Genomic DNA, 57671 nt, shown 5'->3' on the forward strand with positions numbered 1-57671 from the left:
GGCGCAGATGCCGATCGTGACCGACGATCCGAGTCCGTAGACCCCGTGGGTCAACGCCATCGCGGGTGACAGGGCGGGGAAGCCGACCGAGCGGAAGGCGCGCGAGCCACTGATGTCGAGGTCGGCCGGGCCGCGGTCGACGCTGGAGATCACGGTATTGCCGGTCATCCGGTCCGGGCGCATGTGCAGCGGGAATTCGCGGACCTCGCGGGCGCGCTGCCAGGCGGGCGGGACCTCGGCCGGGGTGGCGGACGCCGGGCGGGCGGTACGGGCGGCGAGCAGATCGGCGGCGATCGGCGCGGCCCGCTCCTCGAGGGGACGCTCCAGGCGCAGGTCGATGCCGACATTGCGATAGCGATTGCGGGCGGCGGGATCCGCCGCTTCGACGGCGACGGTGACCTCCGCGGCCACCTGCTCGATGCGGTCGCCACGTTCGAGCAGCAGGTCGCGCAACGCCTCCCCGATCACCACCAGGGCGCCGACGGTCACCGTCGGACCGAAGCGCCGCAGTCGGTCGTGGTCGGCCGGGATGATGCGCAGCCGCCGCCCGGCGCCGGGGTCGACGTTGAGCGACGTCGGGGCGAACCCGGACGGGCGCGGCGCCGGGGCCTGCGGGATCGCCGGCGTCTCGGGGATCGGGTCACCGGGGGTTGCCGGGCTGTCGGTCGTGGGGTGGGGCTCCGAACCGCCCCCGGTACGTTCGGCAACCATCGCGCCGGCCCAACGCACCGCGCCGAGCGAGGTCGCCCGGATGGCCGCAACCCCGGCGCGCACCCCGGCCGGAACGGAGTCGAGGACCGGCGAGGAGTCGACCGCCTTCTCCGCGACCCGCGCCGAAGGGTCCAGCAGCACCCGCGCCAACGCGGAGACCCCACGACCGTCGCGCAGCGCGTGCGAGACCTGCAGGACGACCAGACCGTTGATGCCCGGCCTGGTCGGGCCGGGCACCTTCGGCAGGTCGGTCACCGTCGGGAAGACGTGCAACCGCCACGGCGAGACGTGCAGGTCCAACGACTCGGACACCAACACCGCCAACCGCGCCAGAACGGCGTGATAGGCGGTCTCCCGGTGGATCTCGATCTGGTCGTCGCCGAACTCGCGCGGCACCCAGTAGGGATAGTCGAGGTCGCCCGGAACATCCCAGAGCCGCACTCGCAGATCGCTGTCGATCGAGATGCGCTCCGCCACCCGGGCCCGCACCGCCGCCGAGGACAGCGGAGCGTCGAAGGAGTACACGGCGAACTGATCGGTCGGCATACGCCGGCCGATCCAGTACATCGTCGCGTCGCCCACACCGAGTCGGTCGCCGAGCCACATGGCATTCATGGTGCCGGCCGACCGGGGCGGGCCCGGGTAGTCACGGATCGTGCGAGTCGGAAGGGCCGCTTACGCCAGGCGCACCAGACCGTATTCGGCCGGGGTGGCCAGCAGATCGTTCTTCGGCAGCACCCGTACGGTGTAGCCGACCGCACCGGTCACCGGCAGCGCCACCGTTCCGGTGAACAGCTCCAGCGAATCGGACGCCTCCGCGTACGACAGCTCGACGGTGGCCGCCGGGGTCAGGAAGTCCTGATCGTCGACCCGACCCACCAGAGCCTGGACCGACACGTCCGACGGCGCGAGGCCCGCCAGGTCGATCCGGGCCTGGATCTGCATATCGGCGCCGAGCTCCGGCGAGTCCGGCAGACCGGAGGCGTCGACGTCGACCACCCGCACCGACGGCCACGCGTCGTTGACCGAGCGACGGAAGCCGGCGAGCGCCTTGGCCCCGGCGAAGTCGTCCGCGTAGACGCGGGCGGTCGCCGCGGCGGCCGGACCGTAGTAGCCGACGGTGTAGTCGCGGACCATGCGCGAGGCCTGCACCTTTGGGCCCAGGGTCTTGAGGGTGTGGCGCACCATCTCGACCCACCGGCCGGGGATGCCGTCCTCGCCGCGGTCGTAGAACGTCGGGGCCACCGCGTTCTCGATCAGCTCGTAGAGCGCCGAGGCCTCGAGGTCGTCGCGGCGATGCTCGTCGGTCACGCCGTCCGCGGTCGGGATGGCCCAACCGTTGCTGCTGTCGGCCATCTCGTCCCACCACCCGTCGCGGATCGACAGGTTCAGACCGCCGTTGAGCGCGGACTTCATGCCCGAGGTACCGCAGGCCTCCAGGGGACGCAGCGGGTTGTTCAACCACACATCGCAACCCCAGTAGAGCCAACGGGCCATCGCCATGTCGTAGTTGGGCAGGAAGACGATCCGATGCCGCACGTCCGCCTCGTCGGCGAACCGCACGATCTGCTGGATCAGCGCCTTGCCACCGTCGTCGGCCGGGTGGGCCTTGCCGGCGACGATCAGCTGCACCGGACGATCGGCGTTGAGCAGGATCGCCCGCAGCCGCTCCGGATCGCGCAGCATCAGCGTCAGGCGCTTGTAGGTCGGCACGCGGCGGGCGAAGCCGATGGTCAACACGTCCGGGTCGAAGACCGAGTCGGTCCAGGTCAGCTCCGCGGCGGAGGAGCCGCGCTCGAGACCGGCGGCCCGCACCCGGCGTCGCACCTCGCCGACCAGATGGCTGCGCAGCGCCGACCGGATATCCCACAGCTCCTTGGGATCGAGCCGGTCGAGCAGCTCCCAGCCGCGGGCATCCTCGATGCGCTCGACGCCGGCCTCGCGGATCGCGAGCTCCTGCCACTCGGGCGCCGCCCAGGTCCAGGAGTGCACGCCATTGGTGACCGATCCGATCGGCACCTCACCCTGGTCGAATCCGGGCCACAGGCCGTTGAACATGCCCCGGCTGACCTCGCCGTGCAGCTTGGAGACACCGTTGGCGCGCTGCGCGATCCGCAGACCCATATGGGCCATGTTGAACACCTGCGGATCGGATTCGCGTCCGAAGTCGAGGATCTTGTCGACCTGCATACCGGGCAGCAGGGTCGAATCGGACTGATGATCGCCGAAGTAGTAGCGCACCAGCTGGGCCGGGAAGCGGTCGATACCCGCGGGCACCGGCGTATGGGTGGTGAAGACGGTCGAGGCGCGCACCGCCGCCAGGGCCGCGTCGAAGTCCAGGCCGCCACCCTCGTAGCTGGTCAGCTCGCGGATGCGCTCGAGCCCGCAGAAGCCGGCGTGGCCCTCGTTGAGGTGGTAGACCGTCGGGTCCGGCAGGCCGCGCAGCCGGGTGAAGGCGCGCACCGCGCGCACGCCGCCCACGCCGACCAGGATCTCCTGCTTGATGCGGTGGTCCTGGTCGCCGCCGTAGAGCCGGTCGGTGACCGACCGCAGCTCGGCGTCGTTGTCGGCGATATCCGAGTCGAGCAGCAGCAGCGGCACCCGGCCGACCTGCGCCACCCACACGCGCGCCCGCAGCGTGCGACCGCCGGGCATCGCGACCCGGATCAGCACCGGCGCACCGCTCGGCTCGGTCAGCAGCGACAGCGGCAGCCCCTGCGGGTCGAAGGACGGGTAGTGCTCCTGCTGCCAGCCGTCGGCGGTCAGGCTCTGCCGGAAGTACCCCATCCGGTACCACAGGCCGATGCCGATCAGCGGCAGACCGAGATCCGACGCCGCCTTGAGGTGGTCTCCGGCCAGGATGCCGAGGCCGCCGGAATAGTTCGGCAGCACCTCGGAGACACCGAATTCCATGGAGAAGTAGGCGATCCCCGCCGGGAACTCCGCGCCGTCGTCCACCCGCTTCTGGAACCACCGCGGACCGGTCAGGTACTCACGGTGCTCCGCGAGGACCCCCTCCATGCGACCGACGAAGTCGTCGTCGCCGGCCAGTTCGTCGAGCCGGGCGTTACCGATCTCACCGAGCAACCGAACCGGGTCCTGCCCGGTCCGCTGCCACAGGTCCGAATCCATCGATTCGAACAGCGAACGAGTGTTCAGATGCCAGGACCAGCGCAGGTTGGTCGCGAGCTCGCTGAGCCCGGACAGGCGTTGTGGGAGGTGGGCGCGGACAGTGAACCGACGCAGTGCTTTCACGACTGGCGAGCTTACCGAGCCCTACCGATCCTGCAGGAGAACTCGGAGGGTCGCGGTGATCACGTATCGGCGTCGAATGGTGGTCGAGCACGGCGTCGCATGCTCGCGCCGACGGGTTGTGGACTACGGTAATTCTGGTCCGATCGTCTCGACACAGAATGGGAGCCGCCCCGTGGCCGGCCGCATCGCCATCGATGATCTCCGACCGCTCACGTCCGATGACTTTCCCGCGAAAGCAGTTGTCGGCGAGGCGTTTCCGCTTGCCGCGACCGTCTGGCGCGAAGGGCACGACGCGCTCGGTGCGAACCTGGTCCTGCGCGGACCAACCCGCGGCGCACACCGCGAACTTCTGATCGAAGGCCCCGAACCGGACGTCTACCAAGGCATGGTCGTCCCGTCGGTCGAGGGCCTGTGGACCTGCCGGGTCGAGGCGTGGAGTGATCCGATCGCCACGTGGCGGCACGCGATCGAGGCCAAGCTCGGCGCCGGACAGGGCCAGGCGGAACTCGCCAACGATCTCGAGGTCGGAGCGCTGCTGTTCGAGCGCGCGTCCGGCGCGGTCCCGCACGCCGAGCGCGAGCGCCTCGCCGAGGTGGCGAAGTCGCTGCGCAGCGACGAGCATCTGCCCGCCCGGGTGGCTCCGGCCTTCTCCCCCGAGGTGACCGCACTGCTGCGCCGGTGGCCACTGCGGGACCTGATCACCACCAGCGAGCCGATCCACATCCTCGCCGAGCGTCGTCGCGCCCTGGTCGGCTCCTGGTACGAACTGTTCCCCCGGTCGACCGGGGGTTGGGACGAGAACGGCACCCCCAAGCACGGCACCTTCGCGACGACCGCAGCGGCGCTGCCGCGAGTGGCCGCCATGGGCTTCGACGTCGTCTACCTGCCGCCGATCCATCCGATCGGCCACGTCAACCGCAAGGGTCCCAACAACACGCTGACCCCCGGCCCGACCGATCCGGGTTCCCCCTGGGCGATCGGTTCGGCCGACGGCGGACACGACACCACCCACCCCGAACTCGGGACCGAGGAGGACTTCCGCGAACTGGTGGTCGAGGCCAAGAAGCTCGGGCTCGAGATCGCGCTCGACCTCGCGCTGCAGGCCGCGCCGGATCACCCCTGGGCCAAGGACCACCCCGAGTGGTTCACCGTGCTGCCCGACGGCACGATCGCCTACGCGGAGAATCCGCCCAAGAAGTACCAGGACATCTACCCGATCGAGTTCGACAAGCGGCCGCAGGAGATTCGGGCCGAGGTCCTTCGGGTCGTTCAGAAGTGGATCTGGTTGGGCGTCAAGATCTTCCGGGTCGACAACCCGCACACCAAGCCGGCGAACTTCTGGCATTGGCTGATCGCGGAGGTCAAGCAGACCAATCCGGAGGTCCTCTTCCTCGCCGAGGCGTTCACCCGGCCGGCACGCCTCTACGGTCTGGCCCGACGTGGCTTCTCGCAGTCGTATACCTACTTCACCTGGCGTACCAGCAAGTGGGAGCTGACCGAGTTCGGCAAGGAGATCGCCGCCAAGGCCGATCAGTCGCGCCCGAACCTCTTCGTCAACACCCCGGACATCCTGCACGAGACCCTGCAGAACGGCGGTCCGGGCATGTTCGCGCTGCGGGCGGCGCTCGCGGCGACCCTCTCCCCCACCTGGGGTGTCTACAGCGGCTACGAGATCTACGAGCACCTGCCGGTGCGCGAGGGCAGCGAGGAGTACCTCGACTCGGAGAAGTACCAGTTGCGTCCGCGCGACTTCGAGGCGGCCAAGGCCCGCGGCGAGTCCCTGGAGCCGTGGATCACCTCGCTCAACGCGATCCGTCGGGCCCATCCGGCGCTGCAGCAGTTGCGAAATATCCACTTCCACACCGTCGACAACGAGGCGATCATCGCCTACTCGAAGATCGACGCGGTGACCGGCGACTGCGTGCTGGTGGTGATCAGCCTCGATCCGTTCGTGGTCGAGGAGGGCAACCTGTCGATCGACATGGACGCGATCGGCCGCGAATGGCACGAGCGCATGTCGGTCACCGACGAGGTGACCGGCCAGGTCTTCGACTGGGGTGCCACCAACTACATCCGACTCGATCCGGCGAAGGCGGTGGCGCACATCATCGCGCTGCCGACCGTCCCGCAGTCGGTCCGTCTCGACTCGGTTCGGAGGGTGCAGTCGTGAACGCGATCCCAGCGGAGGCGGACCTCGAACGATTGTCCGCCGGCACCCACCACGATCCCCACGCGATCCTCGGTGCGCACGCCGTGCCGGGCGGCACGGCGATTCGGACGCTGCGCCCCGGCGCGGACAAGGTCGCCGTGCGCATCGGTGGCGTCGACCATCCGCTCGAACCGATCGGCCACGACGTCTTCGCCGCCGAGGTGCCGATCGAGAACCTGATCGACTACCGCCTGGTGGTCAACTACCCCGGCCAGGACGTGACCGTCGCGGACGGCTACCGGTTCCTGCCGACGATCGGCGAGGTCGACCTGCACCTGATCGGTGAGGGTCGGCACGAACGGCTCTGGGACGTCCTCGGCGCCCACCCGCGGACCTATACGACCCCGGACGGCGACGTCTCCGGTACGTCGTTCGCCGTCTGGGCGCCGGCCGCCGTCGGCGTCACCCTGATCGGCGAGTTCGAGGGCTGGGGCGGCCATACCTGGCCGATGCGCGCCCTCGGGTCGAGCGGCGTCTGGGAGCTCTTCGCCCCCGACATCGCCCCCGGCAGCACGTACAAGTTCCGCGTCCACGGCAGTGACGGATCGGTCCGCGACAAGGCCGACCCGATGGCCTTCGCCACCGAGCTGCCGCCGGCGACCGCCTCGCGGGTCACCGAGTCGTCCTTCGTCTGGACCGACGAGGCCTGGCTGGCCAAGCGCGCGGCCACCGAGCCGACCTCGGCGCCGCTGAGCATCTACGAGGTGCACGCCGCGAGTTGGCGGCCGGGTCTGACCTACCGCGAGCTGGCCGACCAGTTGGTGGAGTATCTGGACAAGACGCAGTTCACCCACGTCGAGCTGTTGCCGGTCGCCGAGCACCCGTTCGGGGGCTCGTGGGGCTACCAGGTGACGTCCTACTACGCGCCGACCTCGCGGTTCGGTAGCCCGGACGACTTCCGCTACTTCGTCGATCGGTTGCACACCGCCGGTTACGGCGTGCTGATCGACTGGGTTCCCGCCCACTTCCCCAAGGATGATTGGGCGCTCGCCCGCTTCGACGGCAGCGCCCTCTACGAGCACCCGGACCCGCGTCGCGGCGAGCAACTCGACTGGGGCACCTACGTTTTCGACTTCGGTCGTACCGAGGTGCGCAACTTCCTGGTCGCGAACGCGCTCTACTGGGTCAGCGAATTCCACGTCGACGGCCTGCGCGTCGACGCCGTCGCCTCGATGATCTACCTCGACTACTCGCGCCCGGACGGCGGTTGGGAGCCCAACAAGTACGGCGGCCGCGAGAACCTCGAGGCGGTGGCCTTCCTCCAGGAGATGAACGCCACCGTGCACAAGCTGCATCCCGGTGTGCTGACCATCGCCGAGGAATCGACGGCCTGGCCCGGCGTCACCCGCGACACCACCGTCGGCGGCCTCGGGTTCTCGATGAAGTGGAACATGGGCTGGATGCACGACACCCTCGGGTACATGACCTACGACCCGGTCTATCGCAGCTACCACCACCATCAGATGACGTTCTCGATGATGTACGCCTACGCCGAGAACTACGTCCTGCCGATCAGCCACGACGAGGTCGTGCACGGCAAGGGCACGCTGTGGTCGCGGGAGCCGGGAGACGACTGGTCCAAGGCCGCCGGGGTCCGCAACCTGCTCGCCTATATGTGGGCGCATCCGGGTAAGCAATTGCTGTTCATGGGCCAGGAGTTCGGCCAGCAGGCGGAGTGGTCCGACGGGCGCGGCCTGGACTGGTGGCTGCTCGACGCCCCCGGGATCGGGGCGCTGCATCGGGGCATCCAGGGACTGGTCGGCGACCTCAACCGCACCTATCGCGATCGGCCGGCGCTCTATACGCGCGACTCGCGGCCGGACGGCTTCGAGTGGATCGATGCCAACGACAACGCCAACAACGTCTTCAGCTTCCTGCGCTACGGGCCGGACGGCGCCGTGGTCGCCTGCATGTTCAACTTCTCCGGCTCCGCGCACGCGGACTATCGGATCGGGTTGCCCTTCGCCGGCGAGTGGGACGAGATCCTCAACACCGACGCGGAGATCTACGGCGGGTCCGGGGTGGGCAACCTCGGCCGGGTCACCGCCCGGAACGAGGGCTGGCATGGTCGGCCGGCGTCGGCGCAGTTGGTCCTGCCCCCGCTCGGTGCGATCTGGCTCGCCCCGCATACCGAGGGATAGCGAATACCGTGCCGGCCGGATCGACGACGCGCGGGTCCACCCCGAGCTCCCCCGGCGATGACCCGCGCCCCGGATCCGGTCGGCCCCGGCGCCGGTTCGGCGCACTGGTCCTGAGCCTGGTGACCGTCGCCGCGCTGGTCACCGGCTGCGGGGTGAGCGTCATCGAGGGCACGGCGGTCCCGGTGATCGTCGATCCCTCCGAGGTCGGCGGCCTGCCGACATCGACCGGCCCCTCCGGGCCGCGCGAGGGCGCACCGGACGCGCAGCGGACGGTCATCAACACCGACGGCTCGGATATCGACGTCCTGTCGGTCAACGCGCTGGCCGATATCGAGGACTACTGGCAGACGACCTATCCGCAGATCTTCGGCGGCTCCTTCACGCCGGCGCAGGAGCTGTTGTCCTGGGACGCCTTCGACCGGCGCAGCCCGCAGTTCTGCGGCGAGGACACCGCCGGCTTCCCGAACGCCGGCTTCTGCGTCACCGACCAGTCGATCGGCTGGGATCGCGGCGCCCTGTTCCCCGAGCTGATCGACGCGTTCGGGCCGATGGCGGTCGTCGTGGTCCTGGCCCACGAATACGGCCACTCGGTCCAGTATCAATCCGGTCTGATCAACCGCGATACGCCCGGAATCGTCGCCGAGCAGCAGGCGGACTGCTTCGCGGGCGCCTTCATCCGGCATGTGGCGCAGGACCGCGCGGAGCGCTTCACCATCAACACCACCGACGGGCTGTCCTCGGTGCTGGAAACGATCGTCTCGGTGCGCGACGCGACGCCGGGCGATCCGACCCTGATCCACGGGTCGGCCTTCGAGCGCGTGACGGCCACCCAGATGGGCTTCATCAACGGTTCGCGGATCTGCACGTCGATCGACATGCCCGAGATCGAAACCCGGCGCGCGACCCTGCCCCGCTACTTCGGCGTCGACGACGATGGTGAGTTCCCGGTCACCCGCGACTCGCTGGAGATGTTCACCCGGACGTTCTCGACGGTCCTGGGCCTCGATCCGGCGCCAACGGTCGATTTCTCCGGCGCCGAGTTGAACTGCACCGACGCGCAGACCACCCATCCGGTGTCGTACTGCCCGTCCACGGACACGATCGGGGTCGACGTCGCGGCGCTGGCCGCCCACGGAGTTCCCCTGCAGACCAACGATCTGGTCCCCCGCATCGTGCGCGGCGACTTCGGCGCCTACATCCTGTTCCTGTCCCGGATGGTGCTCGCCCAGCAGAACCGTCAGGGCAGGCCTGTGCAGGGGGCCTCGATCGCGCTGCGCACCGCCTGTCTGTCGGGGGTCGCGACGGCCGCGATCAGTCCGGAACGGAACCCGGGGACCGAAGTGCTCCTGTCCCCCGGCGATCTCGACGAGGCGGTCTCCGGGCTGCTGGACAACGGCCTGGCCGCCGCCGACGTCGACGGCAACACCGTGTTGAGCGGCTTCACCCGCGTCGAGGCGTTCCGCATCGGCGTCCTGCAGGACCAGTTCGCCTGCACCAGCCGCTACAACTGAACCCGCACATACGTCGGCCGCCCCGGTCCCTCATGGGTCCGTGGGCGGCCGATGTCTCGGATCGAACGTGTTGGTCCGCAGCCGGATCGGTGCCGCGGCCGAATCAGTAGAGCGCGAGGGCCAGCTTGCGGCGCGCGGCCACGACCTTCTCGTCGCTCGGCTCGAAGAGCTCGAACAGTTCGATCAGGCGGGTACGCACCCGGGTGCGGTCATCTCCGGAGGTGGCGGCGACGGCGGCGATCAGGACCCCGAAGCCGTCCTCCTCGCGCTGATCGCGGACCAGGGCGTCCGCGGCGGCGAACTGCTTGTCGATATCGTCCGGCGCGGCGGCGGCCTGCTCGACCGCATCGGCCGGGATGTCGGCGGCGCGGCTCAGGAAGGTCACCCAGCGCAGGCCGCTGCGGGCCTCCACATTGCCGGGCTCCACGTCGAGGATCGCCTGGTAGGCGACGGCGGCGGCCTCGAGGTTGCCGTCCGCGAGGGCGGTATCGGCGGCGACGAAGCGGGGGTCCTCCGGCTCGGGGGCGTCATCGGCGCCCGAAGCGCCCGACAGCTTGCCCTCGACCGCGCGAGCGATCGCGGCGAGCCACTGGCGCACGGCCTCCTCGGGCTGCGGTCCCTCGAGATCTGCCAGCGGCTGACCGGCGGCCACCGCGATCACCATCGGCACCGTCTGCACCCGGAACGCCTGGGCGATACGCGGATTCGCCTCGACGTCGACCTTGGCCAGCACCCATGCGCCGGCGTCCTCGATAGCGAGCTTCTCGAGCAGCGCGGTGAAGGACGCGGACTGCGGCGCCCGCGGGACACCGAGGTCGACCAGGACCGGAACCTGCATCGAACGCTGCAGAACGTCGGACTCGAAGTTGGCCTCGGTGATCACCACAGCCGGGCTGATCCCATTGGCCGCAGGCGGTTGATTCTTGGCCTCGGCGCGCGCCTTGAGCCCCGAGAGATCGACGGCACCCGACATCGCGGCGGCCACCGCGGCCGCCGGACGGCCGGAGGAGGAAGATCCAGGTCCTGTCACGTGGTCATCCTGTCACCCCGTGGGAGCGGCGCGGTGAGCGACCCCGGCAGCATCACCGCCGGTGGGAGTGCGTCAGGCGGCGGCAGCGGCGTCCGCCGGGCGCACCAGCCGGCCGGTGCGCGAGGCCCAGATCTCGAAGACCGCGGTGGCGAACGGCGGGATGCTCGCCAGCAGGGCGACAACCGCCACGGCGGGCGACCAACGGAAGTGCAGAGCGGCGGCGATCGCGACGATCACGTAGAGCACGAACATGGCGCCGTGCACCGGTCCGAAGAATTGGACACCCACCTCGGTGCCGGGGTCGGCGAGGTACTTGAAGCCCATCCCGATCAGCAGACCCAACCAGCTCAGCGCCTCGGCGAAGGCGACGTAGCGGAAGGTCTTCGCGAGCTTGATGACGAGCGGGTGATCGGCCGGACCGACCGGCAGCTGGGGTGTCGACATGGCGACCATTGTGCCAACGGCTCGTGCGCTCGCGACCGTGTCGTCCACCACGTCTGTCGTCTCAGCCGTCGGCCTTCCATCGCGGTCGCCGCCCGCCACATCGTCCATCGTGTCCCTCGGCACGGCGATTGGTCGCCATCCGACCGCCCGGAAGCCTTTGTACAATCGGCCAACAATGGTCGCCCGCACCGATCTTTGTACGCATCCGGCGAGCCCGCGACCCGGCCACTCGAAAGCCGCGATATCGTGGACAAATGACAGCCGTCCCGACCAACACCCCCACGGACGCGATCGCGGCCGGCCTGGTCACCGCCATCGATCATGTCGGTATCGCGGTGCCCGATCTCGACGCCGCGGCGCAGTGGTACGCCACCCATCTGGGCATGGTGGTCACCCACGAGGAAATCAATGTCGAGCAGGGTGTGCGAGAGGCGATGCTCGGGTACCCCGGCACCGCCAACGACACCGCGTTGCAGCTGCTGGCACCACTGGATTCGTCCTCGACGATCGCCAAATTCATCGACCGCAACGGCCCGGGTCTCCAACAGCTTGCTTATCGGGTCACCGACCTGCAAGCAGTTCAGACCTTCCTCCGAGAACGGGGCGTTCGACTGTTGTACGATGCCGCCAAGCGCGGCACCGGCGGATCCCAGATCAACTTCATTCACCCGAAGGACGCCGGTGGTGTGCTGATCGAGCTCGTTGAGCCATCATCCGACCACGAGCGTGTAACAAGCGCTCAAAACCTTCACGAGGACCGGTAAGTTATCGCCATGCCAAACGACCTGAACGGCGGGCCGGTCAATCTGCCCTTCACCATTGTCCGCAAGGGGTTCGATCGCGACGAGGTACAGCGGTACTTCGAGCGTTTCGACGCAGAGCTCCGCGTCACCGCTACCGACCGCGATGCGGCGGCCGCACAGGCGCGGGATCTGGCTACCCAGCTCGAGGACGCCAGGGACGAGATCGACGAGCTCCGCAAAGACATCGACCGCCTCTCCGTGCCGCCGACGACGGCCGAGGGCATGTCCGACCGTATCTCCCGCATGCTGCGGCTGGCCTCCGATGAGGCCTCCGAGGTGCGCGCCAAGGCCGAGGCCGAGGCAGCCGAGATGATCTCGCTCGCCGAGCAGGAGGGCTCCCAGCTCCGCGGTGAGTACGAGTCGCTCGTGGCGGAGCTGAAGGAGAAGCGCTCCGCTCTCGATATCGAACACGAACAGACGATGGCCGCCGCTCGCACCGAGGCGGCTCGGATCATCGAGGCCGGGCAGGCCGATCGGGATCGGCTCGACGCCGAGGCCGAGGCCAAGCGGGTCGCGGTCCAGGAGGACTTCGAGATCACGATGGCCGACCGTCGCGCCAAGGCGGTCGCCGCTCTCGAGGAGCTCGAGAAGACCAGCAAGGCGGACGCCGAGCGCCGGATCGCCGAGGCGACCAGCGAAGCGCGTCGTCGGGTGCAGGCCGCCACCGAGCAGGCCGATCGCAAGATCGCGCACGCTCGGGAACTGGCCGAGGAACTGCGCGTGCTGCGCGGCCGGGTGCTCGCCCAGCTGCTCGGTATTCGCGGCCAGCTCGATTCGGTCCCCGCGATGCTCTCCTCGGTCAACCGGGAGAGCGAGCTGCTCGACGGCGGCTCCGGCGATTACACCCCGGTCGACGACGACTCGGTGTCCGTGTCGGTCACCGATACGACCTCCAACGGGGTCCAGAAGGTGTCGAAGAACTGACGCCGACCGGCCCGTAGGACATCGCGGGCCCGCAGTACATCACGACTGTGCCCCCGAGTCCCGGACTCGGGGGCACAGTCGTGTCGTTACGGTCGGATGGGGGTTCGATGCGTCGGCCGCCGCCGGGGGCGAGGTGTCAGGACCACTTGCGGGTGACGCCACGGGTGCGCCGACCCGACCAGCAGCCGCGATGCCAATGGCGGCGCTCGTCGACTCCCCCGCTGTCCAGCGGCCACACCACGACGTGCGCGATCCCGATCGCGATCGTCTGATCGCAGCCGGGGCATCGGTAGACCTTGGTGGCGCGCTCCCCCGGGATGGTGCGGACGGCGTACTCCTCGTCGCCGTGCGCGCTGGGACCACTGTCGACCCGGCGCGCTCCGAACGTCGCGGTGACCTCGAAGGGTGCATCCGAACCCGATGACCGCCCACTGCGGTCCCGGCGGGAGTTGTTTCGACGCGGCACCCCACCAGGGTACGAGCAGACGCCCGGCCCACGCGCGATCCGATCTGCCCGATCGCAACCGGATCGGCCCGCTGCGCTCGGCTCGGTGCGCTCGGCTCGGGGCGCTCAGAAGAGCCGGAACTCCGAATCGTCGGCGCCGCGCATGCCGTCGTAGTCCAGCGACAGGCAGCGGATCCCCCGATCGGTGGCCAAGGTGCGCGCCTGCGGCTTGATCTGCTGGGCGGCGAAGACCCCGCTGACCGGCGCGAGCAGCGGATCGCGGTTGAGCAGTTCCAGGTACCGGGTCAGCTGCTCGACACCGTCGATATCCCCGCGGCGCTTGATCTCGACCGCCACCGAGCCACCGTTGGCGTCGCGGCAGAGCAGGTCGACCGGGCCGATCGCGGTCGGAAACTCCCGCCGCACCAGGGTGTACCCGGCGCCGAGGGTTTCGACCTGTTCGGCGAGCAGTTCCTGCAGGTGCGCCTCGACACCGTCCTTGACCAGGCCGGGGTCGACGCCGAGGTCGTGCGCGCTGTCGTGCTCGATCGCCTCGATCCCGATGCGCAGCTGTTCACCGGCCTTGTTGGTCACCACCCACCGCGCGACCTCGCCCTCGTCGCCGCCCTCCTCGGTGAGCCAACACGGCGGGCTCATCCAGTTGAGCGGCTTGTAGGCGCGGTCGTCGGCATGGATGCTCACCGAGCCGTCCGCCTTGATCAGCAGCAGGCGTGTCGCCAGCGGAAGATGCGCTGTCAGTCGACCCACGTAGTCCACCCGGCATCGGGCTATCACCAGTCGCACCCGGCCAAGACTAGGACACCCCCGGCGCCTGCCCTGCCCCCGGTGACGCCCACTAACCTTCGCCACATGCGTCTGTCGCCCCGTGATCGGTCGCCGGCCCCGCTGGGCTCACGTCTGCTCGGCGGCCGCGACGAGTCCAGCAGGCTGCGTCGCGCCCGCGTCCAGATCCTGTTGACCGTCTTCCTCGTCGGCGCCAACGCGGTCGGCGCGGCGCTGATCCCCGCCCTGCTGTTGCTGGTCCCGGGGCCCAATCTGTTGCAACCGCCCTATCTGGTCCCCCTGGCGATCGCCGGCCCGACCTATACGGTTGTCGCCTTCGTCATCGGCGCCGGCTGGGGCACGATCCGCACCCTCAACAGCCTGCGCTGGAGCTTCACCGGTCGCGAGCCCACTCCGAAGGAGCAACGCGCCGCGCTGGTGATGCCCTGGCGGCTGACCCGGCTGAATCTGACGATGTGGACCGGCGGCCTGCTCGTCCTGGGCACGGTCACCGCCCTCGTCGACCTCGATGGACTGGTCAAGGTGACCTCGGTGGTCGCGCTCAGCGGGCTGGTGGTCGCCGCCTTCGGGTTCCTGTTCAGCGAGTTCGCGCTGCGCCCGGCCGCGGCCCGCGCGCTCGCGAGCGGCCGACCGGCCCGCGTCCGCCTGACCGGCGTCGCGGGTCGCACGATCATGGCCTGGGCGCTGGGCTCGGGTGTGCCGGTGCTCGGCCTGATCATGATCGCGATCACCTCGATGATCCGCGAGGACGTCACCGTCATGGACATGGCGATCGCCATCCTCGGCCTCGGCGGGATCATCCTGATCATCGGGCCGGCGCTGATGTTGATGACCAGCGCGGCGATCACCGCTCCGATCCGATCCGTGCGCGCGGGGATGGACCGGGTCCAGGCCGGTCACCTCGACGTCGAACTGTCGGTCTTCGACGGGTCGGAGCTCGGCCGGTTGCAGAGCGGCTTCAACCGGATGGCCGAGGGCCTGCTGGAACGCGAACGCATCCGCGACCTCTTCGGCCGCCAGGTCGGCGCCGAGGTCGCCGAGGCGGCGCTGCGGGACGACCCGGAACTCGGCGGCCAGGAACGGCGTATCGCCGCCTACTTCATCGACCTGATCGGTTCGACCGAGTTGGCGGCGTCGCGGCCGCCGACCGAGGTCGTCGACCTGCTCAACCGCTTCTTCGGCATCGTCGTCGACGAGGTGCTCCACCACGGCGGCATCGTCAACAAGTTCGAGGGCGACGCGGTGCTGGCGGTCTTCGGTGCTCCCGCCCCGAACCCGGATCCGGCCGGCTCCGCCCTGGCCGCCGCGGTGCGCATACGGGGGCGCCTCGCGGCGGAGATGCCCGAATGCGAGGCCGCCGGCGGCATCTCCTTCGGCACCGCCGTGGCCGGGAACGTCGGCGCCGATCGCCGCTACGAGTACACGGTGATCGGGGATCCGGTCAACGAGGCCGCCCGTTTGGCGGAGCTGGCCAAGACCGATCCGGCACGGCTGCTCGCCAGCGAGGCGACGGTCCGGGCGGCGGAACCGAGGGTCGCCCGCGAGTGGGCGGTCGGCGAACAGGTCCTGCTGCGGGGACGCCCGACACCCACTCCCCTGGCCCGTCCGCGGGCCGAGCAGGCCGCCGACGGGATCGAAGCGGACCGGGAAGCGTCGACCGGCACGCGGTAGCCGGAAGGCAGGTGGTGAGCCGGGACGGCTGTGCAATGGTTCGCGTCAGCGCGGCGCCGCGGCAATAGTCTCCTCGGCCGCGCTGTGCGGAAGAGGAATGCACACCGGATCGACTCAGTCGGGATCGCTGACCCGGCGCACGTCGGCGCCCAGGCGCTGCATGTTCTCCACGAACTGCGGGTAGCCGCGGTCGATGTGATAAACGTCGTGCACCTCGGTGATGCCGTCGGCGACCAGGCCGGCGAGCACCAGGCCGGCGCCGGCCCGAATATCGGACGACCAGACCGGGGCGCTGGACAGGCGCGGGACACCGCGAACGACGGCGTGGTGGCCGTCGGTGCGCGCGTCGGCACCCAGGCGCATCATCTCCTCGACGAAGCGGAACCGCGCCTCGAAGACGTTCTCGGTGATCATCGTCGAGCCGTTCGCGATCGAGGCCAGACCGATCGCCAGGGGCTGCAGGTCGGTCGGGAAGCCCGGATAGGGCAGGGTGGCGAAGTTGACCGCGGTGGGCCGCTGCCGCTGGACGACGCGGAAGCCGTCCGGCGCGGTGGTCACCTCGCTGCCGGCGGCGCGCAGCTTGTCCAGGACCACGCCGAGGTGCCGATAGTCGACACCCTTGACGGTGACGTCCCCGCAGGTGGCCACGCCGCAGATGGCCCAGGTGGCGGCGACGATCCGGTCGCCGATCACCCGGTGCACCGTCGGGGTCAGTCGGCGCACACCCTGCACGGTCAGCGTCGAGGTGCCCACACCGGCGATCTGCGCGCCCATCGAGGCGAGCATCGAACACAGATCCATGATCTCGGGTTCGCGGGCGGCATTGTCGATCACGGTGACGCCGTCGGCGAGCACCGCGGCCATCAGGATGTTCTCGGTGGCACCGACCGACGGGAAGGCCAGCCGGATATTGGCGCCGTGCAGCGTGGTCGCCTCGGCGACGACGCAGCCGTGCTGGATCTCACTGTGCGCCCCGAGCAGCCGCAGGCCCGCCTGGTGCATGTCCAGCGGCCGGGAGCCGATCGCGTCGCCGCCGGGCAGGGCGACCACCGCGCGGCGACAGCGGGCCACCAGGGGGCCCAGGACGCAGACGGAGGCGCGGAACTGCCGGACGGCGGCGAAGTCGGCCTGGTGCTTCGGCTCGGCCGGGACGGTGATGCGCACGACGTCGCCGGCGATCTCGACCTCGCAGCCGAGGCCGCGCAGCACATCGGCCATCAGCGGGACGTCGAGGATATCGGGGGCGTTGGTGATCGTGGTGGTTCCCTCGACCAGCAATGCCGCGGCCATCAGCTTGAGCACACTGTTCTTCGCTCCGCCGACGCCCACCTCACCCACGAGGCGCGCGCCACCGGCGACAAGGAAGCGGTCCGTCACACGTGCAGCCTAGGGCATGTCCGACAATTCCATCCCGGCGATCCCGGCGGCGGTTGGACCACCGACCGTGCCACCGGCCCGAATCGCACCGCCGCACCCGCCCGCGCGCGTCGACCTGCGCGGATCGCGCATCGAACGCACCCGGGGAGCACGCGCGGCCCGGTACCGTGACCTCCATGTCGGTACATCTGACCCGCATCTACACCCGCACCGGCGACGACGGCACGACCGGGCTGAGCGACTTCTCCCGCGTCAGCAAGAACGACCCCCGTCTGGTCGCCTACGCCGATTGCGACGAGGCCAACAGCGCCCTCGGCGTGGTCCTGGCGCTCGGTGCGCCCGACGAGCGGCTGCGCGCGGTGATCGGCCACGTGCAGAACGATCTGTTCGATGTCGGCGCCGACCTGTCCACCCCGGTGGTCGCCGAGCCGAAGTATCCGCCGCTGCGCGTCGAGCAGGACTACATCGACCGCCTGGAGAAGTGGTGCGACGAGTTCAATAGTGAACTGGCAGCGCTGAATTCGTTCATCCTTCCCGGCGGCACCCCGGCGGCGGCGCTGCTGCACCAGGCGCGCACGATCGTGCGGCGGGCCGAGCGGGCGGCATGGTCGGCGGTCGACGCGGACCCCGACGGCACGTCGGTACTGCCGGCGAAGTACCTCAACCGGCTGTCGGATCTGTTGTTCGTGCTGGCGCGGGTCGCCAATCCCGGCGGCGACGTGCTGTGGAAGCCCGGTGGCGAACGCTGAACAGCGGCCCACCCGGGTGGAAGAGAGGGACGGTCAGGAGGCGCGGCTGATACGGCCGCGCTGGAGGCGCTCGGAGGGGCGCGATTCCACCCAGGCGAGGAAGGCGGTCGAGCCGTCGTCGTCGAAGGCGACCTCGTAGGCCTGGCCGGGTGAGCCGATCACGATGATGCGTGTATCGGCGGTCATGATGTCGAACTCGCTGCCTACCGCGGAGCGACGCTCCCCGATGGCGATGCCCTGTCGTGCGATCCGTTCGTCCGGGCCGAGCTTGAGGCTGGTCAGCTTGAAGAAGACGAGATCCCGCTCGCGACACCGCAGGACTCCGTGGCGCCATCCCGCTCCGGGGGCGGCGGGTACTCGGCGCAGGATCACCGACGCCCCGCCGGCGCGAACCATCATCAACCGATAGAGCGAGACCGCGAGGAGAGCAAGCAACAGCAGCATGGCAATGCCAATGATCACCATCAACATCAACTGCATAGCTCGCTCCCTCGCGGCCTCGGCTCAATCTGTGAAGATCAGGCTCTTTCCACTGCGCGAACGCGGCTGCGGGCGATGACGACGTCTTCCTCGGAAGCCTCGGAATTCGCCAGTACCGCACGTGCGGCGTCCACATCGATCTCGGCGACCGGCTCGGCCCACTCGGCCAACACCGTCACGTGCGTCGAGGTCACGGCGAGAAAGCCGCCGTGAACCGCCCACACGTTACGCTCGCCGTCCGGAGTCGTCGCGCTGACGACCCCCGACTCGATCAGCTGACCGAACATCGGCTGATGTCCGGCCATGATGCCGATCTCACCCTCGGTAGTCTGCGCACTGACGATCGAGGCCGTGCCGCTCCACACCTGCTGCTCGACGGCAACAACCTCGACGTTCAGATCGGCCATCGGTGACTACTTTCCGGCGATCTTGGCGGCGGCCTTCTCGACGTCGTCGAGTCCACCACAACTATTGAACGCCTGTTCAGGCAAGTGATCATACTCACCCTTGGTGACCTTGTCGAAGGCTTCGATCGTCTCGGTCAACGGCACGACCGAGCCCGGCTGGCCGGTGAACTTCTCGGCGACGATGAAGTTCTGGCCGAGGAACTTCTCGATACGACGCGCGCGGCCGACGGTGACCTTGTCCTCTTCGGAGAGCTCGTCCATACCGAGGATGGCGATGATGTCCTGCAGTTCCTTGTACTTCTGCAGGATCCGCTTGACCTCGTTGGCCACCCGGAAGTGCTCGTCACCGACGATCGAGGCCTCCAGGATGCGGGAGGTCGAGGTCAGCGGGTCGACGGCCGGGTAGATGCCCTTCTGCGAGATCGGACGGGAGAGCTCCGTCGTCGCGTCGAGGTGGGCGAAGGTGGTCGCGGGCGCCGGGTCGGTGTAGTCGTCGGCGGGGACGTAGATCGCCTGCAGCGAGGTGATCGAGCGGCCGCGGGTCGAGGTGATCCGCTCCTGCAGCTCGCCCATCTCGTCGGCCAGGGTCGGCTGGTAACCGACCGCGGACGGCATACGGCCGAGCAGCGTGGAGACCTCGGAACCGGCCTGGGTGAACCGGAAGATGTTGTCGATGAACAGCAGCACGTCCTGGTGCTGGACGTCGCGGAAGTACTCCGCCATCGTCAGCGCCGAGAGCGCCACGCGCATACGCGTGCCCGGCGGCTCGTCCATCTGACCGAACACCAACGCGGTGTCCGGAAGAACGCCCATCTCCTCCATCTCGAGGAAGAGGTCGGTGCCCTCGCGGGTGCGCTCGCCGACGCCGGCGAACACCGAGGTTCCGGAGAACTCCCGCGCGATACGGGTGATCATCTCCTGGATCAGAACGGTCTTGCCGACACCGGCACCACCGAACAGACCGATCTTGCCGCCCTTGACGTACGGGGTCAGCAGGTCGATGACCTTGATGCCGGTCTCGAGGATCTCGGTCTTGCCCTCGAGCTGGTCGAAGGCCGGGGGCTTGCGGTGGATGCCCCACCGCTCGCCGTCGAGGCCCACCGACGGATCGTCGAGGCAGTCGCCGAGGGCGTTGAACACGTGCCCCTTGACCGCGTCACCGACCGGCACCGAGATCGGCGCATTGGTGTCGCGCACCGCGGTGCCGCGAACCAGACCGTCGGTCGGCTGCATCGAGATGGTGCGCACGATGTTGTCGCCGAGGTGCTGGGCAACCTCGAGCGTCAGCGTCTTGGCCACCGCGGCGAGGGTGACGTCGGCGTGCAGGGCGTTGAACAGGTCGGGGATCGCGCCGCGCGGGAACTCGACGTCCACCACCGGCCCGATGACCCGGACCACTCGGCCGTCGGTGGCCGAAGGGGTCCCGGATCCGGTGTAATCCGATACAGCTGCGGTCATGTGTCAGTCACTTCCTGCGCTCGCGGCGAGCGCGTCGACGCCGCCGACGATCTCGCTGATTTCTTGGGTAATCTGCGCCTGACGGAGCTGGTTGGCTTCGCGGGTCAGCGAATTGACCAGTTCGGTGGCGTTGTCGGTGGCCGCCTTCATCGCGGTACGACGGGCGGCCGACTCGGATGCCGCGGCATCGAGAAGGGCAGCGTAGATCCGCGTGCCGACGTACTTCGGCAGCAGCGAGCTCAGCAGCGTCGTCGCGTCCGGCTCGAACTCGTACTGCGCCGTGACCTCCCCCGCCTTCGGACCGTCGGCGAGCATGTCCTCGCCAAGCTCCACGATCTCGTCGCGGTACTCGATCGACAGCGGAGCCACCCGACGAACCGTCGGCTGCTGGGAGAGCATCGACACGAACGTCGTGAAGACGATGTGCAGCTCGTCGATTCCGGCCAGGGTGTGGCCGTCCTCGACGGTGACCTGCTCGTCGGCGCCGGCCATGAACAGCTTCACCAGCAGGCGCGAGGCCTTCGCGGCGTCGGCATACGTCGGGGCCTGGGAGAACCCGGTCCACGAACCACCGACCTCGCGATCGCGGAAGGTGTAGTAGCCCAGGCCCTTGCGGCCCATCACGAAGACGACCGGCTCGAGGCCACGCTGACGGATCAGCTGCTGCAGTTCCTCGGTCTCCCGAAGCACGTTCGCGTTGTAGGCGCCGCACTGGCCGGAGTCGCTGGTAACCACCAGGATGCCGGCCCGCTTCGGGGTGGCACGCTCGGTCAGCAGTGGATGGTCCAGCCGCGGCGAGCCGCTGGCCAGCTCGGTCAGCGTCACCGTGATCATCTTGGAGTAGGGGCGGGCCGCCTCGACCCGCGCCTGCGCCTTGGTGATCCGCGAGGTGGCGATCAGTTCCTGCGCCTTGGTGATCTTCTTGATCGAGTTGGTCGAACGAATGCGCGAGCGCAACTCACGAATGCCGGCCATCGGTCACCTCCGCTCGCCTCGTCGTCTGCTTGTGTGCCTCGGTCATGCGTCCGGTCACCGCTTCACGGTCTTGCGGGTGACAACGATTTCCTCGTTGTCGACCGCAGAGGCGTCGAGCGTGTCGGCCTCGGCCTCGTTGACCACCCGATGGCCGTCCGCCGTGACGTAGCCGAGCTTGAAGTTCTCGGTGGCCTCGATGACCGCCTTGCCGTTCTCCTCGTCCAGCGGGGTGGAGCCACCCTGCAGCGAGTCGAACGCGCCCTGGACCTGGTGGTGCAGGTCGCTGAGCAGTTCGCTGTTGAACCGGCGCACGTCGCTGACGGGGACCGAGTCGAACAGGCCCTTGTCGACCAGGTAGATCGAAACGACCTGATCCTCGACCGAGACCGGGCTGTACTGGTCCTGCTTGAGCAGCTCGACCCAGCGGGCACCGCGCTCGAGCTGGGCCTTGGAAGCGGCGTCCAGGTCGGAGGCGAAGGCGGCGAACGCCTCCAGCTCGCGGTACTGGGCCAGCTCCAGACGCAGGGAGCCGGCGACCTTCTTCATCGCCTTGGTCTGCGCGTCACCACCGACGCGGGAGACCGAGATACCGACGTTGATCGCGGGGCGAACGCCCTTGTTGAACAGGTCGGACTCGAGGAAGCACTGGCCGTCGGTGATCGAGATGACGTTGGTCGGGATGAACGCCGAGACGTCGTTGGCCTTGGTCTCGATGATCGGCAGGCCGGTCATCGAGCCACCGCCCATATCGTCGGACAGCTTCGCGCACCGCTCCAGCAGACGGGAGTGCAGGTAGAACACGTCGCCCGGGTAGGCCTCGCGGCCCGGCGGGCGGCGCAGCAGCAGCGAGATCGCGCGGTAGGCCTCGGCCTGCTTGGTCAGGTCGTCGAAGACGATCAGAACGTGCTTGCCCTGGTACATCCAGTGCTGGCCGATGGCCGAGCCGGTGTAGGGGGCGAGCCACTTGAAGCCGGCCGAGTCGGACGCGGGGGCCGCGACGATCGTGGTGTACTCCAGCGCGCCGTGCTCCTCGAGAGCGGCCTTGACGCCGGCGATGGTCGAGCCCTTCTGACCGATCGCGACGTAGATGCAGCGCACCTGCTTGTTCGGGTCGCCCGACTGCCAGTTCTTCTTCTGGTTGATGATCGCGTCGACCGTGACCGCGGTCTTGCCGGTCTTGCGGTCGCCGATGATCAGCTGGCGCTGTCCCCGACCGATGGCGGTCAGCGCGTCGACCGCGGTGAGGCCGGTGGCCAGCGGCTCCTTGACCGGCTGGCGCTCGAGCACCGAGGCCGCCTGGAGCTCGAGGACGCGCTGGTCCTCGGCCACGATGTCGCCGAGTCCGTCGATCGGGTTGCCCAGCGGGTCGACCACGCGGCCGAGGAAGTTGTCGCCGACCGGCACCGAGAGCACCTCGCCGGTGCGGGTGACCTGCTGGCCTTCTTCGATGTGCTCGTAGTCGCCGAGGATGACCGCACCGATCTCGCGATCCTCGAGGTTGAGCGCCACGCCCTGTACGCCGCCCGGGAAGGTCAGCAGTTCGTTGGTCATCGCCGAGGGCAGACCGGTGACGTGGGCGATACCGTCGCCGGTATCGGCGACCACGCCGACCTCTTCCCGCGACGACTGCGGGGAGTAGCTCGCGGTGTAGTTGTCGATAGCACTGCGGATCTCATCGGACGAGATCGTCAGCTCCGCCATGGTGTTTCCTGCTCTCCGGGTTCGTGAAACCTGTCGGCCATTCGCCTCGCCGGCTTCTATCGGTTCTAAAGTGTCAATCGGAAATGTGTGCGGATGGTCGCCGGCGGCGGCCGCCGCGGGAACCTGCGGCTTCCACCGCGACCACCGCGCACATCGCCGCGGTGGTCGCGTATGTCACCGCGGTTCCCGCGTATGTCATCGCAGGTTCCTGCGCAATTGTGCCAGCCGGCCGGCACCGCTACCGTCGATCACCTCGTCACCGACCCGCACCACCAAGCCGCTGATCAGCTCGGGGTCGACCTCCGCGTGGACGATCACGGGCTTGCCGTAGATCCGCTCGAGGGTCTGGGCCAGACGCGAGCGCTGGCCCTCGGTCAGCTCGGATGCACTGGTCACCACCGCAACCGCCCGATCGCGACTCTCCGCGGCCAGTCGGGAGACGTCCTCGAGCGCATCGGCGGGAGCGCCGCGCAACCGTCCGATCGCCTGCTGGACGAGCGCCTCGGTGACCGCGGTGACCTTGCCGTACAGCAGCCGACGCAGGAGGTCCTGCTTGGCCGCCGGCTCGGAGGTTCGGTTCGACAGCGCCTGCTCGAGTTCGGGATTGGCCGCGACGATCCGGCTGAAGCGGAACAGCTCGTCCTCGACCGAGTCGAGCTGGTACTGCGCCTCGGCCGACTTCAGCAGGGCCTCACGACCGAGCCGCTCGAGCGAATCGAGCAGATCGCGGTTCGAGGACCACTGCCGGGAGACCGCCCGCGAGACGGTCGCCAGGGTGGCCGCGGAGACCTTGCCGCCGAAGACCGCGTCCGCCAGGCGAGCCCGCCCGGTCGGATCGGTCGACGGGTCGGAGAGCGCCACACGCAACGGACGCTGCTTGTCCAGCAGGTCCACCACCGCGAACAGCTCCGAGCCGACCGCCCCCGCGAGGGGGGCGACGTCGGATCCGGACGCGTCGAGGCTCGACCTCAGCGTCGCCCGAGTGGCCGCAAGCGCCTCACGACTGGCTGCGTACATGCTGCTGCCCTTCCTGTCGACCGAGCCGACCGTCTGCCGGACCGATCTTCTGTCCCGAACGTAGGTTCGAGATTGCCGTCCCCGAACGAAGGTTCGAGATTGCCATCATCGAACGGACGTTTCCGCCCCGACGTTGTCCAATTCCGCCAGGAACCGATCGACGGTTCCCGCCCGGCGCACGTCGTCGGAGAGCTGCTCGCCGATGACCTTCTCCGCGAGGTCGACCGCGGTACGACCGAGGTCGCCGCGCAGCTCGGCGACGATCTGCTGCCGCTGCGCGTTCAGCTGCTGCTGACCGGCGGCGACGATGCGATCGCTCTCCTCCTGAGCCTGCACACGCATTTCGTCGATGATCTGCTGGCCCTGGAGACGGGCCTCCTCGCGGATCTTCGCCGCTTCCTGACGAGCCTCGGCGAGCTGGGCGCGGTACTGCTCGAGCGCCGCCTTCGCCTCCGCCTGGGCCTCTTCGGCCTGGCGGATGCCGCCTTCGATCTTCTCCGTGCGATCGGCGAGGACCTTCTGGAACCGCGGGAGCACCCACTTCCAGAAGAAGAAGCCGATGACCGCCACGCAGACGATCGACCAGGTGATGTCATAAGTGGCCGGCAGGAGAGGATTGACGTCCTCGGCCGCCAGCAAGGTAGTGGATGCTGCCATCGGAATCAGAAGATGAAGCCGGCGACGAGGCCGATCAGCGCCAGGGCCTCGGTGAACGCGATACCGAGGAACATGTTGGTACGGATCTGGCCGGCCAGCTCGGGCTGCCGCGCGATGCCCTCGATCGCCTTACCGACGACGATGCCCACGCCGATACCCGGACCGATGGCGGCCAGGCCGTAACCGATCGCGCCGTATCCCGCTCCGTTGATTTCCTGGTTGATGGTTTCCTGTGCCAGGTACGCGACGCTCATGGTGGTGTTGGTTCCCTTTCTGTTGCCCGCCGCCGGTTCTGGTGGCGAGTCAAGTTCTCTTCAGGTATTTCGCTCCGACGCCTGGTGGCGCGTCAGTGCGAGTCGGCGTGCAGGGCCAGATCGATGTAGACCGCGGTCAACAGGGCGAAGACGTAGGCCTGCAGGAAGATGATCAGCATCTCGAACAGCGTGAATCCGAGGCCCGCGGCCAGGGAGAACACACCGAAGACCTTCATGCCGGCGGCGGCCTCGAAGAAGAAGTACTGGGTCGCCGAGAAGAACAGCACCAGCATGATGTGGCCGGCCAGCATGTTGGCCATGAGTCGGACGGTCAACGTGAACGGCCGCAGGATGAACGTCGAGAGGAACTCGATCGGAATCAGCAGCACGTGCAGCGCGATCGGCACATCGGGCACCACGATCGACGAGCGGAAGTACTTCCAGGCGCCGTACTTCTTGATGCCGACGTAGTTGAAGACGATGTACGCCACGGCGGCCAGCACGATCGGCATACCGATGCGGGCGTTCGACGAAATGTTCAGGAAGGGGATAACACCTGACATGTTCAGGAACAACACCGTAAAGAAGATGGTGGTGATGATCGGCAAGAACCGCTTGCCCTGTTCCTTGCCGAGGACCTCGTCGGCGATGTTCACCCGAACGAAGTCGAGCATGATCTCGCCGATGTTCTGAATGCCCCTGGGGACGACCTTCGGGCTGCGCATGGCAACGAAGAAGAACGCCAGCAGCACCGCGGTCATCAGCAGACGAATCAGCATCAGACGGTCGAGCTCGAAAATGGTGCCCTCGAATAGCACCGCAGGCGGGAAGAAGTCCGCCAGTGACGGCGGGTGGAAGCCCCCGGACTCCTGGGCCAGATATATGACGCTCAGCGCAAGCTCCCCGTGTTCGGACCCCCCGTACGTCATACGGAGGGTTCGCTCGGACATAGACGATCGGTCGAAGTCGACACGGGTCGGCTCGATCAGCGTCAGCTGCCCAGAATCGCCGTCCTTGGCAATCCTGCGTCTGTCGGGTGTCGGCGACTGTCGTCGACTTCTGCAAACCACAACCAACCGCCGGGAACCATTCGGTTGACCGGCGGAGAGAGGTGTCTGCTTGTGAATCGGGGGGCCGTTATTGCCCGTATTCCCGTCTCACTTGTGCGTTACCTTAGCAACCCACCTACGACGATGTGTAGGGGGGTGCGCCTCCCCGGGAGGTCGAACAGGGCGATAACCGACCGTACGGCTAGGTCGCTCTATTCGGTGTCGGATCGGTCTTTCTGCTCGTCAGCCGGGTCGTCGACGTAGGGCACCCGGGTCCGGATGACGCCGTAGGTCTCTGCTCCCAGCAGCACCACCAGGGCGGCGATCACCACCATCCCGAAGACGCCGGAGTCGTAGAAGGTCGCGCCGCGCAGCGCGAACAGGACGCCGAGGGCGATCAGGACCTTGAGCAGCCAGCCACCGAGCATCACCGCTCCGGCGGTGGTGGCGGGCAGCGACGCGGTGAACAGCACCAATAACGCGGTGGTCAGCACGAACAGGCCGCCGAGCGCCAGCCCGATCAGCGCTCCCCACAAGCCGTGGGATCCGGCGACGAGCCAACCCACGGGGATCACGATGACGGCCAGCGCCACCAGTCCGATCAGGCCGAGCCGCACCGCTTCTCGCAGGGGTGCATTGGCGCGGGAGGATGCGGAAGCTTTTCCGGTCGAATCGGTCGTCACAGCGCCCCAGCCTAGCGACCGGCCCCCCGGCGGTATCGACCACGTCACACCCGGCCGGATTCCGCGGACCCCGGGTCGGCCGGAGCCGGGGGTGATGTCGCAGCGGTCAGTGCCGCCCGCGCGGGGTCAGCCCGCGTTCGCGCAAGACCGGCACGGCGGTGACCACCAGGGCGAATACCAGCCCGGCGGCGACCAGGGTGACCACCACGAAGCGATCGAGCACCGAGGAGCCGACCGCCCCGAAGGCGAGCACGCCGACCCATAGGTAGATCAGCAGCACGGCGCGCCGGTGGGAGTGGCCGATATGCAGCAGCCGATGGTGCAGATGCAGCTTGTCCGGGCTGAACGGGCTGCGCCCGGCGCGCACCCGGCGGACCACCGCCATCAGCAGGTCGAGCATCGGGATGAACATGACCGCCGCGACCAGGATGATCGGCGACAGCAGCGCGAACAGGTCACGGGTTCCGTAGGCGCTCAGCGGAATCCGTCCGGACGCGTTGATCGACACCGCCGCGAGCAGCAGGCCGATCAGCATCGCGCCCGAATCGCCCATGAAGATGCGGGCCGGCTGGAAGTTGTGCGGCAGAAAGCCCAGGCAGGCGCCGGCCAGGGCCGCGGCGATCATCGCCGGTGGATAGGCACCGACGTCGCCGCCCTGGTCGTGCAGGATGCCGAGCGAGAAGATCAGCATCGCCGCCGCCGCGATCAGACCGACGCCCGCCGCCAGGCCGTCGAGCCCGTCGATGAAGTTCATCGCGTTGATCATCACCACGGTGATCAGCACGGTGAACAGGCCGGCCTGCAGCGGATCGAGAATCAGCGTCTGTCCCCCGCCCCACGGCAGATAGACCAGATACCAGCTCGAGCCGAGCAGCACCATCAACGCCGCCGCGGTGACCTGCCCGACAAATTTGGTCAGCGCGTCGAGGCCCCACCGGTCGTCGACGACGCCGATCGCCACGATGACCGCGCCGCCGATCAGGGCGGCCATCACATCGCGGGTGTATTCGAAACCGCGCGTCAGCGCGGGCAACTGGTTGGCGAACAGCAGCGCGGCCAGCAGCCCGACATAGATGCCGATCCCACCCAGTCGCGGGGTCGGGGCCCGATGGACGTCGCGCTCCCGCGGAATGGACACCGCGCCGAGCCGGACCGCGAGCACCCGGATCACGCCGGTCATCAGATAGGTCGCCAGCGCCGCGGTCAGCAGTACCAGCAGCAGCTCGCGGTACGGCACCCCGGCGCCGCGCCCGATCTGGGCGAGAACGTCGGTCTGCGCAAGCAGGTCCGTCGGGGCCAAAACGTCAGCCGGCTTCCCCGGTACCGGGGTGTGGATCGGCGCTGCGTACCTCGGTGGCGGGCGCGGCGGGGGCAGGACGCAGCTCCGCGGCGGTACCGCCGACCACGGCCGCGACCGCCTCGGCGGAAACCGCACCCTCGCGCAGGATGCGCGGCCGCTCGCCGGTCAGATCGATGATCGTCGAGGCGACGGCGTGCTGCGCCGGTCCCCCGTCGAGGTAGACCGCCACCGACGAGCCGAGCTGTTCGACCGCCTCGGCGGCGGTGGTCGCGGGCGGGCGCCCGGAGACGTTGGCGCTCGAGACCGCCAGCGGGCCGATGTCCTGCAGCAGCTCGAGGGCGACCGGGTGCAGCGGCATGCGCAGCATCACCGTGCCGCGGGCGTCGCCGAGGTCCCACGCGAGCGAGCGCGCCTGGTGGACCACCAGGCTGACCGCCCCGGGCCAGAACGCCCGGATCAGGTCGCGAGCCTTCGGCGGGACCGACGCGGTCAGTCCGTCGATGGTGCGCCAGGAGCCGACCAGGACGGGCACCGGCATATTCCGGCCGCGTCCCTTGGCCCGCAGCAGATCGGCGACCGCACGGGAGTCGAAGGCGTCGGCGGCGATCCCGTAGACCGTATCGGTGGGCAGGACGACCAGACGCCCCGAACGTAGGGCACTTCGCGCCGCGTCCATCCCGGCTCGGCGGTCGTCCGGGCGGGTGCAGTCGTGCACGACATTCACGGGCTGCATCCTGTCACGCCGGCTCGACGGTGGACGCGCGACGGGTCACCACGAACCGATCGCGGCCCGCCAGATCGGTGCGCCCCTCGGTCCGTTCGAAGCCGGATCGGGCGTCGAACAGGGCCTCGACGCCGGCCGCGTGCGAGTCGTCGTGCTCTATCAACGCCCGGCCTCCGGGGACCAGCAGGCGTCGGATCGGCTCGACCATCGTGGCGATCACCGCCAGGCCGTCGACGTCGGCGAACAGCGCCCGGTGCGGATCGTGGTCGCGCACCTCGGGTTCGAGCACCGCCCCGGACGGCACATAGGGCGGGTTGGTGACCACGACGTCCACCCGACCGGACAGTTCGGTGAGCAGATCGGGTCCGGTGACGTCGGCCCGATGGACGGTGATCGGCCGATCGCCGAGCGCCGCGCGGCGGTCGCGGTTGGTCCGCAACCAGCCGAGGGCGTCGGGATCGATCTCGACGCTGTGCACCGCCGCGGACGGCCGGTGGTGCGCGATCGCCAGTCCGATCGCTCCGCTGCCGGCGCACAGGTCGACCACCGTGGTCGGGCGATCGGTCGGCAACACCGCCAGAGCGGCCTCGACGAGCAGTTCGGTTTCCGGGCGCGGGATGAAGACGCCGGGGCCCACGGCCAGGTCGAGGCCGTAAAAGGGGGCGATGCCGGTCAGATGTTGCAGCGGCACCCGGCTCGCCCGCCGCTCGACCAGCTGCGCGTAGCGCGCGGCCACCGCCGTCGGGAGGGGATCGTCGACCGCCACCAGGCGGCCGCGATCGATCCCCAGCAGGTGCGCGATCAGCAGTTCCGCGTCGACTCGGGCGCTGCTCACCCCGGCCGCGGCCAATCGGGCGGTCGCCGCCGCGATCGCCGCGCGCGGGTGGGTGATCGTCGCGAGATCGGGATCGGTCGACCGCCCCGCCCCGGTGCTGCTCGCCCCCGAATCGGCCTTATTCACCCTGCATGCGGGCGTCGCGGTCGGCGCGGGCCAGCGCCTCGAGGACGCCGGTCATATCGCCGTCGAGGACCGCGTCGAGGTTGTACGCCTTGTAGCCGATGCGGTGATCGGTGATGCGGTTCTCCGGGTAGTTGTAGGTGCGGATCCGCTCCGAGCGGTCGACGGTGCGGATCTGATCGGCGCGACCGGCCGCGGCCTCCTGCTCGGCCGCCTCCTCCGCCGCGGCCTGCAGGCGCGCGGCGAGGACCTGCATCGCGCGGGCCTTGTTCTGCAGCTGGGAGCGTTCGTTCTGGCAGGTCACCACGATGCCGGTCGGCAGGTGGGTGATCCGGACGGCCGAGTCGGTCGTGTTGACGCCCTGTCCACCCTTGCCCGAGGACCGGTAAACGTCGATCCGCAGGTCGGATTCGTCGATCTGGACCTGTTCGACCTCCTCCGGCTCGGGGAAGACCAGGACGCCGGCGGCCGAGGTGTGCACGCGGCCCTGGGATTCGGTCACCGGGACGCGTTGAACGCGGTGCACACCGCCTTCGAACTTCAGCTGCGCCCAGACGCCGTCGCGCTCGGCGGACTTGGTCGAGATCGCGAGGGTGGCGTCCTTGTAGCCGCCGAGGTCGGAGACGGTGGAGTCGAGGAATTCGACGCGCCACCCCTGCCGGTCGGCGTAGCGCTGGTACATCCGGGCGAGGTCGGCGGCGAAGAGGGCGCTCTCCTCACCGCCCTCCCCCGACTTGACCTCGAGCACGATGTTGTCGCCGTCGTGCGGGTCGCGGGGGGCGAGCAGATCGGTCAGTTCGACCTCGAGCCGTGCGGCCTCGCTCTCGAGCTCGGGGATCTCCTCGGCGAAGGACGAGTCGACCGCGGCGAGTTCGCGGGCCGCCTCGAGGTCGGACTGCACCCGTGTGAGCTTGTTGTGGGCGGCGACGATCGGATTGAGCTCGGCGTAGCGCTTGCCGGCTCGGCGGGCGGCGTCCGGGTCGGCGTGCAGTGCCGGGTCGGCCAATTCGCGCTCGAGGCCGGCGTGCTCGGCCAGCACGTCGTCCAGAACGCCGGGCACTCGACTCGACGTTTGCTTACTGTTCACGCCCACCACCTATCCTCACGGCCCGGCGCTTCGCCCGCCCGGTGTTTTCGCCCACCCGGTGCTTCACCAACCGGTGCGTCGTCCGCCCGATGCGGTTCGACCCGCCGCCGGACGGCATCGTGCTCGACAACCAACACGGCGCCCGACCCGAGAGTGCGTCTCGAGTCGGGCGCCGGTATGTGGGCTACGCGTCGGCGTCGGCGCCGGCTCCCTTGCGGGCCCGCTTGCCGTACCGGGCCTCGAACCGGGCGACGCGGCCGCCGGTGTCGAGGATCTTCTGCTTGCCCGTGTAGAACGGGTGGCACTGGGAGCAGACCTCGACCACGATGTGGCCGGACTCCTTGGTGCTGTGCGTCTCGAACGTGTTCCCGCAACCGCACACCACGGTGGTGGCGACGTAGTTGGGGTGAATACCTGCCTTCATGGGGTCCCTTTCAATCGAGCACACCGCCTCGGATGCGCTCATGGTCGCCGGGTCCCAACTCGCGGTGCGAGGTGGGTGAACCGGAACCGGACTATCGGCCGAACATTATGCCAGAACGCTCGAAGCGCTCCGATATTCCCCGGGGCTTCCGCTGGACGCGGGGCCCCGGACGAACGTGACGGCCCCACCCGGTGGTCCGGGCGGGGCCGATCGCGTGCGGGAGGTCAGTCCTCGCCGTTGGATCCCGGCGCGGTCTTGGTGACCTGCATCAGGAACTCGATATTGGTCCGCGACTTCTTGAGTCGGTCGATCAGCAGATCGATCGCCTGGTGGGTATCGAGCCCGGACAGCACACGGCGCAGCTTGTGCACCACCGCGAACTCGTCCGGCGACATCAACAGCTCGTCCTTGCGGGTGCTGGAGAGGTTGACGTCGATCGCGGGGAAGACGCGACGTTCGGCGATCTTGCGGTCGAGCTTGAGCTCGGCGTTGCCGGTGCCCTTGAACTCCTCGAAGATGACCGTGTCACCGGTGGAACCGGTCTCGACCAGGGCCGACGCGATGATGGTCAGCGAGCCGCCGTTCTCGATATTGCGGGCCGCACCGAGGAATCGCTTCGGCGGGTAGAGCGCGGTCGAGTCGACACCACCGGACAGGATGCGGCCGGAGGCGGGCGACGAGTTGTTGTACGCACGGCCCAGGCGGGTGATCGAGTCGAGCAGGACCACCACATCGCGGCCGGCCTCGACCAGGCGCTTGGCCCGCTCGATCGCCAGCTCCGCGACCGCGGTGTGATCGGCCGGCGGCCGGTCGAAGGTGGAGGCGATGACCTCACCCTTCACCGAGCGCTGCATATCGGTGACCTCTTCGGGTCGCTCGTCGACCAGGACGACCATCAGGTGGCATTCCGGGTTGTTGACGGCGATCGCGTTGGCGATGTCCTGCAGAACCGTGGTCTTACCGGCCTTCGGCGGGCTGACGATCAGCGCGCGCTGACCCTTACCGATCGGCATGATCAGGTCGATCACGCGGGTGGTGAGGATGTTCTGCTGCGTCTCGAGGCGCAGCCGCTGGTTCGGGTACAGCGGGGTGAGCTTGTTGAACTCGGGGCGCTTGCGCGCGGCTTCGGCGTCGAGTCCGTTGATGCTGTCGAGGCGGACCAGCGGGTTGAACTTCTGGCGCTGGTTCTGCTGCTCGCCCTCACGGCCGGCGCGCACCGCACCGGTGATCGCGTCGCCGCGGCGCAGGCCGTTCTTGCGCACCATGTTCATCGACACGTAGACGTCGTTCGGGCCGGCCGAGTAGCCGGAGGTCCGCACGAAGGCGTAGTTGTCGAGCACGTCGAGGATGCCGGCGACCGGCTGCAGGACATCGTCCTCGCGCACCTCGGGCTCGCGGGTGTCGTTGCCGTTGCCGGTGGCGGTCGTGGTCTCACGGTCGCGTCCGCGGCGGCGTTCCCGGAAGCGGCGACCGCGCCGACCGCGACCCGACTCCTCGTCGTCTCCGCGAGCGGAATCGCCACGGGCGGCATCGCCCCGGTTGGAATCGCCACGGCCGGCACCGTTGTCGCGGCTCTGCGCGTTGTCGCGGGGACCGGACTCCGCGGAGTCGTTCTCGCGGCGGCCGGAATCGCCGTTCTCGGCGCGACCACGCCCGTTGTCGCGCCCGTTGCCGTCGCGGCCATTGCCGTCGCGGCCGGCAGCGTCGCGGCCGTTGGTATCCCGACGGCCCTGACGCTCGCGCCGCGAGCGACCCTGAGTCTGCTGGTCGTCACCGGTTTCGGTGCGGCCGGCGGGTTCGGCGGCTTCGCGATCGGCGCCGGCCGGACGCTCGTCGGTGTCGACCGACGCGCGGGAGGCGGCGCTGTCGGTCCGATCGGCGGCGACGGTCTCGCGGTGATCCGCGGCGACGGTCTCGCGACTGCCGTTGTCGTGCGATTCGGCCTGCTCGGCGGCGTCGGTGCCGTTCGCGGCGGCTTCGACATCGCTGCCGGCGGCTTCATCCGGGGCACCGACGCGGCGAACCGCGCGGCGTCCACGCGTACGACGGGTGCCGGCGTCGGCGTCACCGTCGGAGGCGGCCTCTTGGGCCGGAACGTCCAGGTCGAGGGTGGAAGGAGCGGACTGCTCGACGGGCGCGGTGCGGATGGTCGTACCACCCTGCTGCGCCTCGATCGCGCTGATCAGATCACCCTTCCGCATGCCGGAGACCCCTCGGATGCCCAGTTGGCCCGCCAGGGTTCGCAGCTCCGCCAAAACCAGCCCGTTGAGCCCATCGGCACGCCTGCTCGCCGTGCGCGAACGACGGGAACCGGCGGAGGAATCAACGTCGGTATCGGAGACCGGCGCAGCGATAAGTTCCGTTTCGGTCACGGAAGTCCTTTCCTTCCCTCGAGCGCACCGTGCGCAAATCGAGGGTTCGTACCGGGCTCAGCATGGAGAGCTCCGGTCTGTTGCCCGGCGCGGCCGGGCGGCTCCTGCCGCGACAACATCCGTGGCACTACCGAAGATGCGGGAGTTACCACCGATTCAACGGCAATCACGCTGACACTCGGACGGATCGGGGAGCCATTCGGTCGACACCGCTCGTCCATCGGATCAGAAACGACAGATCGAGGTGAATTTCCGGACCCTCTGAGTACCGCCGCGTCGAGCGCGATGAGCGTACAGCCCACAGAATAGCGGTACAGACTTCTGCCGGCAAGAATGACGGACGCGAGTCGTCGCCGTGTCGGCCGCACTCCCCGGGCTTCTTCACCGACCGACGCGCGGTGTCGCTACTCTACCGGCCGGACTCGACCGAGACGCCGCCGGCGATCGCCAGACGCTGAACGAACAGCCCCTCGGCGCGGGCCCGCTCGACCAACTCCGCCGGAATCGGCTCGGCGGTCAGCGCGAGGACGGTCGGCCCGGCACCGGAGACCATCGCGGCGATCCCCGCGGCGCGCAGCCGCTCGATCCAACGGGTGGTCACCGGAAGTGCCGGCGCGCGGTAGCCCTGGTGCAGCCGGTCCTGCGTGGCGGCGAAGAGCAGCTCCGGCTGCCGTTCGAGCGCGACGACCGCCAACGCCGCGCGACCGGCGTTGAACGCCGCGTCCCGATGCGGAACGGTATGCGGCAACATGCCGCGGGTCATCGAGGTCGACGACCGATCGGACGGAACGAATACCCAAGCCTGCAGTTCCGGCGCGACCCGCAGCGCCGCCGCCTGGTAGACCCGCTCCCCGTCGGCCGCGTCCTCGGTCCATGACACGACCGCGTCTCCGAGGATGCTCGCCGAGGAATTGTCGGGATGCCCTTCGAATTCGGCGGCGAGTTGGACGAGCCGTTCGGTCGACAGCACCGGAGCGCCGACGGCCTGCTCGGCCAATCCGGCGGCGGCGGCCAGGCCGGCCACCGCCGCGGACGCCGAGGAACCCAATCCGCGGGAATGCGGAATCGAGTTGCGGCACACCATCTTCACGCCCGGCACCGTCACGCCGGCCGCGTCGAGGCCGCGACGCAGCGCACGCACGACCAAGTGGGCCGGCCCGTTGACGACCTCACCGGCGCCCTCGCCGGAGACCTCGACGCTCAATCCCGAGGGCGTCACCTCCACGTCGACCTCGTCGTAGAGGCCCAGAGCCAGGCCCAGGGCGTCGAAGCCCGGGCCCAGGTTGGCGCTCGACGCCGGGACCCGGACCCGCGCGTACGCGCCGGCGGCCAGGGTCACGGCGTGGTCGTGCTCGGTCATGCTCTCGGTCATCGTCGGATCAGTGCAGATCGAGCGCGGTCGCCACGGCGACCGGATCAACCGGAATCGGCTCGGCGACAGTCATTCCCAGCAGTGCGGTATCGGGATCCTTCAGGCCGTTGCCGGTGACGGTGCACACGACCGTGCTGCCGGCCTCGATGCTGCCGTCCGCGCGGGACGCCAGCAGACCGGCGATGCTCGCGGCCGATGCGGGCTCGACGAAGACCCCCTCGGTCGCCGCCAACAGTCGGTAGGCCTCGAGGATCTTCTCGTCGGTCGCGGCGCGGAAGGCGCCACCGGACTGTTCCTTCGCCTCGACCGCAGCGTTCCAGGACGCGGGAGCGCCGATGCGGATCGCGGTCGCGATCGTCTCCGGATTGGCCACCGGCGCACCGTTGACCAGCGGGGCGGCGCCCGCCGCCTGGACACCGATCATGCGCGGCAGTCGGGTGGTCAGACCGTCGGCGTGGTACTCGCGGTAGCCCCGCCAGTAGGCGGTGATGTTGCCGGCGTTGCCGACCGGCAGCACGTGCACGTCCGGCGCATCGCCCAGCACATCGCAGATTTCGAAGGCCGCGGTCTTCTGGCCCTCGATGCGCACCGGGTTGACCGAGTTGACCAGGCCGATCGTCGGGAACTCCGAGGTGGTCTTGCGCGCCAGCTCGAGACAGTCGTCGAAGTTGCCCCGCACCTGAATGATCTTGGCGCCGTGCATCACCGCCTGGGCGAGCTTGCCCATCGCGATCTTGCCCTCGGGCACGAGCACCGCGCAGCCCATCCCGGCCCGCGTCGCGTAGGCGGCGGCGGATGCGGAGGTATTGCCGGTCGAGGCGCAGAGCACGGCCTCCTGGCCGCGGGCGCGCGCATCGGTGACCGCCATCGTCATACCGCGGTCCTTGAAGGAACCGGTGGGGTTGAGGCCCTCGACCTTGACGAAGACCCGGCACCCGGTCGTCTCCGACAGCCGCGGAGCGGGGATCAATGGGGTACCACCCTCGAGGAGGGTGACCGGCTCCCAGTTCTCCCCGATCGGCAAGCGATCCCGATAGGCCTCGATCAGACCGGGCCATCCCACATGTACCGACACACTCATACCGACGTGCCCTCCAGGCGAATCACACTGTTGACGCTGATGACCGACTCCAGATCGGCCAGGGTGCGGACCGTATCGGCCAGATCCTGGTCCGCCGCGCGATGGGTGACGACCACCAGGCGCGCATCGTTGCCGGTCCCCTCCTGCCGCACGGTCGAGATGCTGATCTCGTGCTCGGCGAAGGCCGCCGCCACGGTGGACAGTACCCCGGCGCGGTCGGTGACCTGCATGTTCACGTGGTAGCGCGTCGGGGTTTCCCCGATCGGCGCGGTCGGCAGCTTCGCATAGGTCGACTCGCCCGGGCCGCGCCCACCGTAGACCTTGTTGCGCGCGGCCATCACCAGATCGCCGAGCACCGCCGAGGCGGTCGGCGCGCCGCCGGCGCCCTGGCCGTAGAACATCAGTCGCCCGGCGGCTTCCGCCTCGACGACGACGGCGTTGAACGCGCCGGAGACCGAGGCCAGGGGGTGCTCGAGCGGGATGAAGGCCGGGTAGACGCGCGCCGAGATGCGCTCCTTGCCATCGGAGTCGACCAGCCGCTCGCAGAGGGCGAGCAGCTTGACCGTGCAGCCGAGGGCCTTGGCGGTCTGGAAGTCCTCCGAGGTGATGTTGCTGATCCCCTCGCGGTAGACATCCGCCGCGGTGACGCGGGTATGGAAGGCCAACGACGCGAGGATCGCCGCCTTGGCCGCGGCGTCGTAGCCCTCGACGTCGGCGGTGGGATCGGCCTCGGCGTAGCCGAGCTGCTGCGCCTCCTTCAGCACGACCTCGTAGTCGGCGTCGCCGCTCTCCATCGCGCTGAGGATGAAGTTGGTGGTGCCGTTGACGATTCCGACGACCCGCTCGACCCGATCGCCCGCGAGCGACTGCATCAACGGGCGCACGACCGGGATCGCACCGGCGACGGCCGCCTCGAAGTAGAGGTCCGCGCGATGCCGTTCGGCCGCCTCGGCCAGTTCGCCGGTGTAGTCGGCCAGCAGCGCCTTGTTGGCGGTGACCACCGACTTGCCCCCGTTGAGGGCGGCGAGGATCAGCTCGCGCGGCGGGTCGATGCCGCCGATCACCTCGACGACGATGTCGACATCGTCGCGGGCGACCAGCGCCTCGGCGTCCGTGGTCAACAGATCGGGATCGATCTGCCGCTCGACGTCGGTCCGCCGGACGGCGACACCGCGCAGGACCACCGGTGCGCCGACCCGCGCCTCGAGATCCGACGCATGGTCGGTCAGAATCCGTACGACCTCGGTTCCGACATTGCCGAAACCGAGGACCGCCACCCCGATCGGTCGCGCAAACCCGCGTCCGTCTGTCACCTAAACCTCCAAGCTCACAAGATCATCATGGGTCTCGCGGCGCAGCACCAGCCGCGCGCGCCCATCGCGAACCGCGACCACCGCCGGGCGCCCCAGCAGGTTGTACCGGCTCGACATCGAATAGCAGTACGCACCGGTCGCCCCGACGGCGAGCAGATCTCCCGGCCCGACATCGGCGGGCTGCCAGGTATCGCGCACCACGACGTCACCGCTTTCGCAGTGCTTGCCGACGATGCGCGCCAGCACCGGATCGGCCTGCGACACCCGCGAGGCGAGCCGCACGTCGTACACCGCGCCGTACAGCGAGGTGCGGATGTTGTCGCTCATACCGCCGTCGACACTGACGTATCGCCGGGAGAGGCCGCCGTCGAGGGTCACATCCTTGATCGTGCCGACCTCGTAGAGCGTTATCGTTCCGGGACCGGCGATCGCGCGGCCCGGCTCGACATCGAGGATCGGCGTCGGCAGGCCCAGCAGCGCCGACTCGGTCTTCACGATCGCGGTCAACTTGTCCGCGAGCGTCGCCGGCTCCGGCGGATCATCTTGCGGGACATAGTGAATGCCCATGCCACCGCCGAGGTCGATCACCGAGATCTGGGCGGTCTTCTCCACGCCGTAATGCTTGATGACGTCCCGCAGCAGCCCGAGCACCCGCCGCGCGGCGAGTTCGAAGCCGTCGACATCGAAGATCTGCGAGCCGATATGGCTGTGCAGGCCGGTCATCCGCAGGTGCTCGGTGGCGAAGACGCGCTCGACGGCGGCCAGCGCCGACCCGTCGGAGAGCGAGAAGCCGAACTTCTGGTCCTCGTGCGCGGTCGCGATGAATTCGTGGGTATGCGCCTCGACGCCGACGGTGACGCGCACCAGCACGTCCTGCACGACGCCGTGACGACGCGCGATCTCGTCGAGCCGCTCGATCTCGACCATCGAGTCCAGGACGATGTGCGCCACACCGGCGGCGACGCCGGCTTCGAGTTCCGCGATGGATTTGTTGTTGCCGTGCATGGCGATTCGCTCGGGCGGGAAGCCCGCGCGCAGCGCGACGGACAGCTCACCGCCGGAGCAGACATCGAGCGAGAGCCCTTCGTCGGCCACCCAACGCGCGACTTCGGTGCACAGAAATGCCTTGGCGGCGTAGTGCACTCGCTCGGGGTCGCCGAACGCGTCCGCCATATCGCGACAGCGCTGCCGGAAGTCGTTCTCGTTGATGACGAACAGCGGCGTGCCGAATTCGCGGGCCAGGTCGGTCACCGGGATCGAGCCGATCGTCATCACACCGTCGGCGTCGCGCTCGGTGCCGATCGGATAGACCGCGGCCGGGATATCGGTCATCTGGGCGGTCGAGGTCGGACGCTCGGGGGCGCCGGGCGCGGCCTGCGGCTCGCCGTGCCGGGGGCCGGCGGGATGCGCGCTCACATCCGCTCCGGTGCGCTGATGCCGAGCAGGTCGAGACCGTTGCGCAGGACCTGCCGGGTGGCCCGGCCGAGCGCCAGCCGCGCCGAGTGCACCGGTTGGGGTTGTTCGTCGCCCTGGGGCAGCACCCGCGCCGCCCCGTAGAACCGGTGGTAATCCCCCGCGAGTTGCTCGAGATACCGCGCGATCCGGTGCGGCTCACGGAATTCCGCGGCGGTCCGCACGATATCGGGGAACTGCGCCAGGGTGCGGATCAGCGCATTCTCGGCGGGCAGGTCCAAGAGCGACAGGTCCGGGTCGTCGGCGGTCACGCCGAGCTCGGCCGCGGAGTTGTCCAGCGAGCAGAGCCGCGCGTGGGCGTACTGCACGTAGTAGACCGGGTTGTCGTTGCTGCGCTTGGTCCACAGCTCGAGGTCGATGTCGATCGAGGTGTCGACCGCCGAGCGGATCAGCACGTACCGGGCCGCGTCGACGCCGATCTCCGAGACGAGATTGTCGAGAGTGACCACGGTGCCGGCCCGCTTGCTCATCTTGACCGCGATGCCGTCGCGCACCAGGTTGACCATCTGCCCGATCAGCACCTCGACGGTGGCCGGGTCGTCGCCCAGCGCCGCGGCGGCGGCCTTGAGCCGGCCGATATAGCCGTGGTGGTCGGCGCCGAGCATGTAGATCGCGATGTCGAAACCGCGCCGCCGCTTGTCGCGGAAGTAGGCGATATCGCCGGCGATGTAGGCGGCATCGCCGTCGGACTTGATGACGACGCGGTCCTTGTCGTCACCGAACTCGGTGCTGCGGATCCACCAGGCGCCGTCTTCCTTGTACAGCGCGCCGGAGGTCTTGAGCTGGGCGACCACCTCGTCGACGGCGCCCGATTCGTACAGCGAGTTCTCGTGGAAGTAGACGTCGAAATCGGTACCGAAGTCGTGCAGGCTCCGCTTGATCTCGTCGAACATCGACGCGACCCCGCGCGACCGGAAGACCTCGATCCGCTCGGTGTCGGGCAGGTCGAGCACACCGGGAACCGCCGCGACGATGTCGGCGGCGATCCGGCCGATGTAGTCGCCCGCGTACCCGTCCTCGGGGGTCGGCTTGCCGGCGGCGGACGCGTCGAGCGACCGAGCGAACCGATCGATCTGCGCGCCGTGGTCGTTGAAGTAGTACTCGCGGGTGACCGCGGCACCGGAGGCGGCCAGCACCCGGCCGAGGGCGTCGCCCACCGCGGCCCAGCGGGTGCCACCGAGGTGGATCGGTCCGGTCGGGTTGGCCGAGACGAATTCGAGGTTGATCGCCCGGCCGGCCAGCGTGTCGTTGGTGCCGTAGCTCTCCCCGGCGGCGAGGACCTGCGCGACAACGGCGCCGAGCGCGTCGGTGGCCAGGCGAATGTTGACGAATCCCGGTCCGGCGACCTCGACCGCGGCGATGCCGTCGCGCCCGGCGAGTTCCGCGGCGAGCCACTGCGCCAGATCGCGCGGCTTCGCGCCCACGCGTCCGGCGATCTGGAGGGCTACATTGGTCGCGTAGTCGCCGTGTTCCGGATTGCGCGGGCGGTCGATGACCACCGGTCGGGGGACCACGGCACCATCGAGGCCACGATCGGTGAGAATGTCGATCGCGGCGTCACCAACAACTGCGGCAAGCTCGGCGGGGGTCACGAACGACCATCCTATGGGCAGGCCTACCAGCGACCATGGGCGGCCCGCACGGCGGCGACCCGCGTCGGCGGGCGTTGCGCACACCACCATGAGGGCTGCGGGATGCGCCGGCGGGCTTCCGTACAGTGAAGAGGTTCGTCGGCGACGCGGTGAACGCTGTGTCGCCGACGCGGTCGAGTTGATGCCCTTCGGCGGATCGCTCGGCCCACCAGAGTCCATAGGTCAACGGCCCAGTAGAGAAAGCGTGCACTCGCAATGGCACGAGGTTCATCCTCCGACAGCGATTCGTCGAAGGGCTACACGCGGACGGCCACGAAGGCGGCCGGCGCGTTGAAGGCGTCCAAGAGCGGTCGCCGATCCGGCGTCGCGGGAACCAAGCGGGAAGTCCCGTGGTTCCTGATCGGCGCGGGCGTCGTCCTGATCGGACTGGTCACCCTGCTGACGATCAACCTGCTGCCCAAGTACCAGGAGCAGGTCGCTCTCGAGGAGTGGACCCCCACCGCCGAGAATCCGGATCCGTCGACGGCGATCTCCGATGTGCAGATCATCGACTATCCGGCCGCGCTGCACGTCAGCAGCACGCAGCGCGTCGCCTACGACCACACCCCGCCTCTGGGTGGGCCGCACGATGCCACCTGGGCGACCTGCACCGGCGTGGTCTACCCGGAGGCGATTCGCACCGAGAATGCCGTGCACTCGATGGAGCACGGCGCGGTGTGGGTGACCTACAACCCCGACACCGTCCCGGCGGATCAGATCGCCTCGCTCGCCGCCCGCGTCCAGGGGCAGCAGTACATGATGATGTCGCCGTACCCGAATCTCGATCCGCCGATCTCGATCCAGTCCTGGGGCCACCAGCTGCAGGTCGACTCGGCCGATGACGAGCGCATCGGTCAGTTCATCGCGGCGCTGCGCCTGAACCCGAATACCTACCCCGAGGTCGGCGCGTCCTGCTCGTCGTTCCCCGGATCCGGTTTCGATCCCGACAACCCGCCGCTGTTCGATCCGAACCCGCCCGGCCCGGACGCGGTTCCGATGGACGGTGCCGGTTCGACGACCGATACCTCCGAGCTCGGCGGCACGCAGGCCCCGATGACCGAGCCCGCGCCGTGAGCAACCCCACGGTGACCGAAGCGCCCGAACCCGCCTCGCCCGATGCCGATGTCGAGGTGCCGCCGCCCGGCCGCGTTCGCCCGTCGACCCTGGTCATCGGCGGTCTGATCGTGCTGGTCGCCGGAATCCTGTTGGGGTGGTTCGTCCGCCCGATGACCGAATCCGGGACCACGCTCGACATCCCGGCCGCCGACTCGGTCGACGTCGGCTTCGCCCAGGACATGACCGTCCACCACAGCCAGGCCACCGAGATGGCCGCGGTCGAATTGGCCAACGGCACCGACGCGCGGGTGCGCGGCGTCGCCTACGACATCCTGACCAGCCAGCAGAACCAGATCGGTCAGATGCAGGGATGGCTGGCGTTGTGGGGCCGCTCCCCGGCGCCGGTCGACGGCTACATGCGCTGGATGGACCACAGCGATTCCGGGATGGCCGGGATGGACCACTCCGGCGGACATACCGACGGCACCGCCACGGACGATGACGCCTCTGCGGGTTCGACCACGATGCCCGGCATGGCCACCCCCGAGCAGCTCGCACAGCTGCGGGCGGCCACCGGCGTCGATGTCGATCGCATCTTCCTCGACCTGATGATGACCCATCACCAGGGGGGCGTCGCGATGATGCAGCAGGCGCAGGAGCGGGCCGAATCCCCCGTCGTGCGCCGGCTGGCCGAATCGATGTTGCAGACCCAGACCTCCGAACTGGATCTGATGGCCTCGCTGCGCTCCCAGCTGGGCTGACACCCTCGCCGACCCGGCGAATCCGAGTGCGCCGGAGGCGGTCCCGGCGCACTTTTCGGTCGTACCGTTTGGGACGAATGCCCTGCTACTCTTCGCTACGACCACCCACCCGATGGGGGTCCGGGTATCGAAATTTCTGTGCAGAACATCGGAGCGACCAGCGTGACATCGATCAAATCCAGAGTCCTGATTCTCGCCACGCTGGCCGCCGCGGCCGCCGGTGTGGCCGGCTGTTCCAGCAGCGTCGACGGAACCGCGACCGCCGCCTCCCCGGGCGTCGTGACCACGACGACCGCCGGCGCGGCGCCGACCACCCAGGCCGGTATCGCCACGACCACCAGTTCGACGACGACGGCGCCGTCGACCACGGTCACCGGCCAGGACACCGACATCTTCGCCATCCGCGTCGGTGACTGCCTGACCCAGGAGGTCGGCAGCGGAACGACCTCGAGCACCGAGATCATCCCGTGCAGCGAGCCGCACAGCGGCGAGATCTACGCCAGCTTCAACTCGTCGGCCGCGACCTTCCCGGGCACCGACGCGATGAACTCGGAGGCCGAGGACGGCTGCGTCGTGCGGTTCACCGACTTCGTCGGTATTCCGTGGCAGCAGTCCACCCTGGCGATCAGCTACTTCGTGCCGACCAACGATTCGTGGGATCTCGCCAACGACCGCGAGATCCTCTGCATCATCGAGGATCCCGCCGGTCCCACCAGCGGCACCCTGCAGGGATCGAATCGCTGATCCACCCCGAAACACCACTGCGGCCCGCCCTCGATCGAGGGCGGGCCGCAGTCGTCTGTGACGGGTTATCCGCGACCGTGCAGCACCTTGGCGAACAACCGCACCAACGCATCGGTGCGACCGGTTCGCCCGAAGGACGTCAGCTGCAGGGGCGCCGGGAAGCGCCGCCGGGAAATCACCTTGGGCGTGGTGAATTCGCGCAATCCGTCCGGTCCGTGAATGCGTCCGAAGCCGGAATTGCCGATGCCGCCGAAGGGCACTCCGGGGACCGCGGCAAAGGAGATCACCGAGTTGACGGCGGTCATGCCGGACCGGATCCGCCGGGCCAATTCGACGCCGCGGCGCTTCGAGAAGACCGTCGATCCGAGGCCGTAGTCGGTGTCGTTGGCCAGTTCGATCGCCTCGTCCATGTTGTCGACCCCGCGAACGGTGATCGTGGGACCGAAGGTCTCCTCGCGAACGGCCAGCGAATCCTCCGGCACGTCGACCAGGATCGTCGGTTGGACGTAGTTGCCGTCGATCGCATCGCGTCCGCCGACCAGGGCGCGGCCGCCGCGGTCGAGCGCATCGTCGATATGCCGACGGATCACGTCGAGCTGGCCGGGCATCGTGATCGGCCCGATCTTCTCGTTCGGCCCGGCGGAGATCTCGGAGGCCTTCTCGACCAGCAGGTCGAGGAAGGGCTGCAGGACCGCGTTGTGCACGTAGGCGCGCTCGACACCCACGCAGGTCTGCCCCGCGTTCGACATCGCACCCCAGAGCGCCGCGTCGGCCGCCTTGTCGAGGTCGGCATCGATGTCGACCAGGATCGGATCCTTGCCGCCGGCCTCGATCACCACCGGCGTCAGCGTCTCCGAGCAGGCCCGCATGACGAGCTTGCCGGTGCGCGCCGACCCGGTGAAGGCGACCTTGTCGACGCCCGCCTCGCAGAGGGCGGCGCCGGTCGGGCCGAGCCCGGTGATCAGCTGGAAGACGTCGGCTTCGGGAACGACCTCGGCGAAGCGGTCGACCAGCCAGGCGCCGACGCCGGGGCTGTACTCGCTGGGCTTGAAGACGACGGTATTGCCGGCGGACAGGGCGTAGGCGATCGAGCCCATCGGGGTGAATACCGGGTAGTTCCAGGGGCCGATCACCCCGACGACGCCCAACTGCTGGTATTCGACGGTCGAGATGATGTCCGGGGTCGCGATCGTGGAGCGAACCTTCTTGGGGCCCAGAACCTTCCGGGCGTTCTTGGCGGCCCAGTCGATGTGGTCGAGGGCCAGCACGATCTCGAGCCGCGCGTCCGGGATCGGCTTGCCGGTATCGCGGTGGACCACCGCCGCCAACTCGTCGATGCCCTTGGCGATCGCATGCTTCCACGCCAGCAGACGCTTGGCCCGCCCGTCGAAGTCGAGGCCGGTCCAGAAGCCGGTGGCCGCGCGGGCCCGCTCGACCGCCGTCGCGACATCCTCCGCCGTGTCGATTCGATAGGTACCGACCACGCCGCCGGTGATCGGGCTGACCGAGTCGAAGGTCTCGGGGAGCGCCGTCACCTCGGCGTCGGTCTCGCTGACAGCGGTCATCTCGTCTCCATCCCGGGATATCGTCCCGATCTGTCCTGCCGGTGTGTTCTGGCTCTCTTCGAGGGTATACCGCCTGTCATAGCCCGTACAGGTTGATGTGTCCTGCGGTACCACCTTCGCCGGCGGGTGCGGTCCCGCGGCCGAGGGGCGGGCGGATTTGGGAGGTCACCGACCGACCCGCTACAGTGACAGTCGCCCAACTGGTTCACCGCGATAGCGGTGCGCCCCCGTAGCTCAGGGGATAGAGCGTTCGCCTCCGGAGCGAAAGGCCGCAGGTTCGAATCCTGCCGGGGGCACCAGGAGAAGCATCACCAAGACTCCCGAATCTCGCCCGCGAGGTTCGGGAGTCCTGCTTTATGCCGCCTCGGCATGATCGCGCAATCCGACCAGCGTGGCCCGCATCATCGGCGACATCGTCGACTCGAGAAATGACCGAACCGCTCCGGAGACGATCGGCGCGGTGGGCAGCAAGGCGTAGGTCCAACTCAACCTGGTCCCGCCGCCTTCCGGCGCATAGCGGAATTCGGCCATGCCGTGACGCACGACGAAACGCTGCACGCCTGTGAATCCCCAGATCTGATAGCGAAGGAGATCGGGTTGGTCCACCAGGACCTCTTCGGCCAGGTAGTGACCGTCCTCGAACATCACCCAGCGGCGGTCACCGGCACGTGCACCCGGAATCCACTCGCCGGTCAGGGCTCGCGTCGCCCGAACCGCGGGAAACCCCTCGTCGAACTGCACGATCTCCTCCAGCGGCAGGGCCGGATCGTTCCCGGCCGCCCAGACCTGCGCCGGGGTCGCCTCGACATATACCGAGTGCGTGACCTCCACATAGCCATCGGCGACGGGTGCCGGACGCACGCCCGAGTAATCGGGTGGTCCGGCCGGCGGCGCCGTCAACCACACTCCCCCGACTCCGAGAACCGCCGCCACGAGAACGACGACCCCGCACCCAACCAGCAGACGCCGAGGACCCTTCCCGACGGCGGACCGGGGAACACGATCGGATGACATGGACCCTCCCAACAGGTTGACGTTGTCAACCACGGTACGAGCGGTAGGTTGACGCCGTCAACCGCAGCTACGATCGGGCGATGGCCTCCTCGACACGCGACGCGCTCATCGAAGCCGCGACGGATCTGCTCGACGAGGGCGGCCCGGCGAGCGTGACGATGCGGGAGGTAGGAAGACGCGCGGGGGTGTCACATAACGCCCCGTACAAGCACTTCGCCGACAAGGAGGCACTGCTCGCCTGCGTTGCTGCCCGCGAACTCGACCGCTACACGGCGCTGATCGAACCCCCGACCACCAACGTGGCGACGACCTTCACCGCCTACGTCGAACGGGCCCTGCGCTATCCGGCCCGATTCCGACTCGTGTTCGGCCGCTGGACCATCGAAGATTCCGAACTCGGCCGAGCCGCCGATGCGGCGAGCGTCGCCCTGCTCAACGTCGTCATCGACGCGCAGGCCACCGGGCAGCTGCCGGATGGAGATCCCGCCGCGCTGGCCGAGCTGCTGCGGGCGACCGCACACGGCGCGATCGACCTCGAACTGGGCGGACATCTCGCCAAGGGAGCTTCCGCCACAACGCCCGCGAGCCTCCTCGACAGACTGGTCACCCTCCTCGCCCCGTGACCCCCGGTCGCACCCCTTCGAGACCGAATCAACTGGTCGCCAATCGATCTCGGAGGACTCCACCCCCGGTCAACCAACGAGAGCGCCCCGGCCGGTGCCGACTCTCACCCACAAGAATCGGGTCCCTTCTCGATTTCGCGCTGCCGAATCACTCCCGAACCTTTATCGTACGAACGAACGATTAGTGAATAGCCGGGGGAATGCCCATGAGCAACGTGAATCGCCGCACCTTTCTGCGGGGTGCGCTGGGGCTCGCCGCCGTGGGAGTCGGCGCGGCGTGTGGTGCACCCGCACTGGACATCCCGCGGACCGCCGCCTCGGGCGAGGCGGCCGTCGGCGGGATCATGCGGATCGCGCGACCAGCCGCCAGCGCGGCGGAAACGCTCGATCCCGCGAGCTCGCTGTCTGCCTACGAGTACCTCGGAGCGATCTACAACCGGGTGGTCAAGCTCGATCGGACCGGGCGGACCACACCGGACCTCGCGCTGGAATGGTCGTCCAATCCGGATGCGACCGAATGGACCTTCCGGCTCCGACCGGGGGTGCGCTTCCACGACGGTCGCGAGCTCACCGCCCGCGACGTCCGGTACACCATGCGCCACATTCTCGATCCGGCGGTGGCCTCGCCGCAGGCGACGGTGCTGTCGACGATGTTGGACGCCAACGGGATCGACGCAGTCGACGCGACCACCGTGCGCTTCCGACTCGGAACCCCGAACGCGGAGTTCCCGTCGCTGCTGACCGCCTACCAGTGTTACGTCATTCCGGAGGATTCCGCGGATGCCGACTCCGTCGCCGGCGGCGGGGTGGGGACCGGCCCGTTCCGGCTCGCGTCCTACGTCCCGGCGGGACGCGGATCGGTGGTCGCGAACGACGACTACTTCGAGGGCCGCCCCACCCTGGACGGCATCGACTTCTTCTCCATTCAGGACACCTCCGCGCGGGTCAACGCCCTGCTCGCCCGGCAGGTCGACCTGTTGGCGCAGACCAATCTGGACAACGCCACCGCGCGGGTGGTGATCGGCTCGGCGGGTACCACCGTCGCCCGCGTCGAATCGGCGCAGTGGTACACGATCCCGATGCTCGCCACCTCCGCCGAATTCCGCGATCCGCTGGTCCGGCAGGCGATGCGGCTGGCCTACGACCCGGAGCAGGTGCTGGCGACCGCCCTGCAGGGCACCGGGGCCGCCGGCTGGGACAACCCGGTGCCGCCGACGATGGCCGGACGGCTGACCACCAACCGCCCGTACGACCCCGATCGGGCCCGGGCCCTGCTCAAACAGGCCGGCGCGGAAGGGCTCTCCCTGCCGATCTACACCTCGTCGTACGAACCGAACTTCACCCCGATCGCGATCGCCTTCGCCGATCAGGTCAAGGCGGCGGGCATCAATCTGACGATCACCAACGCGGCGGCCGACTCCTACTACACCTCGGTGTGGATGCAGCAGCCGCTGATGGTCAGCTACTGGTTCACCGGCCGCCCGATGGACCAATTGCTCAACCAGGTCTTCCGTTCCGGCTCGGGCTACAACGAGTCGGCGTGGTCGAATCCGCAATTCGACGCGCTGCTCGACGCCGCCCGCGCCGACACCGACCCGGCCGGTCGTGAACTGAAATACCAAGAGGCCCAGCAGTTGATCGTCGACGACGGAGCGGACATGACGCCGGTATTCGGCGATCGGCTCGTCGGGATGAGCCAGGACGTCGTCAATTACGACGAGTACGGCTTCGAAATGGACTACCGCCGACTCGGGCTGCGGAGGTGACGGGCATGGTGATCGCGATCGCGCGCCGGGCCGCTACGGCGGTCGTGACGTTGGCGCTCTCGGCGTTCTTCGTCTTCTTCGCCACCCAGGCGTTGCCGGGCGACGTCGCCGAGCAATTGCTCGGCCGCAACGCCACACCGGAGGCCGTGGCCACCCTGCGCGAGCGGCTCGGCCTCGATACCAACGTGTGGCTGCGTTTCGTCGAGTGGCTCGGCAACGCGGCGACCGGCGATTTCGGCGTCTCGCTGGTCAGCGGAAACGCGGTGGCCCCGGTGGTGTGGACGGCCTTCTCCCACACCCTGATCATCGCGGTGCCGGCGATCGTCTTCGGCATCGGATTGTCGGTCCTGCTCGGGGTGTACGCGGGCGCTCGGCGCGGCCGCACGGCGGACAGCGCGATCTCGGTCGCGACCCTCGCGGCGATGAGCATCCCCGAATTTGTGGTGGCCACCGTGCTGGTGCTGGTCTTCGCCATCGCCCTGCCGATCTTCCCGGCGGTGGTGCTCGCCGGCAGCGAGGCGACCTTCGGGGAACTGGTGCCGGCCGCCATCCTGCCGATCGTCACGCTGATCCTGGCGATGTCGGCCTACATCGTGCGGGCGACCCGTACCTCGGTCGTCGACGGGCTCGAAAGCGAGCACGCGATCTCGGCGACGATGAAAGGTGTTGCCCCGCGCCGCGTTCTGTGGCGCCATGTGCTGCCGACCGCGATGCTCCCGGTCCTGCCGGTGATCGCGCTGAACGTCGCGTGGCTGCTCGGCGGAGTGGTGGTGGTCGAATCGGTCTTCAACTACCCCGGACTCGGCAAGCTGATGATCGACTCCGTCTCCACCCGCGACCTGCCGGTCCTGCAGGCGATCGCCCTGCTGTCGGCGCTGGTCTACGTGTCGGTCAATCTGCTGGCCGATCTCGTCGCGATGCTCTTCGATCCCCGACAACGGCCGAGCAACACACGCCCGAGCAAGACGCGACCGGGCAGGGCGGCCCGGCGCGTGCCCTCCCCCACATCGACCACGGAGGTGACCGAGTGACCGCCCCATCGACCCCTCGCGTCCGGCGGCAACTGCCCGCACTGGGCACCGGCACCTGGATCGGCATCGGCCTGGTGGCCTTCACCATCGTCGTCGCGTTGCTCGGCCCGCTGCTGGTGCGGGCGGATCCGCTGACCACCGACGCGGCGAATGCCCTGCAGGGCATCAGTTCCAGCCATTGGCTCGGCACCGATCAGTACGGTCGCGATATCCTGTCCCGCGTCGTCGCGGGCGGCAGGTTCGCGCTGCTGGTGTCGTTGCTGGGCACGATCGCGACAGTCGTGATCGGCACGTTGATCGGCGCGGTGGCCGCCTACTTCCCCGGTTGGCCGGACAGCGCGATCGTGCGCGTCCTCGACGCCGTCCTCGCCGTCCCGTCGGTGCTGGCGCTGCTGCTGGTCGTCTCCGTCTTCGGGTCGAGCCTGTGGGTGGTGGTCCTGGCGGTCGTGGTCGTCTACGCCCCCGCCGTCGCCCGGGTGGTGCGCGGGGCGGCGCGACCGGTGATGCACCACGCCTACGTCACTGCGGCGCGGGCCCGCGGCGAACGCGCGCTGCCGGTGATCGTCCGCGAGGTCGTGCCGAACGTCCTGGACACCGTGCTGGTCGAGACCGCGATGCGCGCGTCGTGGGTCGTCCTGCTGGTCTCGACGTTGTCCTTCCTCGGATTCGGCGTCAGCCCACCGACACCCGACTGGGGCTTGATGATCGCCGAGAACCGCACCGCCCTGACCGTCGCACCCGCCGGAACGGTCGCTCCGATCGTCGCCCTGGCGATCCTGGTGGTCGGTCTCAACCTCGCCGCCGACGGACTCGGCAAGTACCTCGGTGTCGACCGCGCGAGCCGGGGTGCGCTGTGAGCGCCCCGCAGGTCGCCCCCGACACGGCCGAGACCGTCGCGCGGATGGTCGACCTGACGATCTCCTACCGCGCCGGACGGCAGCGCGTCGTGGTGGTCGACGGGCTCGATCTGACGATCGCCCGCGGCGAAACCGTAGGCCTGGTGGGCGAATCCGGCAGCGGCAAGTCGACGGCGGCGCGCACCCTGCTCGCCGGGCTGCGCCGCGGATCGACGGTCGACACCGGCTCGGTGACCGTCGGCGAGACCGATGTCTTCGCCCTGCGCGGCGCGCAGATTCAACGGCTGCGCGGCGGGCGGGTGGCGCTGGTCGCCCAGAATGCGGGGCAGGCGCTGACCCCCTCGATGCGGATCGGCGCCCAGATCGCCGAGGCGCTGACCGCCCACGGCTTGCCGGCGACACCCGAGCGCCTGATCGAACTCGCCCGCCTGGTGCGATTGCCGGACCCCGAGACGATCCTGGAGCGTTGGCCGCATCAACTCTCCGGCGGGCAGCAGCAGCGTGTCGGTATCGCGATGGCGATCGCCACCGACCCCGACCTGCTGGTCCTCGACGAACCGACCACGGCATTGGACGTGATCACCCAGGCCGCGATCCTCGCGTTGATCGACGAATTGCAGCGGCGTCTCGGCATGGCGGTGCTGATCGTCAGCCACGACCTGGGGGTGATCTCCGCGGTCGCCGACCGCGTCCTGGTGATGCGCAACGGTCGGGTGGTCGAGTCCGGGCCGGTTGCGACGGTGATGGATTCGCCGAGCAGCGGGTACACCGCGGCCCTGTTGGCGGCCGCTCCCCGGGTCCGTCCGCGCCCCGATACCCCGATCCGCACGGATATACCGGCGCCCACCGATACTCCCTCCCCGACCGATGGCTCGTCCCCCACCTATCGCCCGTCCTTCACCGCCGCTGTGTCCCCCGCCGAGGAGGCCGGGGCCGGACCGGCGGCGGAGGCACCCGCCCCGCTCGTGCTGCGGTGCACCGACATCGTCATCCGCTACCCGGGGGCGCCCCGCCCGGCGGTGCGTTCGGTCGATCTCGATCTGCGCCGCGGCGAAACCGTGGCGGTGGTCGGCGAATCCGGCAGCGGCAAGTCGACGGTCGCCACCGCGCTCGCCGGGCTGACCCCGGCCGAATCGGGTACGGCGATCCTGACCCTCGACGACGGCCCGTTCGACCTGCTCGCCCAGCGTCGACGCCCCCGCGAGGTCCGCCGGCTGGTCCAAATGATCTTCCAGAACGCCGATCTGGCCCTCAATCCGCGGCGCACCATCGGCGATTCGATCGCCAGGCCGATGCGCTTCTTCGGACGATGTTCCCGCCGCGAGGCGAACGAGCGGGTGGCGCAGTTGCTCACCGAAGTCGGCCTGCCGGCGTCGATGGCCGGTCGGGTACCCGGTCAGCTCTCCGGTGGGCAGCGGCAACGCGTCGGGATCGCACGGGCGCTGGCCGCGGAGCCGGCGATCCTGGTGGCCGACGAGGTGACGACGGCGCTCGACGTGTCGGTCCAGGCCGAGGTGCTCGACCTGCTGGACAACCTGCGCCGTACCCGCAACCTCGCGATGGTCTTCATCAGCCACGATCTGGCGGTGGTCCGGCGCATCGCCGACCGGGTGATCGTCCTGGAGAGCGGGGTGGTCGTGGAGAACGCGCCCACCGACGCCCTCTTCGACGATCCGCGCCACGCCTATACGAAGCTGCTGTTGGACGCCGTCGTCGAACCCGGCGCGGCGCCGCCGACGGCGAGCGCGATCGACATGCCGGCAGTATCGATCGCCGGCGCATTGGTGGATGTGGGCGGTGGACACCTGGTACGGAGTACGGAGTTGAGCGCATGACGGTGGACACCTCACCGGGTACCAACCGAACGGATCGGGCGGCGGACCGTCGGACGATCGATCCGCGGGCGTACGGGGTCACCGTGCGCGATGTGGCGATCCCGATGCCCGACGGTGTTCGCCTGCACGCGCGGGTCTGGCTGCCCGCCGATACCGCCACCCGGGCGGTCCCGGCGTTGCTCGAATATCTGCCGTATCGGCTCGATGACTGGACGTCCGTGCGCGACAGCGAGCGCCACCCCTGGTACGCCGCCCGCGGCTACGCATCGGTGCGGGTGGACATCCGCGGCACCGGCAGCTCGGAGGGGTTCTTCGACGACGAATACTCCGAACAGGAGTTGGCCGACGGCGAGGCGGTGATCGCCTGGATCGCGGAGCAGCCGTGGTGCACCGGCCGGGTGGGGATGTTCGGCATCTCCTGGGGTGGCTTCAACTGCCTGCAGCTCGCCGCGCGCCGGCCGGCGGCGCTGCACGCGATCGTCACCTGCTGCTCGACCGACGACCGGTACGACAACGACGTGCACTACGTCGGCGGCGCCGTGCTCGGTATCGACATGAGCGCCTGGGCGGCCACCATGCTCGCCTTCACCGCCCGCCCGCCCCGCCCCGAGGTGGTCGGACCGGAGTGGATCGACCAATGGCGCGCCCGCCTCGAGCACCTGCGACCGCTCGCCCCGGTCTGGCTCGGTCATCAACGCCGCGACGACTATTGGCGCCGCGGCAGCGTCTGCGAGGACTACCGGTCGGTCACCGCGGCGGTACTCGCGGTCGGCGGGTGGTCGGACCCCTACCGCGACACCGTTTTCCGACTGCTGGAGAATCTCGAGGCGCCGCGCAAGGGCCTGCTCGGACCGTGGCCGCACCAGTACCCGGATCGGGATACCACCCCGGGACCGATGATCGACTTCCTCTCCGAAACGCTGCGCTGGTGGGATCGGTGGCTGGCCGACGAACCGACCGGCGTAGAGGACGACCCCGACCTGAAGGTATGGATTCAGCAGGGCGAACGTCCCGCTCCCCATCCGGTCGAGCGCCTCGGCCGCTGGATCGGAGTCGAAACCTGGCCATCCGCAATGGAATCGGTGACACTGCCGCTCGCCGGTCCCGAAGCGCCGCCACGGATCGTGTCCACCCCGGCGGCCACCGGTCAGGACAGCGGCCGGTTCTTCCCCTTCGGATCGTCGACGGACCTGCCGCCCGATCAGCGCGCCGAGGACGGCCGCAGCGTCGTGTTCGACCTGCCGCAGCGCCCCGCCGGGCTGCTCGGCACCGCGACCGTCCGGCTGCGGCTGCGCACCACCACGCCGCGGGCGACCGTGATCGTGCGGCTCTGCGAGGTCTGGCCCGACGGCGCCTCGACCCTGCTGACCCGCGGGGTGCTCAACCTGACCCGGCGAAACGGGAGGGATCGCACCGATCCGATGCCGATCGGCGAATGGGTCGACGTCCACGTACCGCTGGTTACCGTCGGCCACGAGTTCGCGCCCGGCACCCGGCTACGGGTGGCGATCAGCGATCACTACTGGCCCTGGGTATGGCCCCACGAGGACGCCGGACCGTTCGAGATCGACCCGGCCGCTTCACAGGTGCGGTTGCCGACGATTCCCGACGGCTTACCGGTCACCTTCGATTCTCCCGAACAGGCCCGCCCGCTCGCCGCGGTTCCGGTGCCGACGCCGGATCGACCGAACGGGCCGCGCGCGGTGACGTTCGATGTGGCCACCGGCCGCACCCGGCTGGTCGTCGACCCCGAATACGGCGGCAGTCGGCGATATCCGGACGGCTTGCTCTGGCTGGAGAGCACCGAGGAGAGTTACGACATCGTCGAGGGCGACCCGCTCTCGCCGCGTGCCGACGCCCGCTGGTCCTATGACATCGACGGCGACGGCTGGGGTGCGCGCATCACCACCGGTTCGTCGATCACCTGCGCGCCCGGCGAGTTTGTCATCGACAACCGGGTCCATGCCCTCGCCCGGGATGCGAGCGGGGCTTGGCATGTCGTTCACGACGGGGTGTACACCGATCGGGTCGCGCGCGACGGTGCCTGACAACGTGCCGGACCGGCGAAGACGACTCAGCCCGGACGAACGGCGCCACCAGATCGTGGCGGCCGCACGGGCGGCGATCGCCCGGCAGAGCCTCGCGGCCCTCTCGGTCCGCGATATCGCCGCCGCCGCAGGGGTTTCGGTGGGAACGGTGACGTACCACTTCGCCGGGATCGACGAGATCTTCGGCGAGTTGGTCATCGGGGAATCCGAACGCTTCTACCGGGACGCCATCGTGCGTGCCGATGCCGAACCCGATCCGATCACCGCGTTGATGCTGATCACCGAGCCGATGTTCGCCGACACCGAGGACGCCAAGGCGCACTGGCGGATCTGGGCCGACTACTGGGGCCTGGTCGCCCGCCGCCCGCACGTCGCGGAGTACTACGCCGATCGGATCCGTAGCTGGGAAGCCTGCTGTACCCGCATCATCGAGCGCGGCCAGGCCGACGGCGCGTTCACCGACACCATCGACGCGCACAGCGCCGCGCTGCGCCTCGCCGCCTACTCGGACGGCCTGGGTATGCAGTTGGCGCAGGGTGTCGGCGGGATCGACAGCGCCTCGGCGACCACCTGGTTGCTCGACTTCGCCCGGATGCTGTTGACCGACAGCGGCGGCCCGGTGTCCGGCTAGCCCGAGCGACCGTTCTCCGCTCGCATCCGTGCGAGGACCTCGCGCGGCCGGACGCAGCGCGCCCAGGCCGGCAACGGCGGATCGCCGGCCTCGTGGTGCGCTGCCATGTCCCAGACCTGCCGGACGGCGGTCGCCAGATCCCGAATCTTCGGAGCAGCCACGGCACCCCGAGACCGGCTCCTTGCACGATCGATGGGCCGCCAGCCTCCGTCCGTCGTTCGACGAGCAGAGTTTGCCAGGGGCTGGACCCGCAGTTGGAGCGCATGTTCCAAGGCAAGTCCGACCGTCGCTTCGCCCAGTGAGGTCACCGCCGGGTCGGCCTCGGGAGCCAGTCGCCAGTTGACGACGACCACTCGATCCCAGATCTCGGGTGGAAAGGTGTTCGCCACGTGATGGCTCTCCCCCACGGGTAGATCACGCAGGCGTCGGAACGCGTCGGTGGTCTGGCCGACGTACAGCAATCCCCACCGCAACCAGATTCCGTACACCGCCGACCCCACGACCGGCGGATTGGTCTCGGTCGCGCCGGCCAGTTCCGTACCCAGGCGGTGGGCGAACGCGTACCGGTACCTCCGCCACTCGTCCGAGGCTTCCCTCGTCGACGTGAGGCTGTCGAGTCCGGTCATCCACCGATCGAAGTCCTCGTGGAAGCTGTTCCCCGACATGTCACACCACAGCGCGGCGATGCCGGCACACCACATACATCCCCGAACGCATCAGGAGACAAGGACCTTCGCGAGTGCGGCGGCGACAATCGCCGCGAATCCGGATTTCCTCGGCGCCAGGTCGTGTCCGGCGTTCTCGATCGTCAGCACCGTCACCGGTGCCGGGACGACCGCGAAGGCGGCCTCGACGTCGGCGGCGGTACCGAACGGATCACGGTTGCCCTGAGCGACCACCGTGGGCACGGTGAGGTCCGGAAGATGTTCGACACGAAGCCGTTCCGGCTTACCGGGCGGATGCAGCGGATAGGACGTCAGGATCAGCGCGTCGAGGCCCGCGGGATCCTCGGCGGCGACCATCGACGCCTGGCGGCCCCCGTAGGAATGACCACCGATCGCCAACGGTACGTCGGGAAGTCGTTCGCGCAGCGCCGCGGCAGCGGCGCGAATACCGTCGCGATCCACACCCGACCGGGACGGGGTCGGCGGGCCCTTCGGGCGCAGCTGCCGATACGGCAGATCGATGCGGGCGACGGCGATACCGATCGCGGTGCACGCCGCGGACACCGCGAGCAGGTTGGCGGCCCCGCGGCTGCCTCCGGCCCCGTGAGCGAGGACAACAACCGCAGCGGGATCCCCCTCGGGAAGGTCGAGGTCGGCTACCACCGAGTGCCCCGGCACATCGGAGGCGCGGCGAATCTCCTCGGTCACCGGACCACTCCCCCGACCGCCACTCGCTCGATCACGGCACCTCGGTGATGCCCACGGTCGGGAGGAACAGGCAGGTCTGGTCGCCGTGGCGGACCTGCCCGAAGACCGCGGCAAGCACGGTTCCGCTGCCGGTCTCGACCGGGGCGATGCGCACTCCGGCGGACGGCAGGGTGCCGACCACCGCCGCGACCGGGCCGACCAACTGCGCGCGCACGGTCTCCGGGAACTGGGCGAGGATCGCGTCGGAGAGGGCTTGCGTGAATCCGGACATCTCGACGAACCCACCGCGCAGGGTCGACAGGTTGAACCACGCCACCTGCATGCCGGTCGTATCCGGATCGTTGGCCACGCCGGCCGGGACGAAGGCGTAGATCGCCTCGCCCGGGCCGACGAGGTCCGGGTTGAGGACGTCGGGAAGGCCGGGGATCGGCACGGCGTACGGCCCCGGGGCGGAAGCCGCCATCGCCGGCACCGCCGACAACGGCACCCCGGAAACCGCGGAACAGCCGAGCGCGACCGACGGCCAGAGGAACGGCTCGAGACCGAGGGCCCGCACCGCGGTGGTGAGCGCGGATACCGCCTGGCCGGCCTCGCCGCTTCCGGTGCTCAGCGGATCGGTCACCGCGGCGATCGCCTCGGCGGCCTCGAGCGATGGATCGTCCGGCGCCACACTCGACAGGGCGGTGACGGCGTCGTCGATCGTCGGCTCCGGCTGCGCGGACGCCACACCCGGCGCGAACCATGCGGACGCGACGGTCAATGCGGCGGCCGCGGTCAGCGTCGCGGCGACGGGTCGACTACCGGAGATCCGCATGGCCGTTGCTCCTCGAGGTCGGTATCGCATATCTGTGACCCCCGAGGCTCATGCGACTGATGGTATTCGTGTTTCGAGTGTGACACGAAAACGTACAGATGGCACGAAGCTCGTTCCCCTCACCGACCGTACGCGCCTCAGCGGTGGCGGAAGTCCGGCTTGCGCTTCTCGATGAAGGCCGCCATGCCCTCCTTCTGGTCCTCGGTGGCGAACGTCGAATGGAACAGCCGCCGCTCGTAGCGAACGCCCTCGACCAGGGTGGTCTCGTAGGCCTGGTTGACGACGTCCTTGGCGATGCGCGCGATGGGCAGCGACATCCCGGCGATCGTCTCGGCGATCGAATGTGCCTCCTCGCGCAGAGATTCGAGCGGCACGACCCGTGCGACCAGCCCGGAGCGTTCGGCCTCGTCGGCCTTCATCCGGCGACCGGTCAGGATCATGTCCATCGCCTTGGCCTTGCCAACCGCACGGGTCAGACGCTGCGATCCGCCGATGCCGGGGATGACGCCCAGGGTGATCTCGGGCTGGCCGAAGGCGGCGTTGTCGGCGGCGATCAGCACGTCACACAACATCGCGAGCTCACAGCCACCGCCGAGGGCGTACCCGGCGACCGCACCGACGATCGGCGTACGCACCGCGGACAGCCGGTCCCACGCGGAGAACAGGTCCTCGGCGAAGGCGTCCATATACGTCTTGGTCGACATCTCCTTGATGTCGGCGCCGGCGGCGAACGCCTTGTCGGAGCCGGTCAGGACGATCGCGCCGATATCGGGATCACGATCGAATCCCTCGACCGCGCCGACCACCTCGTTCATCAGAGTGGTGTTCAGGGCGTTGAGCGCCTTGGGGCGGTTGAGCGTGATCGTCGCGACGCGACCGGTGCGCTCGACGAGGATGGTCTCGTAATCGGACATGCGGGTGGTACTCCTCCGGTTGGGAATGGGCCGGGATTACGGGTGGAAACGTGCGGCGGTCAAACCTGGCGACGGGCGCGCCGCCGACGATCAGGGGGCGAAGCCGGTCAGATCGCGTTCGAGCGGTTCGAAGTAGGCCGCGACCTCGT

The 57671-nt window shown here is 69.1% G+C and carries 52 protein-coding genes and 1 tRNA gene (2 of these 53 only partly in view); 18 read left to right on the forward strand and 35 right to left on the reverse strand.

The window, feature by feature from the left end; translation table 11 throughout:
• Together MB1_RS06365 and glgP are read right to left on the reverse strand one after the other, a co-directional pair.
• Nucleotides 1–1317 carry the 5' portion of a hypothetical protein gene (locus MB1_RS06365; RefSeq protein ID WP_066904860.1) on the reverse strand. The gene continues 69 nt to the left of window position 1, outside the view, so the window shows 1317 of its 1386 coding nt (coding positions 1–1317); its start codon is at nt 1315–1317; its stop codon lies off the left edge, out of view.
• 69 nt (nt 1318–1386) lie between these two features.
• On the reverse strand, nt 1387–3966 hold the full coding sequence (glgP, locus tag MB1_RS06370) for an alpha-glucan family phosphorylase (RefSeq protein WP_066904862.1): 2580 nt from the start codon (nt 3964–3966) through the stop codon (nt 1387–1389).
• 172 nt (nt 3967–4138) lie between these two features.
• Between glgP and MB1_RS26290 the strand changes: the two genes are divergently transcribed.
• The 3 genes from MB1_RS26290 to MB1_RS06385 all read left to right on the forward strand — a co-directional run bounded on the left by MB1_RS26290 (nt 4139) and on the right by MB1_RS06385 (nt 9827).
• Nucleotides 4139–6136, forward strand: a complete 1998-nt coding sequence (locus tag MB1_RS26290; RefSeq protein ID WP_066904864.1) for a maltotransferase domain-containing protein — start codon at nt 4139–4141, stop codon at nt 6134–6136.
• Complete coding sequence (gene glgB, locus MB1_RS06380; protein ID WP_066904866.1) at nt 6133–8316, forward strand: 1,4-alpha-glucan branching protein GlgB; 2184 nt, start codon at nt 6133–6135, stop codon at nt 8314–8316. Before MB1_RS26290 ends, glgB begins: the two co-directional genes overlap by 4 nt.
• A 104-nt stretch (nt 8317–8420) precedes the next feature.
• Nucleotides 8421–9827 carry a neutral zinc metallopeptidase gene (locus MB1_RS06385; protein ID WP_066905056.1) on the forward strand — a complete coding sequence of 469 codons (1407 nt, stop codon included), beginning with the start codon at nt 8421–8423 and terminating at the stop codon, nt 9825–9827.
• A 103-nt stretch (nt 9828–9930) separates the two neighbouring features.
• On the opposite strand, the gene MB1_RS06390 is transcribed toward MB1_RS06385, so the two are convergent.
• Both MB1_RS06390 and MB1_RS06395 read right to left on the reverse strand, forming a co-directional pair.
• Nucleotides 9931–10800, reverse strand: coding sequence for a tetratricopeptide repeat protein (locus MB1_RS06390; protein ID WP_066905058.1), 870 nt, complete (start codon nt 10798–10800; stop codon nt 9931–9933).
• 129 nt (nt 10801–10929) lie between these two features.
• Nucleotides 10930–11301 (reverse strand): DUF3817 domain-containing protein, encoded by a 372-nt coding sequence (locus MB1_RS06395; protein WP_066905060.1) that lies wholly within the window; start codon nt 11299–11301, stop codon nt 10930–10932.
• 254 nt (nt 11302–11555) lie between these two features.
• Here MB1_RS06395 and mce point away from each other — a divergent pair, with 254 nt between their 5' ends.
• Nucleotides 11556–12065 carry a methylmalonyl-CoA epimerase gene (gene mce / locus MB1_RS06400; protein ID WP_066904868.1) on the forward strand — a complete coding sequence of 170 codons (510 nt, stop codon included), beginning with the start codon at nt 11556–11558 and terminating at the stop codon, nt 12063–12065.
• Nucleotides 12066–12074: 9 nt separating this feature from the next.
• On the forward strand, nt 12075–13028 hold the full coding sequence (locus tag MB1_RS06405; RefSeq protein ID WP_245650045.1) for a coiled-coil domain-containing protein: 954 nt from the start codon (nt 12075–12077) through the stop codon (nt 13026–13028).
• A 136-nt stretch (nt 13029–13164) separates the two neighbouring features.
• Here MB1_RS06405 and MB1_RS06410 read toward each other — a convergent pair whose 3' ends face one another.
• A complete protein-coding gene (locus tag MB1_RS06410) occupies nt 13165–13494 on the reverse strand; it encodes an Rv1322 family protein (RefSeq protein WP_066904870.1) in 330 nt (109 codons plus the stop codon).
• A gap of 105 nt (nt 13495–13599) precedes the next feature.
• On the reverse strand, nt 13600–14277 hold the full coding sequence (gene nucS, locus MB1_RS06415) for an endonuclease NucS (RefSeq protein WP_066904872.1): 678 nt from the start codon (nt 14275–14277) through the stop codon (nt 13600–13602).
• A 66-nt stretch (nt 14278–14343) separates the two neighbouring features.
• Between nucS and MB1_RS06420 the strand changes: the two genes are divergently transcribed.
• A complete protein-coding gene (locus MB1_RS06420; RefSeq protein WP_066904874.1) occupies nt 14344–15948 on the forward strand; it encodes an adenylate/guanylate cyclase domain-containing protein in 1605 nt (534 codons plus the stop codon).
• Nucleotides 15949–16062: 114 nt separating this feature from the next.
• On the opposite strand, the gene murA is transcribed toward MB1_RS06420, so the two are convergent.
• A complete protein-coding gene (gene murA / locus MB1_RS06425; RefSeq protein ID WP_066904876.1) occupies nt 16063–17325 on the reverse strand; it encodes a UDP-N-acetylglucosamine 1-carboxyvinyltransferase in 1263 nt (420 codons plus the stop codon).
• 176 nt (nt 17326–17501) lie between these two features.
• Here murA and MB1_RS06430 point away from each other — a divergent pair, with 176 nt between their 5' ends.
• Nucleotides 17502–18074 carry a cob(I)yrinic acid a,c-diamide adenosyltransferase gene (locus MB1_RS06430; RefSeq protein WP_066905062.1) on the forward strand — a complete coding sequence of 191 codons (573 nt, stop codon included), beginning with the start codon at nt 17502–17504 and terminating at the stop codon, nt 18072–18074.
• A gap of 33 nt (nt 18075–18107) precedes the next feature.
• On the opposite strand, the gene MB1_RS06435 is transcribed toward MB1_RS06430, so the two are convergent.
• From MB1_RS06435 to argS, 21 genes are all read right to left on the reverse strand, one after another.
• Complete coding sequence (locus MB1_RS06435) at nt 18108–18539, reverse strand: DUF2550 domain-containing protein (protein ID WP_066905064.1); 432 nt, start codon at nt 18537–18539, stop codon at nt 18108–18110.
• A gap of 53 nt (nt 18540–18592) precedes the next feature.
• A complete protein-coding gene (locus MB1_RS06440; protein ID WP_066904877.1) occupies nt 18593–18961 on the reverse strand; it encodes a F0F1 ATP synthase subunit epsilon in 369 nt (122 codons plus the stop codon).
• A gap of 6 nt (nt 18962–18967) precedes the next feature.
• The gene (gene atpD, locus MB1_RS06445; RefSeq protein WP_066904878.1) at nt 18968–20419 is read right to left on the reverse strand and encodes a F0F1 ATP synthase subunit beta; all 1452 of its coding nucleotides are present in this window, start codon (nt 20417–20419) and stop codon (nt 18968–18970) included.
• 3 nt (nt 20420–20422) lie between these two features.
• Nucleotides 20423–21394, reverse strand: a complete 972-nt coding sequence (locus MB1_RS06450) for a F0F1 ATP synthase subunit gamma (RefSeq protein WP_066904880.1) — start codon at nt 21392–21394, stop codon at nt 20423–20425.
• 54 nt (nt 21395–21448) lie between these two features.
• The gene (gene atpA, locus MB1_RS06455) at nt 21449–23095 is read right to left on the reverse strand and encodes a F0F1 ATP synthase subunit alpha (RefSeq protein ID WP_066904882.1); all 1647 of its coding nucleotides are present in this window, start codon (nt 23093–23095) and stop codon (nt 21449–21451) included.
• 195 nt (nt 23096–23290) lie between these two features.
• Nucleotides 23291–24112 (reverse strand): F0F1 ATP synthase subunit delta, encoded by an 822-nt coding sequence (locus MB1_RS06460; protein ID WP_066904884.1) that lies wholly within the window; start codon nt 24110–24112, stop codon nt 23291–23293.
• 105 nt (nt 24113–24217) lie between these two features.
• Nucleotides 24218–24769, reverse strand: a complete 552-nt coding sequence (locus MB1_RS06465) for a F0F1 ATP synthase subunit B (RefSeq protein ID WP_066904886.1) — start codon at nt 24767–24769, stop codon at nt 24218–24220.
• Nucleotides 24770–24774: 5 nt separating this feature from the next.
• On the reverse strand, nt 24775–25023 hold the full coding sequence (locus tag MB1_RS06470) for an ATP synthase F0 subunit C (RefSeq protein ID WP_066904888.1): 249 nt from the start codon (nt 25021–25023) through the stop codon (nt 24775–24777).
• Between the two features lie 92 nt (nt 25024–25115).
• Nucleotides 25116–25952: a F0F1 ATP synthase subunit A gene (gene atpB / locus MB1_RS06475; RefSeq protein WP_169801609.1), complete on the reverse strand. Its 837-nt coding sequence runs from the start codon at nt 25950–25952 to the stop codon at nt 25116–25118.
• Nucleotides 25953–26284: 332 nt separating this feature from the next.
• Entirely contained in the window at nt 26285–26755 is a 471-nt protein-coding gene (locus tag MB1_RS06480; RefSeq protein ID WP_174531936.1) for a Cg1360 family ATP-synthase-associated protein, read from the reverse strand.
• 106 nt (nt 26756–26861) lie between these two features.
• Nucleotides 26862–28055: an MraY family glycosyltransferase gene (locus MB1_RS06485; RefSeq protein ID WP_245650047.1), complete on the reverse strand. Its 1194-nt coding sequence runs from the start codon at nt 28053–28055 to the stop codon at nt 26862–26864.
• Nucleotides 28056–28059: 4 nt separating this feature from the next.
• Nucleotides 28060–28779 (reverse strand): L-threonylcarbamoyladenylate synthase, encoded by a 720-nt coding sequence (locus MB1_RS06490; protein WP_066905072.1) that lies wholly within the window; start codon nt 28777–28779, stop codon nt 28060–28062.
• A 13-nt stretch (nt 28780–28792) separates the two neighbouring features.
• The gene (gene prmC / locus MB1_RS06495; RefSeq protein WP_066905074.1) at nt 28793–29671 is read right to left on the reverse strand and encodes a peptide chain release factor N(5)-glutamine methyltransferase; all 879 of its coding nucleotides are present in this window, start codon (nt 29669–29671) and stop codon (nt 28793–28795) included.
• A 61-nt stretch (nt 29672–29732) separates the two neighbouring features.
• On the reverse strand, nt 29733–30797 hold the full coding sequence (gene prfA, locus MB1_RS06500; protein WP_066904890.1) for a peptide chain release factor 1: 1065 nt from the start codon (nt 30795–30797) through the stop codon (nt 29733–29735).
• Between the two features lie 211 nt (nt 30798–31008).
• The gene (gene rpmE / locus MB1_RS06505; RefSeq protein WP_066904892.1) at nt 31009–31248 is read right to left on the reverse strand and encodes a 50S ribosomal protein L31; all 240 of its coding nucleotides are present in this window, start codon (nt 31246–31248) and stop codon (nt 31009–31011) included.
• Nucleotides 31249–31472: 224 nt separating this feature from the next.
• Complete coding sequence (gene rho, locus MB1_RS06510) at nt 31473–33620, reverse strand: transcription termination factor Rho (protein ID WP_084351020.1); 2148 nt, start codon at nt 33618–33620, stop codon at nt 31473–31475.
• Between the two features lie 409 nt (nt 33621–34029).
• On the reverse strand, nt 34030–34992 hold the full coding sequence (gene thrB, locus MB1_RS06515) for a homoserine kinase (RefSeq protein ID WP_439646925.1): 963 nt from the start codon (nt 34990–34992) through the stop codon (nt 34030–34032).
• Between the two features lie 7 nt (nt 34993–34999).
• On the reverse strand, nt 35000–36073 hold the full coding sequence (thrC, locus tag MB1_RS06520; protein WP_066904894.1) for a threonine synthase: 1074 nt from the start codon (nt 36071–36073) through the stop codon (nt 35000–35002).
• The gene (locus MB1_RS06525; protein ID WP_066904896.1) at nt 36070–37386 is read right to left on the reverse strand and encodes a homoserine dehydrogenase; all 1317 of its coding nucleotides are present in this window, start codon (nt 37384–37386) and stop codon (nt 36070–36072) included. The genes thrC and MB1_RS06525 overlap by 4 nt, the downstream gene beginning before the upstream one ends.
• Nucleotides 37387–38802 carry a diaminopimelate decarboxylase gene (lysA, locus tag MB1_RS06530; RefSeq protein WP_066904897.1) on the reverse strand — a complete coding sequence of 472 codons (1416 nt, stop codon included), beginning with the start codon at nt 38800–38802 and terminating at the stop codon, nt 37387–37389.
• The gene (argS, locus tag MB1_RS06535; protein WP_066904899.1) at nt 38799–40451 is read right to left on the reverse strand and encodes an arginine--tRNA ligase; all 1653 of its coding nucleotides are present in this window, start codon (nt 40449–40451) and stop codon (nt 38799–38801) included. The genes lysA and argS overlap by 4 nt, the downstream gene beginning before the upstream one ends.
• A 255-nt stretch (nt 40452–40706) precedes the next feature.
• Between argS and MB1_RS06540 the strand changes: the two genes are divergently transcribed.
• The 3 genes from MB1_RS06540 to MB1_RS06550 all read left to right on the forward strand — a co-directional run bounded on the left by MB1_RS06540 (nt 40707) and on the right by MB1_RS06550 (nt 43051).
• Nucleotides 40707–41564, forward strand: a complete 858-nt coding sequence (locus MB1_RS06540; protein WP_066904901.1) for a thioredoxin-like domain-containing protein — start codon at nt 40707–40709, stop codon at nt 41562–41564.
• Nucleotides 41561–42307 (forward strand): DUF305 domain-containing protein, encoded by a 747-nt coding sequence (locus tag MB1_RS06545; protein ID WP_245650048.1) that lies wholly within the window; start codon nt 41561–41563, stop codon nt 42305–42307. The genes MB1_RS06540 and MB1_RS06545 overlap by 4 nt, the downstream gene beginning before the upstream one ends.
• 162 nt (nt 42308–42469) lie before the next feature.
• Entirely contained in the window at nt 42470–43051 is a 582-nt protein-coding gene (locus MB1_RS06550) for a septum formation family protein (protein WP_157083929.1), read from the forward strand.
• Nucleotides 43052–43116: 65 nt separating this feature from the next.
• Here the strand turns inward: MB1_RS06550 and MB1_RS06555 are convergent, their stop codons facing one another.
• Entirely contained in the window at nt 43117–44616 is a 1500-nt protein-coding gene (locus tag MB1_RS06555) for an aldehyde dehydrogenase family protein (protein ID WP_066904905.1), read from the reverse strand.
• 223 nt (nt 44617–44839) lie between these two features.
• Here MB1_RS06555 and MB1_RS06560 point away from each other — a divergent pair.
• A tRNA-Arg gene (locus MB1_RS06560) sits at nt 44840–44915 on the forward strand.
• A 55-nt stretch (nt 44916–44970) separates the two neighbouring features.
• Here the strand turns inward: MB1_RS06560 and MB1_RS06565 are convergent.
• Nucleotides 44971–45477: an SRPBCC family protein gene (locus MB1_RS06565; RefSeq protein WP_169801610.1), complete on the reverse strand. Its 507-nt coding sequence runs from the start codon at nt 45475–45477 to the stop codon at nt 44971–44973.
• Between the two features lie 233 nt (nt 45478–45710).
• Between MB1_RS06565 and MB1_RS06570 the strand changes: the two genes are divergently transcribed.
• The 7 genes from MB1_RS06570 (at nt 45711) to MB1_RS06600 (ending at nt 54421) form a co-directional block, all read left to right on the forward strand.
• Nucleotides 45711–46253: a TetR/AcrR family transcriptional regulator gene (locus MB1_RS06570; RefSeq protein WP_066904909.1), complete on the forward strand. Its 543-nt coding sequence runs from the start codon at nt 45711–45713 to the stop codon at nt 46251–46253.
• A gap of 206 nt (nt 46254–46459) precedes the next feature.
• On the forward strand, nt 46460–48019 hold the full coding sequence (locus tag MB1_RS06575) for an ABC transporter substrate-binding protein (protein ID WP_084351027.1): 1560 nt from the start codon (nt 46460–46462) through the stop codon (nt 48017–48019).
• Nucleotides 48020–48024: 5 nt separating this feature from the next.
• Entirely contained in the window at nt 48025–49050 is a 1026-nt protein-coding gene (locus MB1_RS06580) for an ABC transporter permease (RefSeq protein ID WP_066905082.1), read from the forward strand.
• Nucleotides 49047–49907 carry an ABC transporter permease gene (locus MB1_RS06585; protein WP_066904913.1) on the forward strand — a complete coding sequence of 287 codons (861 nt, stop codon included), beginning with the start codon at nt 49047–49049 and terminating at the stop codon, nt 49905–49907. The genes MB1_RS06580 and MB1_RS06585 overlap by 4 nt, the downstream gene beginning before the upstream one ends.
• On the forward strand, nt 49904–51742 hold the full coding sequence (nikE, locus tag MB1_RS06590; protein ID WP_218000192.1) for a nickel ABC transporter ATP-binding protein NikE: 1839 nt from the start codon (nt 49904–49906) through the stop codon (nt 51740–51742). Before MB1_RS06585 ends, nikE begins: the two co-directional genes overlap by 4 nt.
• A complete protein-coding gene (locus tag MB1_RS06595) occupies nt 51739–53790 on the forward strand; it encodes a CocE/NonD family hydrolase (RefSeq protein ID WP_084351029.1) in 2052 nt (683 codons plus the stop codon). The genes nikE and MB1_RS06595 overlap by 4 nt, the downstream gene beginning before the upstream one ends.
• Nucleotides 53783–54421: a TetR family transcriptional regulator C-terminal domain-containing protein gene (locus MB1_RS06600; protein WP_218000193.1), complete on the forward strand. Its 639-nt coding sequence runs from the start codon at nt 53783–53785 to the stop codon at nt 54419–54421. The genes MB1_RS06595 and MB1_RS06600 overlap by 8 nt, the downstream gene beginning before the upstream one ends.
• Here MB1_RS06600 and MB1_RS06605 read toward each other — a convergent pair.
• The 5 genes from MB1_RS06605 to MB1_RS06625 all read right to left on the reverse strand — a co-directional run.
• Complete coding sequence (locus MB1_RS06605) at nt 54418–55086, reverse strand: hypothetical protein (RefSeq protein WP_157083930.1); 669 nt, start codon at nt 55084–55086, stop codon at nt 54418–54420. The two genes, MB1_RS06600 and MB1_RS06605, sit on opposite strands and share 4 nt — an antisense overlap.
• A 51-nt stretch (nt 55087–55137) precedes the next feature.
• Entirely contained in the window at nt 55138–55794 is a 657-nt protein-coding gene (locus MB1_RS06610; RefSeq protein WP_245650049.1) for an alpha/beta hydrolase family protein, read from the reverse strand.
• 31 nt (nt 55795–55825) lie between these two features.
• Nucleotides 55826–56608 carry a hypothetical protein gene (locus MB1_RS06615; RefSeq protein WP_066904916.1) on the reverse strand — a complete coding sequence of 261 codons (783 nt, stop codon included), beginning with the start codon at nt 56606–56608 and terminating at the stop codon, nt 55826–55828.
• Nucleotides 56609–56745: 137 nt separating this feature from the next.
• The gene (locus MB1_RS06620) at nt 56746–57522 is read right to left on the reverse strand and encodes an enoyl-CoA hydratase (protein ID WP_066904918.1); all 777 of its coding nucleotides are present in this window, start codon (nt 57520–57522) and stop codon (nt 56746–56748) included.
• 90 nt (nt 57523–57612) lie between these two features.
• On the reverse strand, nt 57613–57671 hold the 3' portion of the coding sequence (locus tag MB1_RS06625; protein WP_439646926.1) for an enoyl-CoA hydratase/isomerase family protein. The gene runs 1018 nt beyond the window's last position; the window shows 59 of its 1077 coding nt (coding positions 1019–1077); its start codon lies beyond the right edge, outside the window; its stop codon occupies nt 57613–57615.

The organism is Millisia brevis NBRC 105863 (genome assembly GCF_001552615.1).
In the GTDB taxonomy this organism is placed as follows: Bacteria; Actinomycetota; Actinomycetes; order Mycobacteriales; family Mycobacteriaceae; genus Millisia; species Millisia brevis.

Excerpts from the sequence above, each read along its gene's own strand:
- MB1_RS06390 (WP_066905058.1), bottom strand. The coding sequence starts at position 10,800 with ATGTCGGGTGCCGTCGATCTCTCGGGGCTCAAGGCGCGCGCCGAGGCC.
- MB1_RS06395 (WP_066905060.1), bottom strand. The coding sequence starts at position 11,301 with ATGTCGACACCCCAGCTGCCGGTCGGTCCGGCCGATCACCCGCTCGTC.
- mce (WP_066904868.1), top strand. The coding sequence starts at position 11,556 with ATGACAGCCGTCCCGACCAACACCCCCACGGACGCGATCGCGGCCGGC.
- MB1_RS06405 (WP_245650045.1), top strand. The coding sequence starts at position 12,075 with ATGCCAAACGACCTGAACGGCGGGCCGGTCAATCTGCCCTTCACCATT.
- MB1_RS06420 (WP_066904874.1), top strand. The coding sequence starts at position 14,344 with ATGCGTCTGTCGCCCCGTGATCGGTCGCCGGCCCCGCTGGGCTCACGT.
- MB1_RS06430 (WP_066905062.1), top strand. The coding sequence starts at position 17,502 with ATGTCGGTACATCTGACCCGCATCTACACCCGCACCGGCGACGACGGC.
- MB1_RS06435 (WP_066905064.1), bottom strand. The coding sequence starts at position 18,539 with ATGGTGATCATTGGCATTGCCATGCTGCTGTTGCTTGCTCTCCTCGCG.
- MB1_RS06440 (WP_066904877.1), bottom strand. The coding sequence starts at position 18,961 with ATGGCCGATCTGAACGTCGAGGTTGTTGCCGTCGAGCAGCAGGTGTGG.
- atpD (WP_066904878.1), bottom strand. The coding sequence starts at position 20,419 with ATGACCGCAGCTGTATCGGATTACACCGGATCCGGGACCCCTTCGGCC.
- MB1_RS06450 (WP_066904880.1), bottom strand. The coding sequence starts at position 21,394 with ATGGCCGGCATTCGTGAGTTGCGCTCGCGCATTCGTTCGACCAACTCG.
- atpA (WP_066904882.1), bottom strand. The coding sequence starts at position 23,095 with ATGGCGGAGCTGACGATCTCGTCCGATGAGATCCGCAGTGCTATCGAC.
- MB1_RS06460 (WP_066904884.1), bottom strand. The coding sequence starts at position 24,112 with ATGTACGCAGCCAGTCGTGAGGCGCTTGCGGCCACTCGGGCGACGCTG.
- MB1_RS06465 (WP_066904886.1), bottom strand. The coding sequence starts at position 24,769 with ATGGCAGCATCCACTACCTTGCTGGCGGCCGAGGACGTCAATCCTCTC.
- MB1_RS06470 (WP_066904888.1), bottom strand. The coding sequence starts at position 25,023 with ATGAGCGTCGCGTACCTGGCACAGGAAACCATCAACCAGGAAATCAAC.
- atpB (WP_169801609.1), bottom strand. The coding sequence starts at position 25,952 with ATGACGTACGGGGGGTCCGAACACGGGGAGCTTGCGCTGAGCGTCATA.
- rpmE (WP_066904892.1), bottom strand. The coding sequence starts at position 31,248 with ATGAAGGCAGGTATTCACCCCAACTACGTCGCCACCACCGTGGTGTGC.
- thrB (WP_439646925.1), bottom strand. The coding sequence starts at position 34,992 with ATGACCGAGAGCATGACCGAGCACGACCACGCCGTGACCCTGGCCGCC.
- thrC (WP_066904894.1), bottom strand. The coding sequence starts at position 36,073 with ATGAGTGTGTCGGTACATGTGGGATGGCCCGGTCTGATCGAGGCCTAT.
- MB1_RS06540 (WP_066904901.1), top strand. The coding sequence starts at position 40,707 with ATGGCACGAGGTTCATCCTCCGACAGCGATTCGTCGAAGGGCTACACG.
- MB1_RS06555 (WP_066904905.1), bottom strand. The coding sequence starts at position 44,616 with ATGACCGCTGTCAGCGAGACCGACGCCGAGGTGACGGCGCTCCCCGAG.
- MB1_RS06570 (WP_066904909.1), top strand. The coding sequence starts at position 45,711 with ATGGCCTCCTCGACACGCGACGCGCTCATCGAAGCCGCGACGGATCTG.
- MB1_RS06575 (WP_084351027.1), top strand. The coding sequence starts at position 46,460 with ATGAGCAACGTGAATCGCCGCACCTTTCTGCGGGGTGCGCTGGGGCTC.
- MB1_RS06580 (WP_066905082.1), top strand. The coding sequence starts at position 48,025 with ATGGTGATCGCGATCGCGCGCCGGGCCGCTACGGCGGTCGTGACGTTG.
- MB1_RS06595 (WP_084351029.1), top strand. The coding sequence starts at position 51,739 with ATGACGGTGGACACCTCACCGGGTACCAACCGAACGGATCGGGCGGCG.
- MB1_RS06605 (WP_157083930.1), bottom strand. The coding sequence starts at position 55,086 with ATGTCGGGGAACAGCTTCCACGAGGACTTCGATCGGTGGATGACCGGA.
- MB1_RS06615 (WP_066904916.1), bottom strand. The coding sequence starts at position 56,608 with ATGCGGATCTCCGGTAGTCGACCCGTCGCCGCGACGCTGACCGCGGCC.
- MB1_RS06620 (WP_066904918.1), bottom strand. The coding sequence starts at position 57,522 with ATGTCCGATTACGAGACCATCCTCGTCGAGCGCACCGGTCGCGTCGCG.